The organism is Mesorhizobium sp. M0522 (genome assembly GCF_040321085.1).
GTDB lineage: Bacteria > Pseudomonadota > Alphaproteobacteria > Rhizobiales > Rhizobiaceae > Mesorhizobium.
Window position 1 is genome coordinate 1 of sequence record NZ_JAMYQW010000004.1, and the last position, 56,757, is coordinate 56,757.

Annotated in this window: 52 protein-coding genes and 1 pseudogene (1 of these 53 only partly in view); 29 read left to right on the forward strand and 24 right to left on the reverse strand. The window is 62.1% G+C overall.

The window, feature by feature from the left end; genetic code table 11:
- Positions 1–230: 230 nt before the first annotated feature.
- The 10 genes from rimP (at position 231) to NKI58_RS06740 (ending at position 12,612) form a co-directional block, all read left to right on the forward strand.
- Positions 231–863, forward strand: a complete 633-nt coding sequence (gene rimP / locus NKI58_RS06695; RefSeq protein WP_023676900.1) for a ribosome maturation factor RimP — start codon at positions 231–233, stop codon at positions 861–863.
- A 47-nt stretch (positions 864–910) separates the two neighbouring features.
- Positions 911–2,506, forward strand: coding sequence for a transcription termination factor NusA (gene nusA / locus NKI58_RS06700; protein WP_023676901.1), 1,596 nt, complete (start codon positions 911–913; stop codon positions 2,504–2,506).
- Positions 2,507–2,544: 38 nt separating this feature from the next.
- A complete protein-coding gene (locus tag NKI58_RS06705) occupies positions 2,545–3,195 on the forward strand; it encodes an RNA-binding protein (protein WP_352455116.1) in 651 nt (216 codons plus the stop codon).
- Positions 3,192–5,759 carry a translation initiation factor IF-2 gene (gene infB, locus NKI58_RS06710; RefSeq protein ID WP_352589066.1) on the forward strand — a complete coding sequence of 856 codons (2,568 nt, stop codon included), beginning with the start codon at positions 3,192–3,194 and terminating at the stop codon, positions 5,757–5,759. The genes NKI58_RS06705 and infB overlap by 4 nt, the downstream gene beginning before the upstream one ends.
- A 123-nt stretch (positions 5,760–5,882) precedes the next feature.
- Positions 5,883–6,308, forward strand: a complete 426-nt coding sequence (rbfA, locus tag NKI58_RS06715) for a 30S ribosome-binding factor RbfA (protein WP_023676904.1) — start codon at positions 5,883–5,885, stop codon at positions 6,306–6,308.
- Entirely contained in the window at positions 6,308–7,261 is a 954-nt protein-coding gene (gene truB, locus NKI58_RS06720; RefSeq protein ID WP_023676905.1) for a tRNA pseudouridine(55) synthase TruB, read from the forward strand. The genes rbfA and truB overlap by 1 nt, the downstream gene beginning before the upstream one ends.
- Positions 7,262–7,407: 146 nt before the next feature.
- Positions 7,408–8,502, forward strand: coding sequence for a magnesium/cobalt transporter CorA (gene corA / locus NKI58_RS06725; protein WP_352680483.1), 1,095 nt, complete (start codon positions 7,408–7,410; stop codon positions 8,500–8,502).
- 140 nt (positions 8,503–8,642) lie between these two features.
- The gene (gene rpsO, locus NKI58_RS06730) at positions 8,643–8,954 is read left to right on the forward strand and encodes a 30S ribosomal protein S15 (RefSeq protein WP_280940423.1); all 312 of its coding nucleotides are present in this window, start codon (positions 8,643–8,645) and stop codon (positions 8,952–8,954) included.
- Positions 8,955–9,361: 407 nt separating this feature from the next.
- The gene (gene pnp, locus NKI58_RS06735; protein ID WP_292654001.1) at positions 9,362–11,509 is read left to right on the forward strand and encodes a polyribonucleotide nucleotidyltransferase; all 2,148 of its coding nucleotides are present in this window, start codon (positions 9,362–9,364) and stop codon (positions 11,507–11,509) included.
- Positions 11,510–11,598: 89 nt separating this feature from the next.
- Positions 11,599–12,612 carry a class I SAM-dependent methyltransferase gene (locus tag NKI58_RS06740; protein WP_352570340.1) on the forward strand — a complete coding sequence of 338 codons (1,014 nt, stop codon included), beginning with the start codon at positions 11,599–11,601 and terminating at the stop codon, positions 12,610–12,612.
- A 36-nt stretch (positions 12,613–12,648) separates the two neighbouring features.
- Here the strand turns inward: NKI58_RS06740 and fabI are convergent, their stop codons facing one another.
- From fabI to fabA, 3 genes are all read right to left on the reverse strand, one after another.
- A complete protein-coding gene (gene fabI / locus NKI58_RS06745) occupies positions 12,649–13,461 on the reverse strand; it encodes an enoyl-ACP reductase FabI (protein ID WP_023676910.1) in 813 nt (270 codons plus the stop codon).
- Positions 13,462–13,474: 13 nt separating this feature from the next.
- A complete protein-coding gene (gene fabB / locus NKI58_RS06750) occupies positions 13,475–14,695 on the reverse strand; it encodes a beta-ketoacyl-ACP synthase I (protein ID WP_352784698.1) in 1,221 nt (406 codons plus the stop codon).
- A 120-nt stretch (positions 14,696–14,815) separates the two neighbouring features.
- A complete protein-coding gene (fabA, locus tag NKI58_RS06755; RefSeq protein ID WP_023676912.1) occupies positions 14,816–15,334 on the reverse strand; it encodes a 3-hydroxyacyl-[acyl-carrier-protein] dehydratase FabA in 519 nt (172 codons plus the stop codon).
- A 240-nt stretch (positions 15,335–15,574) separates the two neighbouring features.
- Between fabA and irrA the strand changes: the two genes are divergently transcribed.
- Positions 15,575–16,006 (forward strand): iron response transcriptional regulator IrrA, encoded by a 432-nt coding sequence (gene irrA, locus NKI58_RS06760; protein WP_023676913.1) that lies wholly within the window; start codon positions 15,575–15,577, stop codon positions 16,004–16,006.
- Between the two features lie 10 nt (positions 16,007–16,016).
- Positions 16,017–16,376 (forward strand): DUF4260 domain-containing protein, encoded by a 360-nt coding sequence (locus tag NKI58_RS06765; protein WP_023676914.1) that lies wholly within the window; start codon positions 16,017–16,019, stop codon positions 16,374–16,376.
- Between the two features lie 80 nt (positions 16,377–16,456).
- On the opposite strand, the gene NKI58_RS06770 is transcribed toward NKI58_RS06765, so the two are convergent.
- Positions 16,457–17,014 (reverse strand): SH3 domain-containing protein, encoded by a 558-nt coding sequence (locus tag NKI58_RS06770; protein ID WP_352853100.1) that lies wholly within the window; start codon positions 17,012–17,014, stop codon positions 16,457–16,459.
- 157 nt (positions 17,015–17,171) lie between these two features.
- On the opposite strand from NKI58_RS06770, the gene NKI58_RS06775 reads away from it, so the two are divergent.
- Positions 17,172–18,173, forward strand: coding sequence for a 2-hydroxyacid dehydrogenase (locus NKI58_RS06775; protein ID WP_023676916.1), 1,002 nt, complete (start codon positions 17,172–17,174; stop codon positions 18,171–18,173).
- 64 nt (positions 18,174–18,237) lie between these two features.
- Here NKI58_RS06775 and NKI58_RS06780 read toward each other — a convergent pair whose 3' ends face one another.
- The 9 genes from NKI58_RS06780 to NKI58_RS06820 form a co-directional block, all read right to left on the reverse strand.
- A complete protein-coding gene (locus NKI58_RS06780) occupies positions 18,238–18,726 on the reverse strand; it encodes a GNAT family N-acetyltransferase (protein ID WP_023676917.1) in 489 nt (162 codons plus the stop codon).
- On the reverse strand, positions 18,723–19,484 hold the full coding sequence (locus NKI58_RS06785; RefSeq protein WP_031211813.1) for a molybdopterin-synthase adenylyltransferase MoeB: 762 nt from the start codon (positions 19,482–19,484) through the stop codon (positions 18,723–18,725). Before NKI58_RS06785 ends, NKI58_RS06780 begins: the two co-directional genes overlap by 4 nt.
- A gap of 76 nt (positions 19,485–19,560) precedes the next feature.
- On the reverse strand, positions 19,561–20,709 hold the full coding sequence (gene recF, locus NKI58_RS06790) for a DNA replication/repair protein RecF (protein WP_352783390.1): 1,149 nt from the start codon (positions 20,707–20,709) through the stop codon (positions 19,561–19,563).
- A 26-nt stretch (positions 20,710–20,735) separates the two neighbouring features.
- The gene (gene dnaN / locus NKI58_RS06795; RefSeq protein ID WP_352703454.1) at positions 20,736–21,854 is read right to left on the reverse strand and encodes a DNA polymerase III subunit beta; all 1,119 of its coding nucleotides are present in this window, start codon (positions 21,852–21,854) and stop codon (positions 20,736–20,738) included.
- Between the two features lie 200 nt (positions 21,855–22,054).
- The gene (dnaA, locus tag NKI58_RS06800) at positions 22,055–23,527 is read right to left on the reverse strand and encodes a chromosomal replication initiator protein DnaA (protein WP_023676921.1); all 1,473 of its coding nucleotides are present in this window, start codon (positions 23,525–23,527) and stop codon (positions 22,055–22,057) included.
- Between the two features lie 915 nt (positions 23,528–24,442).
- The gene (rpsT, locus tag NKI58_RS06805) at positions 24,443–24,709 is read right to left on the reverse strand and encodes a 30S ribosomal protein S20 (RefSeq protein WP_023676922.1); all 267 of its coding nucleotides are present in this window, start codon (positions 24,707–24,709) and stop codon (positions 24,443–24,445) included.
- A 160-nt stretch (positions 24,710–24,869) separates the two neighbouring features.
- Positions 24,870–25,643: an enoyl-CoA hydratase gene (locus NKI58_RS06810; protein WP_352783393.1), complete on the reverse strand. Its 774-nt coding sequence runs from the start codon at positions 25,641–25,643 to the stop codon at positions 24,870–24,872.
- A gap of 24 nt (positions 25,644–25,667) precedes the next feature.
- A complete protein-coding gene (gene mutM / locus NKI58_RS06815; protein ID WP_352448614.1) occupies positions 25,668–26,558 on the reverse strand; it encodes a bifunctional DNA-formamidopyrimidine glycosylase/DNA-(apurinic or apyrimidinic site) lyase in 891 nt (296 codons plus the stop codon).
- Positions 26,551–27,792 carry a phosphopentomutase gene (locus NKI58_RS06820; RefSeq protein WP_352703459.1) on the reverse strand — a complete coding sequence of 414 codons (1,242 nt, stop codon included), beginning with the start codon at positions 27,790–27,792 and terminating at the stop codon, positions 26,551–26,553. The genes mutM and NKI58_RS06820 overlap by 8 nt, the downstream gene beginning before the upstream one ends.
- A 160-nt stretch (positions 27,793–27,952) precedes the next feature.
- Here NKI58_RS06820 and NKI58_RS35500 point away from each other — a divergent pair.
- Positions 27,953–28,081 (forward strand): annotated as a pseudogene (locus NKI58_RS35500) (phosphate/phosphite/phosphonate ABC transporter substrate-binding protein); the annotation flags it as partial.
- A 102-nt stretch (positions 28,082–28,183) separates the two neighbouring features.
- On the opposite strand, the gene NKI58_RS06825 reads toward NKI58_RS35500, so the two are convergent.
- The 3 genes from NKI58_RS06825 to NKI58_RS06835 all read right to left on the reverse strand — a co-directional run bounded on the left by NKI58_RS06825 (position 28,184) and on the right by NKI58_RS06835 (position 29,970).
- On the reverse strand, positions 28,184–28,804 hold the full coding sequence (locus tag NKI58_RS06825) for a TadE/TadG family type IV pilus assembly protein (RefSeq protein ID WP_023676926.1): 621 nt from the start codon (positions 28,802–28,804) through the stop codon (positions 28,184–28,186).
- 30 nt (positions 28,805–28,834) lie between these two features.
- Positions 28,835–29,395 carry a TadE/TadG family type IV pilus assembly protein gene (locus NKI58_RS06830; protein WP_023676927.1) on the reverse strand — a complete coding sequence of 187 codons (561 nt, stop codon included), beginning with the start codon at positions 29,393–29,395 and terminating at the stop codon, positions 28,835–28,837.
- Positions 29,396–29,547: 152 nt separating this feature from the next.
- Complete coding sequence (locus NKI58_RS06835) at positions 29,548–29,970, reverse strand: pilus assembly protein N-terminal domain-containing protein (RefSeq protein ID WP_352703461.1); 423 nt, start codon at positions 29,968–29,970, stop codon at positions 29,548–29,550.
- 334 nt (positions 29,971–30,304) lie between these two features.
- Here NKI58_RS06835 and NKI58_RS06840 point away from each other — a divergent pair, with 334 nt between their 5' ends.
- The 9 genes from NKI58_RS06840 to NKI58_RS06880 all read left to right on the forward strand — a co-directional run bounded on the left by NKI58_RS06840 (position 30,305) and on the right by NKI58_RS06880 (position 39,363).
- On the forward strand, positions 30,305–30,475 hold the full coding sequence (locus NKI58_RS06840) for a Flp family type IVb pilin (RefSeq protein ID WP_352464861.1): 171 nt from the start codon (positions 30,305–30,307) through the stop codon (positions 30,473–30,475).
- Between the two features lie 146 nt (positions 30,476–30,621).
- Positions 30,622–31,140, forward strand: coding sequence for an A24 family peptidase (locus NKI58_RS06845; RefSeq protein ID WP_023676930.1), 519 nt, complete (start codon positions 30,622–30,624; stop codon positions 31,138–31,140).
- A gap of 189 nt (positions 31,141–31,329) precedes the next feature.
- Positions 31,330–32,145, forward strand: a complete 816-nt coding sequence (gene cpaB, locus NKI58_RS06850; protein WP_023676931.1) for a Flp pilus assembly protein CpaB — start codon at positions 31,330–31,332, stop codon at positions 32,143–32,145.
- Positions 32,142–33,668, forward strand: coding sequence for a type II and III secretion system protein family protein (locus tag NKI58_RS06855; protein ID WP_352703464.1), 1,527 nt, complete (start codon positions 32,142–32,144; stop codon positions 33,666–33,668). Before cpaB ends, NKI58_RS06855 begins: the two co-directional genes overlap by 4 nt.
- 14 nt (positions 33,669–33,682) lie before the next feature.
- Positions 33,683–34,417, forward strand: coding sequence for a CpaD family pilus assembly protein (locus NKI58_RS06860; RefSeq protein WP_352783395.1), 735 nt, complete (start codon positions 33,683–33,685; stop codon positions 34,415–34,417).
- Positions 34,418–34,472: 55 nt separating this feature from the next.
- Positions 34,473–35,756: a CpaE/TadZ family protein gene (locus NKI58_RS06865; protein ID WP_352703468.1), complete on the forward strand. Its 1,284-nt coding sequence runs from the start codon at positions 34,473–34,475 to the stop codon at positions 35,754–35,756.
- Positions 35,757–35,785: 29 nt separating this feature from the next.
- Complete coding sequence (locus NKI58_RS06870) at positions 35,786–37,294, forward strand: TadA family conjugal transfer-associated ATPase (protein ID WP_352703470.1); 1,509 nt, start codon at positions 35,786–35,788, stop codon at positions 37,292–37,294.
- Between the two features lie 29 nt (positions 37,295–37,323).
- Positions 37,324–38,337 carry a type II secretion system F family protein gene (locus tag NKI58_RS06875; protein WP_023676935.1) on the forward strand — a complete coding sequence of 338 codons (1,014 nt, stop codon included), beginning with the start codon at positions 37,324–37,326 and terminating at the stop codon, positions 38,335–38,337.
- Between the two features lie 9 nt (positions 38,338–38,346).
- The gene (locus NKI58_RS06880; protein WP_023676936.1) at positions 38,347–39,363 is read left to right on the forward strand and encodes a type II secretion system F family protein; all 1,017 of its coding nucleotides are present in this window, start codon (positions 38,347–38,349) and stop codon (positions 39,361–39,363) included.
- A 116-nt stretch (positions 39,364–39,479) separates the two neighbouring features.
- Here NKI58_RS06880 and NKI58_RS06885 read toward each other — a convergent pair whose 3' ends face one another.
- Positions 39,480–40,301, reverse strand: a complete 822-nt coding sequence (locus tag NKI58_RS06885; RefSeq protein WP_352783423.1) for a tetratricopeptide repeat protein — start codon at positions 40,299–40,301, stop codon at positions 39,480–39,482.
- Positions 40,302–40,424: 123 nt separating this feature from the next.
- On the opposite strand from NKI58_RS06885, the gene NKI58_RS06890 reads away from it, so the two are divergent.
- The 5 genes from NKI58_RS06890 (at position 40,425) to pdeM (ending at position 46,386) form a co-directional block, all read left to right on the forward strand.
- On the forward strand, positions 40,425–41,789 hold the full coding sequence (locus NKI58_RS06890) for a leucyl aminopeptidase family protein (protein WP_352703472.1): 1,365 nt from the start codon (positions 40,425–40,427) through the stop codon (positions 41,787–41,789).
- Between the two features lie 69 nt (positions 41,790–41,858).
- Positions 41,859–42,209, forward strand: coding sequence for a MarR family winged helix-turn-helix transcriptional regulator (locus NKI58_RS06895; protein ID WP_023676939.1), 351 nt, complete (start codon positions 41,859–41,861; stop codon positions 42,207–42,209).
- Positions 42,172–43,083, forward strand: coding sequence for a C40 family peptidase (locus NKI58_RS06900; RefSeq protein ID WP_502896918.1), 912 nt, complete (start codon positions 42,172–42,174; stop codon positions 43,081–43,083). The genes NKI58_RS06895 and NKI58_RS06900 overlap by 38 nt, the downstream gene beginning before the upstream one ends.
- Positions 43,084–43,150: 67 nt before the next feature.
- Entirely contained in the window at positions 43,151–45,673 is a 2,523-nt protein-coding gene (locus NKI58_RS06905; RefSeq protein ID WP_352784953.1) for a ligase-associated DNA damage response DEXH box helicase, read from the forward strand.
- A complete protein-coding gene (gene pdeM, locus NKI58_RS06910; protein ID WP_352703478.1) occupies positions 45,670–46,386 on the forward strand; it encodes a ligase-associated DNA damage response endonuclease PdeM in 717 nt (238 codons plus the stop codon). Before NKI58_RS06905 ends, pdeM begins: the two co-directional genes overlap by 4 nt.
- Before the next feature lie 2 nt (positions 46,387–46,388).
- On the opposite strand, the gene NKI58_RS06915 is transcribed toward pdeM, so the two are convergent.
- The 3 genes from NKI58_RS06915 to NKI58_RS06925 are packed head-to-tail and all read right to left on the reverse strand — an operon-like array spanning position 46,389 to position 50,997.
- The gene (locus NKI58_RS06915; RefSeq protein ID WP_352703480.1) at positions 46,389–47,324 is read right to left on the reverse strand and encodes a dimethyl sulfoxide reductase anchor subunit family protein; all 936 of its coding nucleotides are present in this window, start codon (positions 47,322–47,324) and stop codon (positions 46,389–46,391) included.
- Between the two features lie 11 nt (positions 47,325–47,335).
- Positions 47,336–48,070: a 4Fe-4S dicluster domain-containing protein gene (locus NKI58_RS06920; protein ID WP_352703482.1), complete on the reverse strand. Its 735-nt coding sequence runs from the start codon at positions 48,068–48,070 to the stop codon at positions 47,336–47,338.
- Complete coding sequence (locus NKI58_RS06925) at positions 48,067–50,997, reverse strand: molybdopterin oxidoreductase family protein (RefSeq protein WP_352703484.1); 2,931 nt, start codon at positions 50,995–50,997, stop codon at positions 48,067–48,069. Before NKI58_RS06925 ends, NKI58_RS06920 begins: the two co-directional genes overlap by 4 nt.
- Positions 50,998–51,276: 279 nt before the next feature.
- Here NKI58_RS06925 and NKI58_RS06930 point away from each other — a divergent pair, with 279 nt between their 5' ends.
- Complete coding sequence (locus NKI58_RS06930; RefSeq protein ID WP_352703486.1) at positions 51,277–52,179, forward strand: LysR substrate-binding domain-containing protein; 903 nt, start codon at positions 51,277–51,279, stop codon at positions 52,177–52,179.
- A 5-nt stretch (positions 52,180–52,184) separates the two neighbouring features.
- Here NKI58_RS06930 and NKI58_RS06935 read toward each other — a convergent pair whose 3' ends face one another.
- The 4 genes from NKI58_RS06935 to NKI58_RS06950 all read right to left on the reverse strand — a co-directional run.
- The gene (locus NKI58_RS06935) at positions 52,185–53,441 is read right to left on the reverse strand and encodes an Hsp70 family protein (protein WP_352703489.1); all 1,257 of its coding nucleotides are present in this window, start codon (positions 53,439–53,441) and stop codon (positions 52,185–52,187) included.
- A 108-nt stretch (positions 53,442–53,549) separates the two neighbouring features.
- Positions 53,550–54,341: a TIGR02186 family protein gene (locus NKI58_RS06940; protein ID WP_352784715.1), complete on the reverse strand. Its 792-nt coding sequence runs from the start codon at positions 54,339–54,341 to the stop codon at positions 53,550–53,552.
- Positions 54,341–55,264, reverse strand: a complete 924-nt coding sequence (locus tag NKI58_RS06945; RefSeq protein ID WP_023676949.1) for a sulfite exporter TauE/SafE family protein — start codon at positions 55,262–55,264, stop codon at positions 54,341–54,343. The genes NKI58_RS06940 and NKI58_RS06945 overlap by 1 nt, the downstream gene beginning before the upstream one ends.
- Before the next feature lie 191 nt (positions 55,265–55,455).
- A protein-coding gene (locus tag NKI58_RS06950; RefSeq protein WP_352703491.1) for a peptidoglycan-binding protein crosses the window boundary here: on the reverse strand, positions 55,456–56,757 show its final stretch. Its footprint extends 2,559 nt past the window's final position; the window shows 1,302 of its 3,861 coding nt (coding positions 2,560–3,861); its start codon lies beyond the right edge, outside the window — the gene reads right to left on this strand; it ends in the stop codon at positions 55,456–55,458.

Genomic DNA, 56,757 nt, shown 5'->3' on the forward strand with positions numbered 1-56,757 from the left:
AACCGCTTCGACGCACCTCCTGCAACAAACAGAAGCGGACATCTGATGTGCTACAAAAACCGGACAACTTGAAAAGCTACCGACACCGTCATGCAGGACGGGCTTGAAATGAGGACCACGATCGTCTATATCAGCTTCAAATTCTTGGTCGCTATGACGAAGAGTGGGTCCACCCGGTCCCGCTCTTTTTTATTACCTGCCGACCAACAGAAATCGAGTGACAGGACCGAATGACAGTGACGGCAAGCGAAGGCGACGACCGCATCATCCGCGAAAGCGGCATCGATGCGCGCATCGCGCTGATCGTTCAGCCGGTACTGCGCGCCATTGGCTTCCGCTTGGTACGTGTGCACCTGTCGGGCCAGAACGGGCTGACGCTGCAGATCATGGCCGAGCGCGAGGACGGCACCATGACGGTCGAGGATTGTGAAGAGGTCAGCCGGGCGGTGTCGCCGGCGCTCGATGTCGATGATCCGATCGAGAAGGCTTATCATCTCGAAGTGTCGTCGCCGGGCATCGACCGGCCGCTGGTCCGCAAATCGGACTTTGCAGCCTGGACCGGCCATCTGGTGAAGATGGAAACGTCGGTTCTCGTCGCCGACCGTAAGCGCTTCAAGGGCAAGATCGCCGAAAGCGACGCGGACGGTGTGCTGATCGAGCGTGACAAGGCCGCCTACGGCGAGGAGCCGACGGTACGTGTTCCCTACGATGCGATTGCCGAAGCGCGGCTGATTCTGACCGACGACCTTATCCGCGATGCGCTGTCGAAGGACAATCGGGCGCGCAAGGAAGCCAGGAAACGCCGCGGCGAACCCGAAGACGCACCAGAGGGTGCGGAAGACGAAACCGAACAGGAAATGTGATTGGGCTGCCGGCCGTAGGGGTCGGCAACAAGCTCGGGAGAAAGAAGATGGTTGTAAGCGCCAACAGGCTTGAACTGCTGCAGATCGCCGATGCGGTCGCGCGTGAAAAGTCGATCGACAAGTCGATCGTCATCGCCGCCATGGCCGATGCGATCCAGAAGGCCGCGCGCTCGCGCTACGGCCAGGAAACCAATATCCGCGCCGACATCAATGCCAACACCGGCGAGATGAAGCTGCAGCGGCTGATGGAAGTGGTCGAGAAGGTCGATGACTACGCGACGCAGATTGCCATTTCCTCGGCGCGCGAGCGCAATCCGGACGCCCAGCTCGGCGATTTCATTGCCGAACAGCTACCGCCGATGGATTTTGGCCGCATCGCCGCCCAGTCCGCCAAGCAGGTCATCGTGCAGAAGGTGCGCGAGGCCGAGCGCGACCGGCAATATGACGAATACAAGGACCGTATCGGCGAGATCGTCAACGGTACCGTCAAGCGCGTCGAATACGGCAACGTCATCGTCGATCTCGGCCGCGGCGAAGCGATCATCCGCCGCGACGAGCTGATTCCGCGCGAAAACTACAAGTATGGCGATCGCGTCCGTGCCTATGTCTATGACGTACGCCGCGAACAGCGCGGCCCGCAGATCTTCCTGTCGCGCACCCATCCGCAGTTCATGGCGAAGCTGTTCACCATGGAAGTGCCGGAAATCTACGACGGCATCATCGAGATCAAGTCGGTCGCCCGCGATCCGGGTTCGCGCGCCAAGATCGCTGTCATCTCGCGCGACAGCTCCATCGATCCGGTCGGTGCCTGCGTCGGTATGCGCGGCAGCCGCGTCCAGGCGGTCGTCGGTGAATTGCAGGGCGAGAAGATCGACATCATTCCGTGGTCGCCTTCGGCGGCGTCCTTCATTGTCAATGCGTTGCAGCCGGCGGAAGTCGCCAAGGTCGTGCTCGACGAGGATGCCGAGCGCATCGAGGTCGTCGTTCCCGACGATCAGCTGTCGCTGGCCATCGGCCGCCGCGGCCAGAACGTCCGTCTTGCCTCGCAGCTCACCGGCTGGGATATCGACATCCTGACCGAGCAGGAAGAGAGCGAACGCCGCCAGAAGGAATTCGTCGAACGGTCGTCGCTGTTCATGGAAGCCCTCGACGTCGACGAGATGGTCGGCCAGGTGCTCGCTTCCGAAGGCTTCACCAGCGTCGAGGAGGTCGCGTATGTCGACTCCGGCGAAATCGCGTCGATCGACGGCTTCGACGAGGACACGGCTTCGGAAATCCAGACCCGCGCCCGCGAATATCTGGAGAAGATCGAAGCCGAGCATGACGAGAAGCGCAAGGCGCTCGGCGTCAAGGACGAGCTGCGCGAGATTCCCGGCATCACCACCGCCATGATGGTGACGCTCGGCGAGGACGGCGTGAAGACGATCGAGGATTTCGCCGGCTACGCCGCCGACGACCTGACCGGTTGGAAGGAACGCAAGGACGGCGAGACGAAGGTATTCCCGGGTGTGCTCGCCAACCACGGCGTATCACGCGCCGATGCCGAGCAGATGGTCCTGGCCGCTCGCCTGAAGGCTGGCTGGATCACCGAAGACGAGCTTGCCGCCGAGGGCGTGCCGGCTGACGAAACCGTCGGTGCGTGAGGTGAAACCGCATCGCACCGAACCCGCCCTTGGACGAGATGAACGATCGCACCTGCATCGTCACCCGCAGGCAAGCCGAACCGGATGAACTGATCCGTTTCGTCGTCGGCCCGGATTCGGCCGTCGTTCCGGACATCAAGAGAAACCTGCCCGGCCGCGGTTGCTGGGTGACGGCCGACCGCCTACATATAGAAAAGGCAGCGGCCAAAAACCTGTTTGCCCGTGCTTTTAAGGCGCAGGTGAGCGTGCCGGCCGATCTTGGCGGCATGGTCGACGCGCTGCTTTCCAGGTCCGCTCTGGGCATGCTTGGCCTGGCCCGCAAGGCGGGCGCCATAGCGCTCGGAGCGACCAAGGTCGAGAGCGCCGTGCGCGGCGGACTTGCACTTTTCGTGCTCCACGCGACCGAGGCTTCCGACGATGGCGTCCGCAAGATAAGCCAGGCGCGACGGGCAACCGTCCACCTCGGCGGGCCTGCGATCCGCGCTTACAAACTTTTCTCCGAGGCCGAGTTGAGCTTGGCATTGGGGGGTACAAATGTGATACATGCTGCCGTTCTCGCGGGAGACGCGGGCAGGGCGGTCCAGAAGCGCATGGTTGCGCTCGACCGATATCGGGGCGGTTCCCCGGACGATCTGGCAATGCTTGCGGCCGTTGCTGACGAAGATGATGCCGCAGAGGATATGGAATGAGCGATACGAAATCGGGCGACGACAAGACGCTGAGTGTTACGCCGAAGAAGACCTTGACGCTGAAGCGCCCCGGTATGGAACAGGGCACGGTGCGCCAGAACTTCTCGCACGGCCGCACCAAGTCGGTGGTCGTCGAGACCAAGAAGCGCAAGTTCTCGCTGCCCGGCGACAAGCCGGAACCGGCGGCAGCGCCTGTGTCCGTCTTCACGCCGAAGCCGGTCGCGGCAGCGCCTGCCGTGCAGGAAGCTCCCAAGGCGCCTCCCCCTCCGCCGCCGGTCGAACGCGGCGGCATGGTGCTGAACGAGTTGTCGCGCCAGGAAATGGAAGCACGCCGCCGGGCTCTCGAGGGCTCGAAGGTCCGCGATGTCGAGGATCGCCAGCGCGCCATCGAGGAAGCCAAGCGCCGCAGCGAGGACGAAGAGCGCCGCCGCCGCGAGCGCGAGGAATCGGCTCGCCGTCAGGCCGAGGAAGAGGCACGGCTGCAAGCCGAGGCCGAATCCCGCCGCCGTGCCGAGGAAGAGGCGCGCCGCCGTGCGCCGCTCGCCGCCGAACTGGCAACAGTCGATGACGAGGAAGAGGTCAAACCGAAGCGGACCGGTGCCGGCGCACCAGTGCGCCGTCTGGTCACGCCGGAAGTGGCGCGTCCGGCCAAACCGACCAAGGGCGAGGAAGACCGCCGCCGCGGCAAGCTGACGCTGAATTCGGCGCTTTCCGACGAGGATGCGCGCGCCCGCTCGCTCTCGTCGATGCGCCGCCGTCAGGAGAAATTCAAGCGCGCGTTGCATAACGAGCCACGCGAGAAAGTCATGCGTGAAGTGATCCTGCCCGAAACCATCACCATCCAGGAGCTGGCGCAGCGCATGTCCGAGCGCGCTGTCGACGTGGTCAAGTTCTTCATGAAGCAGGGCCAGATCCTGAAGCCTGGTGACGTCATCGACGCCGACACGGCCGAACTCGTCGCCACCGAATTTGGCCACACGGTCCGCCGCGTCGCCGAGTCCGACATCGAAGAGGGCTTGTTCAACATCGCCGATCGTCCCGAGGACCTGCAGCCGCGTCCGCCGGTGGTAACGATCATGGGCCATGTCGATCACGGCAAGACCTCGTTGCTCGATGCCATCCGCAATGCCAACGTCGTCTCCGGCGAGGCCGGCGGCATTACCCAGCATATCGGCGCCTATCAGGTCGAGAAGAACGGTCACAAGGTTACCTTCATCGACACGCCCGGCCACGCCGCCTTCACGGCGATGCGCGCCCGCGGTGCCCAGGCGACCGATATCGCCATCCTCGTGGTGGCAGCTGACGACAGCGTCATGCCGCAGACGATCGAATCGATCAATCACGCCAAGGCGGCCGGCGTTCCGATCATTGTGGCGATCAACAAGATCGACAAGCATGACGCCGACCCGCAGAAGGTGCGTTCGGAACTGCTGCGCCACGAGGTGTTCGTCGAATCCATGGGCGGTGAGGTGCTGGATGTCGAGGTGTCGGCGACCAAGGGCATCAATCTCGACAAGTTGCTCGAAGCGATCCTGCTGCAGGCCGAAATCCTCGACCTGAAGGCCAATCCGGACCGCACCGCCGAAGGCGTGGTCATCGAAGCCCAGCTCGACAAGGGCCGCGGCCCAGTCGCTACCGTGCTGGTGCAGACCGGCACGTTGATGCCGGGCGACATTCTCGTCGCCGGCAACGAATGGGGCCGGGTACGCGCGCTCGTCAATGATCGCGGCGAGCAGGTCAAGGAAGCGCCGCCGGCAATGCCGGTGGAGGTGCTCGGCCTGCAAGGCACGCCGCAGGCCGGCGACCGCTTCGCCGTTGTCAACAACGAAGCACGCGCCCGCGAGATCACCGAATATCGCCAGCGTCTGGCGCGTGAGAAGGCGGTGGCCAGGCATGCCGGCCAGCGCGGCTCGCTTGAACAGATGATGTCGCAGTTGCAGACCAGCGGATTGAAGGAATTCCCGCTGGTCATCAAGGGCGACGTGCAGGGCTCGATCGAGGCGATCAACGCCGCGCTCGACAATCTCGGCACCGACGAGGTGCGCGCCCGCATCGTCCATGCGGGGGCTGGCGGCATTACCGAAAGCGACGTGTCGCTGGCGGAAACTTCGGGGGCTGCGATCATCGGCTTCAACGTTCGCGCCAATGCGCAGGCCCGCGCAGCCGCGGCTGCGGCAGGCATCGAGATCCGCTACTATTCGATCATCTACAATCTGGTCGATGATGTGAAAGCGGCGCTCTCCGGCCTGCTCTCGCCGGAGCGTCGCGAGACCTTCATCGGCAATGCCGAGATCCTCGAGATCTTCGACATCACCAAGGTCGGCAAGATCGCCGGCTGCCGTGTCACCGAAGGCAAGGTCGAGCGTGGTGCGGGCGTGCGCCTGATCCGCGACAACGTCGTCATCCACGAAGGCACGCTGAAGACCCTGAAGCGCTTCAAGGACGAGGTTTCGGAAGTTCCGGGCGGCCAGGAATGCGGCATGGCCTTCCAGAACTACGAGGACATGCGCGTCGGTGACGTCATCGAGTGCTTCCGCGTCGAGATGGTGACCAGGACGCTCTGAGCTCGAACGTTCGAGTTCGGGCATCCATCGAGACCGGGCGGTGGTCGAAAGACCGCCGCCCAAACCATATGAGACATGTGGTGCGGTCCTATCCCGCGCCCCACGATTTCAGGATAGAGAAAAATGCCCCGTTCAATCACATCAGGCCCATCCCAGCGCATGCTTCGCGTAGGCGAGCAGGTGCGCCATGCTCTGTCGGAAACCTTGCAGCGCGGCGAGATCCTCGATCCGCTGATCGAGAACACGGTGGTTTCGGTCTCGGAAGTGCGCATGTCGCCCGATCTCAAGATCGCCACCGCCTTCGTTTCGCCGCTCGGCGCCAAGGATGCCGGGGCGGTGATCGAGGCGCTCAACAAGCATGCGAAGTTCGTGCGCGGCCGCGTCTCCGGCGCGCTGCGCCAGATGAAGTACATGCCGGAATTCCGCTTCCGGCTCGACACCAGCTACGACAATTTCCAGAAGATAAACGAGTTGCTGCACTCGCCCGAAGTGGCGCGCGATCTCAGCGCCGACGACAAAGACAAAGACGACCGGAAGGACAGCGAATAGTGGCGCGTCGCGGCAAGAAGAAGGGCCGGCCGATCTCGGGCTGGCTGGTACTGGACAAGCCGGTCGGCATGGGCTCGACTGAAGCCGTCTCCAAGATCAAATGGCTGTTCCAGGCGGAAAAGGCCGGCCATGCCGGCACGCTCGACCCGCTGGCGTCCGGCATGCTGCCGATCGCGCTCGGCGAGGCGACCAAGACCGTGCCATACGTCCAGGACGGCGCCAAGGTCTACCGCTTCACGGTTGCCTGGGGCGAGGAGCGTTCGACCGACGACCTCGAAGGCCCGGCGACCAAAAGCTCGGACCGCCGTCCGGCGGAAGCCGACGTACGGGCGCTGCTTTCGAAATATACCGGCGTCATCATGCAGACGCCGCCGCAATTTTCGGCGATCAAGATCGCCGGCGAGCGCGCCTACGACCTTGCCCGCGATGGCGAGACGATCGACATTCCGGCACGCGAGGTCGAGATCGGCCGGCTCGATCTGGTCGAGCACATGGCCGATCGCACCATCTTCGAGGTCGAATGCGGCAAGGGCACCTATGTCCGCTCGCTGGCGCGCGACATGGGCCGCGACCTTGGCTGCTTTGGTCACATCGCCGAGCTGCGGCGGGTCGAGGTCGAGCCGTTCACGCAGGAAGATTTCGTTACCCTGGCCGAGCTGGAAGCCGCCCGCTTCGGCGAGCAGGGCGAGCCGCAAGCAGCAGACGCCCCGATCGACTTCGGTGCCATCGATGCACTTCTGGTCGACACCGCCGCCGCGCTCGAATGCCTGCCGCAGGTCGCGATCAGCGATGATGCGGCAACCAAAATCCGCCTCGGCAATCCGGTCATCATTCGCGGCCGTGACGCGCCGGTAGAAGCGGAGGAGGCCTGCGCCACCGCGCGCGGCAAGCTGGTCGCCATCGGCGCCATCGAGCAAGGCATGTTCAAGCCAAAGCGGGTCTTTATCGGGTAACAGCTGTCGCCCGGCGCATGATCTCCAAACCGGATTCTATTTTGGGAAAGGATCATGCGCTAAATCAACAGGCCTACGGCGTCGTTTGCCGTCCGAAAGGATGCGCTGCGCTGTAGTGCCGTTCGACGCTGCACTCGAGGGGGCACATGGCAAAGGCTGACACGGTCAACAAACGAGCGGCGCTCAAAACACGGAGGCCGCCGGTCGGGGCCTCGCCCGGCACGCTGATCGCCGACCCGGCGGCACGCCGTTCCGAGCTCAGGCTGACATTGATCTCGCCCGAAAAGTTCAAGACCATCGACAATGCCAGCATCGACGACGTCAACACCCATTGCCACAATTGGCCGGTTATCTGGCTCGATTGCACAGGCCTCGCCAACATCCAGCTGATCGAGGAGATCGGCCGGATCTTCAACCTGCATCCGTTGGCGCTGGAAGATGTCGTCAACACCGGCCAGCGGCCGAAGGTGGATTTCTTCGAGGACCATGCCTTTGTCGTCGTCAGGATGATCGACGATGTCACCGCGCATCGCTACGAACAGATCGCCGTCTTCTTCGGCAGGAACTTCGTCGTCACCTTCCAGGAACGCGAAGGCGACCCGTTCGATCCCGTGCGCAAGCGGATCGCAAGCTCGGTGCCCAACCGCTTGCGCTCGCGCGGCGCCGACTATCTCGCCTATGCTTTGATCGACGCCATCGTTGACAGCTATTTCCCGCCGATCGAGGCTGCCGGCGAATTGGTCGACAGCATTGAGGACCAGATGCTGAACCAGGCGCACAAGCATCAGATGCGGCAGCTTCACGAATTGCGGCGCGATGCCAATGTGCTGAAGGGCGTGCTTTGGCCGATGCGCGACGCGCTGGCGACCATGATCCGCAACGACGTCTCTTATGTGAAGGCCGAAACCAAGATATTTCTGAACGACACGCTCGATCATTCGCTGCGATTGATCGAACTGGTCGAAACCCAGCGCGACATGCTGACCGGCCTGATCGAGATGCACTTGTCGCTCAGCCAGGCGCGCACCAACGACGTCATCAGCTATCTGACGATCGTCTCGGTGATCTTCATGCCGCTTACCTTTCTCGTCGGCGTATGGGGCATGAATTTCGACCCCGACACCTCGCCCTGGAACATGCCGGAGCTGAAAGCCTATTACGGCTATCCCCTGTCGCTCGTCTTCATGGCGCTTGTTGCGGTCGGGCTCTTTGCGTACTTCAAATGGAAGAAATGGCTCTGACTAGGCGGAAGTGCCCGTTTATGCAGCAAAAAGCCGGCTTGTGAATTAGGCTGGCCTTTTTGTCGGAATTGCACTATATGCGCCGCAGCCTCGCGCTTTGACGCGTTGCTTGCACCGGCCCCTGCTGGACGACATCCCGGCTGAGGGCGTCCCGTTTCCTCAAACAGACAAGGAAAAACACGATGTCGATTACTGCCGAACGCAAGAAGGAATTGATGGGCGAATTCGCTACCGCCAAGGGCGATACCGGGTCTCCGGAAGTCCAGGTGGCCATCCTTTCGGAGCGCATCAAGAACCTGACCGACCATTTCAAGGACCACAAAAAGGATAACCATTCCCGCCGTGGTCTGCTCGCTCTCGTTTCCCAGCGCCGCAGCCTGCTTGATTATCTCAAGCGCAAGGACGACGCGCGCTATCAGACGCTGATCGAGAAGCTCGGTCTGCGCCGTTGACGAATTGACCGGCGGGTTCTTTCGAGAGCCCGCCGGTCGCGCATTGGAGCATCGGGTCATCCAAGGCTCCATGAAGGAAGTAGAGCGCCGCGCATCGGTTTGGATGCGCAAAGGACGCTCTGAAGTTTAGATTTGCGCAGGATATTTTCCGAAAACCTGGTTTTCGGGTTCACGCGCAAGGCCACTCGGATCGATTGGCCAACCCGGTTTCGAAACAGCAGAGGGCCGCTCGAAACCGCCCATGGACGGTCATGGGGCAGGATTGCAGGACGCTCGTGCGGCACCGCGCCGAATAAACCGAGCCTCCCGTTGTCTTGCCCGTGGCTGCCCGAGAAAGGAAGCCAAGGGAAAGGGGCATCCGCGCACGCTGAAACGGCGCGGCCCTTTCCGCATATGAAGGACAAGACATGTTCAATTACCACAAAGTGGAAATCGAATGGGGCGGCCGTCCGCTCATTCTCGAAACCGGCAAGATCGCGCGTCAGGCTGATGGCGCGGTGCTGGCCACCTACGGCGAAACCAAGGTTCTCGCCACCGTCGTCTCGATGAAGGAGCCGAAACCCGGCCTCGATTTCTTCCCGCTGACGGTCAACTACCAGGAGAAGACTTACGCCGCCGGCAAGATCCCGGGTGGCTATTTCAAGCGGGAAGGCCGTCCGAGCGAGAAGGAAACGCTGGTTTCCCGCCTGATCGACCGCCCGATCCGCCCGCTCTTCGCCGAAGGCTACAAGAACGACACCCAGATCGTCGTCACCGTCGTCCAGCACGATCTCGAAAATGACCCGGACATCCTGTCGATCGTCGCCACCTCCGCCGCCCTGACCTTGTCCGGCGTGCCGTTCATGGGCCCGGTTGGCGGCGCCCGCGTCGGCTACATCAACGGCGAATATGTGCTCAACCCGCATGTCGACGAGATGCAGGAATCGAAGCTCGACCTGGTCGTCGCCGGCACCGCCGACGCCGTGCTGATGGTCGAGTCCGAAGCCAAGGAACTCGGCGAGGACCTTATGCTCGGCGCCGTCATGTTCGGCCACAGGGGCTTCCAGCCGGTGATCGACGCGATCATCAAGCTGGCTGAAGTCGCGGCAAAGGACCCGCGCGACTTCACCGCGCCGGACTATTCCGCACTTGAAGCGGAGATGCTCAAGATCGTCGAAGGCGAGCTTCGCGACGCCTACAAGATCACCGACAAGCAGAAGCGCTATGCCGCCGTCGACGCCGTCAAGGCGAAGGTCAAGGCCGCGTTCGCGCCCGCAGAAGGCGAAGAGGCCAAATACACGTCCGAACAGATCGGCACCGTGTTCAAGGAGCTCCAGGCCAAGGTCGTGCGCTGGAACATCCTCGACACCGGCTCGCGCATCGACGGCCGCGACCTGAAGACGGTCCGCAAGATCGTCTCGGAAGTCGGCGTCCTGCCGCGCACGCACGGCTCGGCGCTGTTCACTCGCGGCGAGACCCAGGCACTGGTCGTCGCCACGCTCGGCACCGGCGAGGACGAGCAGTATGTCGATTCGTTGACCGGCATGTACAAGGAGAAGTTCCTCCTGCACTACAACTTCCCTCCCTATTCGGTCGGTGAAACCGGCCGCATGGGTTCGCCGGGCCGCCGCGAAATCGGCCATGGCAAGCTCGCCTGGCGCGCCATCCGGCCGATGCTTCCGACCGCCGACCAGTTCCCCTATACGTTGCGCGTCGTTTCGGAGATCACCGAGTCCAACGGCTCGTCGTCGATGGCTACCGTCTGCGGCACCTCGCTGGCTCTGATGGACGCGGGCGTGCCGCTGGCCAAGCCGGTCGCCGGTATTGCAATGGGCCTGATCAAGGAAGGCGAGCGCTTCGCCGTGCTCTCCGACATCCTTGGCGACGAGGACCACCTCGGCGACATGGACTTCAAGGTTGCAGGCACCGCCTACGGCATCACCTCGCTGCAGATGGACATCAAGATCGAGGGCATCACCGAGGAGATCATGAAGATCGCGCTCGACCAGGCCAAGGATGGCCGTCAGCACATTCTCGGCGAAATGGCCCACGCGCTGTCCGGCGCACGTGCCGAGCTCGGCGAGTTCGCGCCGCGCATCGAGGTCATGCACATCCCGACCGATAAGATCCGCGACGTGATCGGCTCGGGCGGCAAGGTCATCCGCGAGATCGTCGAAAAGACCGGCGCCAAGATCAACATCGAGGACGACGGCACCGTCAAGATCGCTTCGGCCAACGCCAAGGAGATCGAGGCGGCGAAGAAGTGGATACACACCATCGTCGCCGAGCCGGAAGTCGGTGAAATCTACGAAGGCACGGTCGTCAAGACCGCCGACTTCGGCGCTTTCGTCAATTTCTTCGGTCCGCGTGACGGCCTCGTCCACATCTCACAACTCGCCAATGACCGCGTCGCCAAGACCTCCGATGTGGTCAAGGAAGGCGACAAGGTCTGGGTCAAGCTGATGGGCTTCGACGAGCGCGGCAAGGTCCGCCTGTCGATGAAGGTCGTCGATCAGGCCACCGGCAAGGAAATCGTGCGCGACAAGAAGAGCGAAGGCGAAGAAAACGCCGCCTAAGCTGATCTAACTATGCAATCGAAGCGGGCGCGCCGGAAGGTCGCGCCCGTTTGCGTTTCAACAACAGCCTTGCAGTTCAAGAGTGGTGAATGTCCGCCGAGCCGCTGAAAACGCTTTTCCATTCGTTCGAGGCCGGTGCTGTTTCCCTGCCACGAAAGGATGAACGCATACTCTTTCTCGGTGCCGAGCCCGGCTTTCGCTTGCCGGAAGGGTTTGATGCCAAGCTTCATCTTGTCCAAGGCTTCAGGCCGCACTTTCGCGCCTTGCAGGCGTCCGGCTTCGCGGTCACGCCGCAGGTCGAAGGCGAGGCTTTCGACGCGGCATTTGTGCTCGCTGGCCGCCATCGCGGCCAAAACGAGTTGCGCGTTGCCGAAGCGGTCGAACGCGCAGCACCAGGCGGGTTGATCGTCGTCGCCGGCAGCAAGGACGATGGAATCGCCAGCCTGCGCAAGCATGTCGGCGCCCTTGTGCCGCTCGAAGGCCACCTGCCGAAGCATCACGGCATTGCCTTCTGGTTTCGCCGGCCGGCCGATACCGTTGCCGCGGCAACGCTTCGCGCTGCCAATCCGGATTTGGTGGTCGAGGGCTGCTTCCGCACGGCGCCAGGCATGTTTTCCTTCGACAAGATCGATGCCGGATCGAAACTGCTGATCGAAAATCTGCCCAACGATCTGCGTGGCAGCGTTGCGGATTTCTGTGCCGGTTGGGGCTATGTCGCCGCCGAGGTCGGCGCCCGCTCACCTGGCATATCGGCGCTTGACCTTTACGAAGCGGATTTCGAGGCGCTGGAGGCGGCGAAGGCCAATCTCGGCAACACAGGCGTGGAGCCAGGTTTCTTCTGGATCGATCTTTTGAGCGAACCGGTCGAGCGCCGCTACGACGTGGTCGTCATGAACCCGCCCTTTCACCGCAGCCGGGCGACTGAGCCGGAAATCGGTGCCGGCATGATCCGCGCGGCAGGCAAGGCGCTGAAGCCCGGCGGCCGGCTGTTCATGGTGGCGAACCGTCAACTTCCCTACGAACCGGTGCTGGCGGCCGCCTTCTCCAGCCATGCGGAGCTCGCCCGCGACGGCATGTTCAAGGTCTTATCGGCGCGACGCTGAAATCCTGCGGGGGAAGCCGGCGATACGTCGCTCGCGCTATTCCCGCCCGCCGTCGGTCTGCTTCAATTCGTCAAGCGTCGGCATGGAAACGATGTGATAGCCGGAATCGACATAGTGGATTTCGCCGGTGACGCCGGATGACAGGTCGGACAGCAAATAGAGCGCGGAGCCGCCGACTTCGTCGATCGTCACTGTACGACGTAGCGGCGAGTTGCGCTGCTGGTAGGAGAACATGTGGCGTGCGTCGGAAATCCCGGCGCCCGCAAGCGTCCGTACCGGTCCCGCCGATATGCCGTTCACCCTGATGCCGCGCGGGCCGTAGTCGTTGGCGAGATAGCGGACGCTGGCCTCCAGCCCCGCCTTGGCGACACCCATAACGTTGTAGTTCGGCATGACACGGACCGAACCAGCATAGGTCAGCGTGATCATCGAACCGCTATCCTTCATCAATGTGGCGGCGTGACGGGCGATCTCGGTGAAGGAGTAGCAGGAGATCACCATTGTGCGGATGAAGTTGTCGCGGCTCGTGTCGGCGTAGAGGCCTTTCAGCTCGTTCTTGTCGGAAAAGCCGATGGCATGGACGACGAAATCCAGCCCGCCCCACGCCTTCCCCAAAGTCTCGAAAGTCGCGGCGACCGACACGCTGTCCTCGACGTCGCAAGGCACCACCAGGGATGCGCCCAATTTCTCGGCGAGCGGCTTGACCCGGCGCCCGAAGGCCTCGCCCTGATAGGTGAAGGCGAGGTCCGCGCCATGTTCGGACAGTTTGCGGGCGATACCCCAGGCGATCGAATGATCGTTGGCAACACCCATGACAAGCCCGCGCTTGCCCTTCATCAATCCGTCCATGGTCGGCAAATCCTTATGCGGAATAGCGCTGGAAAATCAGCGTTGCGTTGGTGCCACCGAAACCGAACGAATTGGACAAAACGGTGTCGATCCTTGCATCGTCGATGCGCTTGCGCACGATCGGCATGCCCTCGAATTCCGGATCGAGGTTCTCAATGTGGGCGCTCTCGCCGATGAAGCCGCCTTGCATCATCAGGATCGAGTAGATCGATTCCTGCACGCCGGCGGCGCCCAGAGAATGGCCGGTTAGCGATTTGGTCGACGTGATGAAAGGCATCTTCTCGCCGAACACCTCGCGGATGGCGCCCATTTCCTTGGAGTCGCCGACCGGCGTCGAGGTGCCGTGCGTATTGATGTAGTCGACCGGCGAGGACACCGTTGCGAGCGCCTGCTTCATGCAGCGCGCCGCGCCTTCGCCCGACGGCGCCACCATGTCGTAGCCGTCCGATGTCGCGCCATAGCCGACGATCTCGGCATAGATCTTGGCGCCGCGTGCCTTGGCATGCTCGAGCTCTTCAAGAATCAGCACGCCGGCGCCGCCGGCAATGACGAAACCGTCGCGATCGACGTCGTAGGCGCGTGAGGCGACCGACGCCCTGTCGTTGAACTTGGACGACATGGCGCCCATGGCATCGAAGAGATCCGACATCGTCCAGTCGAGATCCTCATGGCCGCCGGCGAAGACGATGTCCTGCTTGCCCCACTGAATCAGTTCGTAGCCATTGCCGATGCAATGCGCAGACGTCGAGCAGGCCGATGAGATCGAATAGTTGACGCCGTGGATCTTGAACCAGGTGGCAAGCGTCGCCGACGCGGTCGACGACATCGCTTTTGGCACCGCGAACGGCCCGATCCGCTTGGGGCTGCCGTTTTTGATCGTGGTCTCGGCCGCCTCGACGATTGCACGGGTCGACGGTCCGCCGGAGCCCATCACAATACCGGTGCGCTCGTTGGTGATGTCGGCCTCGTCGAGGCCGGCGTCTGCGATCGCCTGGTCCATTGCGACATGGTTCCAGGCAGCACCCTGCGACAGGAAGCGCATGGCGCGACGGTCGATCATGCCCGATGGGTCCAGCGTCGGCGCACCCCACACCCGGCAACGGAAGCCATGCTCGGCGAAAGAGTCGGAGAAGCTGATGCCGGATCTGGCACCGTGCAGCGAGGTCTGCACCTCGTTGGCATTGTTGCCTATCGACGACACGATGCCGAGACCTGTGACTACGACCCGTCTCATTCGCAACTCCTTCCAGCGGACCCCGAACCTGAAATCAATTTCCGGAATGGAACCATGCGCAAAATTAAAGTGCTACAGCGTTCATCAGACGTCCAAGACGTCGTACTGTAGGGTCTTCGTTCAGACGGCGGCCGATTGCTTGGACAGACCGACCTTCAGATCCGTTGCCGCGTATATGGGCTCGCCATCTGCCTTCAGCCAGCCATCGGCGATGCCAAGCACAAGCCGACCGCGCATCACGCGCTTGAAGTCGACGCCATACTCCACCTTCTTGACCGAAGGCGTGACCATGCCTTTGAACCTCACCTCACCGGTCGACAGCGCCATCCCCTTGCCGGGTTCACCGAGCCATCCGAGATAGAACCCCGTCAACTGCCACATGGCGTCCAGGCCTAGGCATCCTGGCATGATCGGATTACCGATGAAATGGCAGGCGAAAAACCACAAATCCGGCTTGATATCGAATTCCGCGCGGATGAAACCCTTGTCGAACGCACCGCCGGTCTCGCTGATCTCGGTGATGCGGTCGAACATCAGCATCGGCGGATAGGGCAGCTGCGCATTTCCCGGTCCGAACAGCTCGCCGCGGGCGCAGGCAAGCAATTCCTCGTAACCGTAGCTGGATTTCGAACCCGCCATCAATCTCGTCCCCGTGATCGTCCCGGGCGATAGGCGCCCTTGTCGGTGGTTTCCTAACACAATCTGTTTCAGGCCGGAAACCGGCGCTTGCGCTTAACCTGCCCGTCTGCCCGGGTCAATGCGCGCTATTGATCGCATTCGGTCGACAGAATATATGTCAGGACACGTCCGGTTTCGGCAGATGCTCAATTTCTGCCATTTTGGACCTGTCTGAGGCGGAACTGTGAGCGCGACGGATACATGGATCTGGGTTGCCGGAAGGATAATGTCGCTGTGGACAAGCGGGTTCGCGAGGCCGGTCTGAGGCCGACACGCCAGCGCATCGCGCTGGCCGATCTGCTTTTCGCCAAGGGCGACCGCCATCTTTCGGCCGAGGAACTGCACGAGGAGGCGCTTGCCGCCGGCGTGCCGGTGTCTCTGGCCACCGTCTACAATGCTCTGCACCAGTTTACCCAGGCCGGTCTTCTGCGCATCCTTGCCGTCGAGGGATCGAAGACTTATTTCGACACCAACACCTCCGATCACCATCATTTCTATATCGAGGGCGAAAACAGGATCTTCGATATCGACAGCGGCCCGGTGACGGTTTCCAACCTGCCGGAACCGCCGGAGGGCATGGAGATCGCCAATGTCGATATCGTGGTGAGACTGCGTCCGAAACGCTGCGACTGACCGGCGCCTTATGAAATTCCTGGATTTGACGCTCCGGCTCGAATGGGTCGCCGTCGCGGTGGCGGCTCTTGTCTTCTATGCAATCGCCGGTGTTTCCTGGTGGCTGTTTGCCGTGCTCATTCTGGCGCCCGACCTGTCGATGCTGGGTTACATGGCCGGGCCGCGCGTCGGGGCCGTCGCCTACAACGCCTTGCACATACTGATCTTGCCCGTTCTGCTGGCGCTTGTCGGCAGCGTCTTTGACAATGCAATGGCGATAGCTGTCGCGCTGATCTGGATCGCCCACATCGCCATCGACCGCGCTCTGGGCTATGGTTTGAAGCTGTCGAGCAGTTTCCAGGATACCCATCTCGGCCGCATCGGCCGCTAAACCATCCCCGAACCGAAGATCAGCGAAACAAATGCCGATCCGGTGCTTGCAGCGCTGGCCTGACCTCCGGTTCGGAAAGGTCAGTTCTTGACCTTTTCGCCGGGATAGGCACCCCAGACGAGCGACTGTGCGAGCCAGCCGGTATGGCCGTCGAAGGTCATTTCGCACCATTGGCCATCGCAGGACTTGATCGTGCCCATTACCCCCGGTTCGAGGATCGCGATGACGCCTGCATCTTTTGCCGGGTCGTCAAGGAGGTTGACGCGAGCGTCCTTGCCGCGCTGCCAGGGGGCGACGATCGCCGTGCGACGGCCCGAAAGCAGCGACTGATTGATCCAGCCTTCCGAGCCGTCGGCATCACGCACACGGCGCCACGTATCGAACTCCTGGATGATCTCCATCGGCAGGCCTGCCTTCATATACATCCAGTCGACGGAATAATTGACGCCCGGCCCAACGCGCGAGTTGACGCGGCCGGATTTCAGGCTGACGAAGCGCGGCAGCGGCAAGCCGCTTGGTCCGAGCGTGACGCTCTGGGCGGGTGCGGCGGCACTTTGCGCCATCACCAGTGGGCTATGGATGAGAGCGCCGAGGAATGCTGCACTGAGGGTCAGGCGGAGCGACGCGAAACCAGACACTTTCGTTCCTTTCGGCGCCCACCCATCGGCCTTCGCGCCCATTTTTCTTTGTCTTCGGCGGAACCGCTTGTTACATGGATGACCGGTACCGCGATCGGCTCTCAGTTTCGCCGTTCTTGGTTAAAGAGGTCTCAACGAGATCGAGTTCGAGGAAACAATGGCAGGCAAAAAGAAGCCCCTCGTCGTCATCACGCGCAAGTTGCCCGACCTAGTCGAGACCCGCATGCGCGAGTTGTTCGACGCCCGCTTGAATGTGGAGGACAGGCCGATGACGCAGCCGGAACTGGTGGCGGCGGTCAAGGAGGCCGACGTGCTGGTGCCGACTGTGACCGACAATATCGACGCGGCGCTGATTGCCCAGGCCGGCGACAACCTCAAGCTGATCGCCAACTTCGGCAATGGCGTCGACAAGATCGACGTTGCGGCAGCGGCCAAGAAAGGCATCACCGTCACCAACACGCCGAACGTGTTGACCGAAGATACGGCCGACATGACCATGGCGCTGATGCTGGCCGTACCGCGGCGGCTGGCCGAAGGCGCCAACGTGCTGACCGGCGATAAGAAATGGGCGGGCTGGTCGCCGACCTGGATGCTCGGCCGTCGCATCTGGGGCAAACGGCTCGGCATTGTCGGCATGGGTCGCATCGGCACTGCCGTCGCCAGGCGCGCCAAGGCCTTTGGCCTCTCGATCCACTACCACAACCGCCACCGCGTGCTGCCGGCAATCGAGGAGGAGTTGGAAGCCACGTATTGGGAAAGCCTCGACCAGATGCTTGCCCGTATGGACATTATCTCGGTCAATTGCCCATCGACACCGGCAACTTTCCATCTGCTTTCGGCACGGCGGCTGGCGCTTCTGCAACCGTCCGCTTACATAGTCAACACCGCGCGCGGAGATATCATCGATGAGGAATCGCTGATCAAGCTCATCCATGACGGCAAGATCGCCGGCGCCGGCCTCGACGTCTACGAGCACGAGCCGGCGCTGAACAGCAAGCTGCTGAAGCTTGCCCACAAAGGCAAGGTCGTGCTGTTGCCGCATATGGGTTCGGCGACGCTCGAAGGCCGTATCGACATGGGCGAGAAGGTGATCATCAATATCCGCGCCTTCTTCGATGGTCATCGCCCGCCCGACCGCGTGCTGCCGTTGAGGGCGTGACCTGCCGTCACGCCGACACGGTCTTGCCGCGGCAACCGCGCGTTCGTCGTTGGATAGCGTTGGCTTACGAAAACGCCTTGCGCATGGTGATTGAGGTCGGCCGCTCGTAGCCCTTGTGCGCTGTCCGTTCGGTTTCACGAAAACCGAGGCGGGCAAAGGCTGCGTGATTTCCGGTCAGCTCGATCCGGGTCTGGAGCTCGATGGCGGTCCTGTTGTGGCTGCGGGCAAGATCTTCGACGGCCTGCATCAGCTGTTTTCCAATGCCTTGTCCCTGAAGAACCGGCTCGACCGCGAGCTTTCCAACATAGAGCTCGTCTGCGCGCTTCAGGATGAAGACGCAACCGACGATCTCGTTTTCCTTCAGCGCCAGGAATGCTGTCTCCTCCAGCGCTCTAGCCCTGAGATTTTCAACGGTGAGCCGATGCGCCGAGGACGGCGGGTCAATAACCCCGTCCATAAAGGCGAAGGCCCGCATGACCAGCGCCAGCACCTCGTCCCAACGGTCGAAATCGGCCGCAAGCTGCACGGTGGAAACGTCGGCAGGCAGGCTCACGGGCTGGTTCGCTTGTAGCGGATCGTGTCGAAGCGTGCCGCCAGCGCATCGTAGAGCAGCAGTCGTCCGACCAGCGGCTCGCCAATCCCGGTGATCAGCTTGATCGCTTCCATGGCTTGCAGCGTGCCGATGACCCCGGTCAGCGCGCCGACAATGCCGGCCACCGCGCAGGATGGCACCAGTCCCGGCGGCGGCGCCTCGGGAAAGAGATCGCGGTAGCTTGGGTTCAACTTGCCGTCCGGGCCGGTTTCGAATGGCTTCAGTACGGTGACCGAGCCGTCGAAGCGGCCAACGGCGGCATGCACGAGCGGCCGGCTTTCCGCGGCGCAGGCGTCGGCCACCGCGTAGCGTGTCTCGAAATTGTCGGAGCCGTCAACGACGATGTCATAACGGGCAATGAGGGTAGGGGCGTTGTCCACGGTCAGCCTGAAATTGTGCTCTTCCACGACGACGTTTGGATTGATGCGGATGATCGCCGCTCTGGCGCTGTCGGTTTTCGCCACCCCGACATCGCCCGTGGCGTGGATCACTTGTCGTTGCAGGTTGGAAAGCGAAACGATGTCGTCGTCGACGATACCGAGAGTGCCAATCCCTGCGGCGGCGAGATATTCGAGCACCGGCGCTCCCAATCCGCCGGCGCCAATGACGAGCACCCGCGCCCGCTTCAGCCGCTGCTGGCCGGCGCCGCCGATCTCGGGCAGCACGATGTGGCGGGCGTAGCGTTCGAGCTCTTCATCGGTGAGGGCGGCTGTGATCATCGCCGGACCATATAACGGAGGAAAAAGCTTGTCAGGCGTCAATGCATGCAGCTCAGAAATGCGCCATGGACGAAATTCAAATGGTCGGCCCGACCTTGCCGTGATCGACGGTCAGGAATTGCGCGCGTCCCTTGAGGCTGTCAAACAACGCGGCATCGGTTCCGGTCATGAAGGCCTGGCAGTTTAGTTCCTCCAGGATCGAGAACAAGGCCGCCCGTCGACCGCCGTCGAGATGGGCGGCGATCTCGTCGAGCAGCAGGATCGGTGTCATGCCCGACATCTCGCCGGTTAGCCGCGCATGCGACAAGACAATGCCGACCAGCAGCGCCTTCTGCTCGCCGGTCGAACAGAGCTCGGCCGGCATCGCCTTGGGCCGGTGGCGCACCACGAGGTCGGAACGGTGCGGGCCGTCGAGCGTGCGTCCGGCGGTGCGGTCGCGGTCGCGCCCCTGGGCAAGCGCACGACGGAACCGTTCCTCTACGTCGACGGCCGGCAAAATACCGAGTTCGCCTTCCAGTTCGCCAGAGATGCCGATGTCGGCTTGCGGAAACAGTCCGTCGCCGGGCAGCCGGTCGATCATGGCGGCGAGCAGGCGCACCAGTTCGGCACGCGCCGCGGCAATCGCCACGCCGGTCTCGGCCATTTGCATCTCGATCGCATCGAACCAGGCACCGTCGCGTGAACCGTCGGCGAGCAGTCTGTTGCGGCCGCGCATTGCCTTTTCGTAGTCAAGCGCGCGCTGGCCGTGGCCAGGATCGATCGCCAGCACCAGCCGGTCTAGGAAGCGCCGGCGGTCGGCAGCCGGCCCGGGGAACAGGCCGTCCATGGCCGGTGTCAGCCAGACCACGCGCAGCCATTCCAGCATGTCTTCGGCTGAGCGTGCCGTCGCGCCGTTGATCCGCACCCGCCGGCCGGCTTCGCCGTCGCTGCCCGATATTCCGGTACCGATCTCGACCTGGCCTTCCGGCCCGTCAAGCCGGGCATGCAGCGCAAAGCCACCGTCGCCGCCTTCGCGCGCCACCTCGGAATAGGGTGCGCGGCGCAGGCCGCGGCCCGGCGTGAGCAGCGAGATCGCTTCAAGCAGATTGGTCTTGCCGGCGCCATTGTCGCCGGAGAAAACCACAGCACCGGGATCAAGGTCGATTGCCAACGCCGCATAGTTGCGGAAATTCGTAAGTGTGAGCTTACTTATGTACGTCTGCTGCGGTTTTGCAGATCTGGTCACGACAGCAAGATGGCCCCGTTCGGGCCCTACACCCGCATCGGCATCAGCACGTAGAGCGCGGTCTCGTCGGCCATGTCGTGGATCAGCGTCGGGGAACCGGCATCCGCCAGCATGAACTTCGCCTCCGTGCCGGTCAGTTGCGCGGCAACGTCGAGCAGGTATTTGGCGTTGAAGCCGATTTCGATCGGATCGGACGAATAGTCGGCCGCCAGTTCCTCGGTGGCACTGCCCGAATCCGGGTTGTTGACCGCAAGCGTGACCTGCCCTTCGGCGATCGAAAGCTTCACCGCCCGGCCGCGTTCGGACGAAATGGTCGAAACGCGATCGACGGCAGCGGCGAAACTCTGGCGATCGATAATCAGCTTCTTGTCGTTGCCGGTCGGAATGACGCGCTGGTAGTCCGGGAAAGTGCCGTCGATCAGCTTGGAGGTCAAGATAACGCTGCCGATGGTGAAACGGATCTTGGTGTCGGACAACTCGGTGGTGACTGCAACATCGGGATCGTCGACCAGCTTTTGCAGCTCGCTGACCGTCTTTCGCGGGATTATGACGCCAGGCATGCCCTCAGAGCCTGCCGGCGCATCGATCTCGGCGCGCGCCAGCCGGTGGCCGTCGGTCGCGACAGAGCGCAGCTTCAGCTTGCCGCCGGCCTCGTGCGTGTGCAAATAAATGCCGTTCAGATAATAGCGCGTCTCCTCGGTCGAGATGGCGAACTGGGTCTTTTCGATGAGGCCCTTTAGTCCGACGGAATCGAGCCGGAAAATATGCGAGAACGACCCAGCTGAAAGCTCGGGAAAGTCGGACTGCGGCAGGCATTGCAGGCGGAAGCTCGAGCGCCCCGACGTCACCGTCATGGCGTTGCCGTCGTCGTCGGTCTTCAGCGCCACCTCCGCGCCGTCGGCAAGCTTGCGCACGATGTCGTAGAGCAGATGTGCCGGGACCGTCGTCGCCCCGCCACGTTCGACCTTTGCCGGCGTTGCTTCGGTCACCTCCAGGTCGAGGTCGGTCGCCTTCATTTCAAGGCTGGCCCCCTCGGCGCTGAGCAGCACGTTCGACAGGATCGGAATGGTATTGCGCCGCTCGACCACGCGGTGAACATGGTTGAGCGACTTCAGGAGATTTGACCGTTCCAGGATAACACGCATGACGAAAACAGGCTCGCTTGAATGAATGAACGGGTCTCCGGCAAGCGGCGCCCCGCGAAAGGTCTGAACAGGCTCAGAATCTGCGTAAACTGACAGGAAAAACCCGGCAAACGCAAGCCCGCGCCACCGGTTCGGACCGGCTGCACGGGCTTTCTGGGGATAAAAAGGCCGGAGTCCGCGAGCCGGCGTTTTTCGGGCCGTCAGGCCTGGTCGTTGATCAGCCTTCTCAGCAATTCGAGTTCCTGCGCCAGTGTGTTGTCGGCACCGGAAAGATCCTCGATCTTGCGCACCGCATGCAGCACGGTCGTATGGTCACGACCGCCGAACCGCCGCCCGATCTCCGGCAGCGAGCGCGGCGTCATCACCTTCGACAGATACATGGCGACCTGCCGTGGCTTGACGATGGTGCGTGTGCGCCGGTTGGACAGAAGTTCGGTCTTCGACACGTTGTAGTGGCGCGCGACGATGCGTTGGATGTCCTCGATACGCACCCGCTTGGGTTCGCCCGAACGATAGATGTGGCCAAGGATCTCGTCGATGCGGTCGATGGTGATCTGCGGTTCGAAGGATTGGCGAAACAAAAGCTGGTTGAAGGCACCTTCGAGCTCGCGTCCGCTGCCGGTCACCGTGCGGGCGACGTGGTTGAGGATCTCTTCGGAAATATCGAGCGACGCATCGTCGAGCTTGGCGGTGGCAAGCCTGAGCTTGAGCATACCGATACGCATGGCGAAATCCGGGGCTGACATTTCCAGCGCGACGCCGCCGTTGAGGCGCGAGCGGACGCGTGGCTCCAGCGACTCCAATTCCGACGGCGGCCGGTCGGCAGCGACCACCACTTGCTTGGCGCTGTCGAGCAGCATGTTGATCAAATGGCAGAATTCGTGCTGGATCGACTTGCCCTGCAGGAACTGCATGTCGTCGATGATGAGGAGGTCGATGTCGCGCAGCTGTTCTTTCAGCGTCAGTGCGTTGTTGTCGCGGATCGCGGTGGCGAACCGCCACATGAAATACTCAGCCGTCAGATAGACGACCCGCGATTTCGGATTCTGCTTCAGCGATTCTGCGGCGATCGCCTGCAACAGATGCGTTTTGCCCAGCCCGACCGTCGCGTGAAGAAAGAGCGGATTGAAACGCACCGCGCTCGACTGCGATTCCGCGACCGCCTTGGCGGCGGCAAAAGCCACTCGGTTCGATGGTCCTTCGATGAAGGAGGTGAAAGTGTAGCGTGGATCGAGTGGCGAACCGAGAACATTGTGCCGGAACTCGGTTTCTGCCGGCATCCCCGGGCGGGGTACCGGGACCCGTTCGACCCTGCTGGGGCTCGCCGTGCCCGCAGAGAGCGCGGTTTGCGTCTGCCTGGTCATCTTGCGCGCCGGGGCCACTTCTGGCTCGACGCTGTTGCGGCCCTGCCGTGTGGCGGTGCGAACCACGATCTCGATCTTGAGGATCTCCGGATCCTCGTGCTTCCACAACTCGGTGATGAGATCGAGATAGTGGCCGTTGATCCATGAACGCAGGAATGCGGTTGGCACTGAGATGCGGACAATGCCCTTAGAGGATTCAGCGACCTTCATGCGCCCGAACCAGCTCGAATAGACCTCGGTTCCCAGTCGCGCCTTCAACTGGGCCTTGACCCGATCGAACTTCTGTTCAGCTTCATTGGAAGCCGCCATGTCGTTCCTTCCGATTAACGTTCCAGGAAATGGGAGGTCGCCTGTAAGCTCCCTTTCGATGCCGCCGCTCTGCATGATCGAGTTCCTTGTCTCTTGTACCTGTTTTCCGCCGGGGATGCGCCTCCTGCATCCATGTTTCCGGCGACCGTGTCTTCGCTGCGACACCATCGCCGCCGCCGGCTGATGAATCGCCTCGTTGTCGGTCCGGCGCCGAAGAGCCGATCCGCTTTGGTCATGTCAGGGCAACAAAATGCCGTCCGGCGAAAAACCGCCGGCGCACCGTCGACCTGCCATGTACAATTACGCCAGTCCCCTACCGTATCGAAAAGACAAACCAACCCCGTCCGCGGAGTTGAATCCGCGGTGTAAACTCTGCCAATTTGAGCTGGCCGGTTTCAGGCTGGTCAAGGGCCAAGGGCCCGTCCCTTCGATGGACAGACATTACCGAAATCGCTGTGGATAGGGCAAGGCCACCCCTAACGGATTTTTAAGGAATCTGACTAGCAAGGGACGTTTCGAACGCCATGCTGCAACAGTTGATTTTGACAAAGCCATTGTGATTCAAACCCTTTTCCGGCGAATATGAAAAAGGCCACACAACGCGAAATTTTCTGAAATAATTCACTTGACAGCCAATTGTCGCCTATCGGCCGCAGCTGATGTGAACAAGCTGTGGATCACCATCGGTAAGCTTCTGAAAAGAAAAGGTAATCTGTGACGCTCGGAAATTTTCGCATTGGCAGTTTCGAAGGCTCCGAATATCAGCGGGCATGTATATGCCGGCAAAGCATTTCGAACTTTGAATGCAACCCGGAGCGCCATTTTGCGGGCTTTCTTTTAAGTACTTGCCGGCAAACGAAAAAAACCCGGCGCGATTGGCCGGGTTTGAAGAAGCGCAGTTCAGGAAAAGGTATATTAGGCCGACAGCACCTTGACCCGTTGGGCCAACCGCGACACCTTGCGCGATGCCGTGTTCTTGTGCACCACGCCCTTGGTCGCGGCGCGCATCAATTCCGGCTCGGCCACCTTGAAGGCAGCCTGTGCGGCCGCCTTGTCGCCAGCCGCGAGCGCCTCTTCGACCTGGCGGATGTAGGTCCGGACGCGGGAGCGGCGGTTCTTGTTGATCGCTGCGCGACGGGCGATCTTGCGCGTTGCCTTTTTGGCCGAGGAGGTATTGGCCATGGTGCCTCTCTTCTGATCTGGTGGGCGCTTGCGGGATACCGCAGGGCGCAAAAAACAAACGGGCAGCCACAGGGCCGCCTCGATTGGTGCGGCTTATAGTTCAGCTTTTCCGGCGCGTCAACGCTGCAGCGCTTTCTTTTTGACCGGCGCCTTCGTCGTCTCATCGGTTCGTGAAATTCGGCTTCCGCTTGCCGGTGAAGGCCGCCATGCCTTCCTTCTGGTCATCCAGCGCAAACAGCGAATGAAACAGCCGGCGCTCGAACCGCAGACCCTCGGTGAGCGTCGTCTCATAGGCGCGGTTGACGGCCTCCTTTGCCATCATCACCGACGGCAAGGAAAAACCAGCGATCTTGGACGCTGCCTTAAGCGCTTCCTCGATCAACTCGCCGGCTGGCACCACGCGCGAGACAAGGCCGGAACGCTCGGCCTCGGCTGCGTCAATCATTCGACCCGTCAGGCACATATCCATCGCCTTCGACTTGCCGACAAAGCGGGTCAGGCGCTGCGATCCGCCCATGCCGGGCATGACGCCCAGCGTGATCTCGGGTTGGCCAAACTTGGCGGTGTCGGCGGCGATGATGAAGTCGCACATCATCGCCAGTTCGCAGCCGCCCCCCAGCGCATAGCCCGCCACTGCCGCGATGATCGGCTTTCGTGCCCGCGTAAATTCCTCCCAGCCGACGAAGAAATCCTGCAGATAGGCATCCACATAGGAGATGGACTGCATTTCCTTGATATCGGCACCTGCCGCGAAAGCCTTTTCCGAACCAGTGATGACCATGGCGCCGATGTCGGCATTGGCGCCCATGCTATTCACCGACGCGACCAGTTCCGCCAGCACTTGTGAATTCAGCGCGTTGAGCGCCTGCGGCCGGTTCAGCGTAATCAGCCCGACCTTGCCGCGGGTTTCGACGATGATGGTTTCATAGCCCATGCTTTGCTCCTCCTCGCTTCTGGTTCAAGCCTGACAGGCCCGGCAGTGGAAAGTCGAACGACCGCTTTGCACGATACGCTCGATGTGGCCGCCACAACCAGGCTTGGAGCAGGCTTCCCCCTCGCGATCGTAAACCGCGAAGGAATGCTGGAAGTAGCCCAGCGATCCATCGGTCTGCATATAATCGCGCAACGACGAGCCGCCGGCGGCGATCGCATCGGCGACGACCGAGCGGATTGCTTCGGCCAGGCGTTCGCTCTGCTCTTTGGCTTTCTTGCCGGCTCTCGCGAGGGTGCCCGCTTCGCGCAGCGGCGACAGGCCGGCCCGCCAAAGCGCTTCCGAGACGTAGATATTGCCTAGCCCGGCAATCAGCCTCTGGTCCAGAAGTGCCGCTTTCAGCGGTGACTTGCGACCTTTCAGCAACGAAGCGAGCAGCGCGCCGTCCAGTGCGTTGCCTGTAGGCTCGACGCCTAATCCCGCCAGCATCGGATGCATGTCGGGCTCGCCTTCCGAAAACAGCATGAACCCGAAGCGGCGCGGGTCGTTGAAGATCACGCGAGAGCGGACGCCGGCAGGGGATGCGATGTCGAAGACGACGTGATCGTGAGCAGTGTTTTTCGAACGTTCGTGGTGGAACGCGCCGGGCGTTGCGCTCTCGTCGGCCGTTTCGATGCGAAACGAACCCGACATGCCGAGATGGCAGATCAGAACCGGGCCGTTGTCCATGTGCATTGTCAGATATTTGGCACGGCGGCCGAGCGCCGCAATCGTCTTACCGGTCAGCCGCTCCGAAAATCTCTCGGGGAACGGAAACCGCAAATCCGGCCGGCGTGCCTCGACACCGACAATGCGGGCACCTTCAAGGGCCGGCTGCAGACCGCGCCTGACTGTCTCTACCTCCGGCAGCTCAGGCATGGCCACCTATCGTGGCATGGAAGGAGGTGCCGTAACGGCCGCGCGCCAGCCCGAGATGTTCGGCCACGGTTTCGCCGATGTCGGCAAATGTTGTCCTCAGTCCGATGTCTGCGCCTTTGAAACCCGGCCGTGTCCCGATAATCGGAATACGCTCGCGCGTGTGGTCGGTGCCGCGCCACGTCGGATCGTTGCCGTGATCGGCGGTCAAAATGAGCAGATCGCCTGGCCTCAGCCGTGCGAATGCCTCGGGCAGGCGCCGGTCGAAAGCTTCGAGTGCGGCGGCATACCCCGCAACGTCGCGCCGATGCCCGAACTCGGTGTCGAAGTCGACAAAGTTCGCGAAGACGAGGTCGCCGTCGCGGGCGTCTTCCATGGCACCAAGCGTTTTGTCGAACATCGCCATGTTGCCGGCAGCCTTGCGGACTTCCGAGATCCCCCGATGGGCGAAAATGTCGCCGATCTTGCCGATCGCGATAACCCGGCTGCCGCGCGCCGTCAGCCGGTCGAGCAGCGTCGGTTTCGGCGGCGGTACGGCATAGTCGCGACGATTATGCGTTCGCTCGAACGTGGCGGCGGTTTCACCGATAAACGGCCTCGCGATGACGCGGCCGATATTCAGCGGATCGACGAGCCTGCGCACCACTTTGCAGAACTCGTAAAGCCGTTCCAGGCCGAAATGAACCTCATGCGCGGCGATCTGCAGGACGGAGTCGATCGAGGTGTAGCAGATCGGCTTGCCGGTGCGGATATGGTCTTCGCCGAACCGTTCGATAATCTCGGTGCCCGGAGCATGGCAATTGCCGAGGATGCCAGGCACCTTCCCTTCACGCACCATTGCTTCGGTCAACTCGGCCGGAAAGGCGGGAATCTTGTCTGGGAAGTAACCCCAGTCGAAACGGACCGGCAGGCCGGCTATTTCCCAATGGCCCGATGGCGTGTCCTTGCCGCTCGAAACCTCTTGGGCCGCGCCGTGAAAGGCGGCGGCAAGCGGCGCACTGCCGGCATTCTCGAACCTGAAACCCGTCGCCGTTGCCGCGGCCTGGCCGAGGCCGAGTGCGAGCATGTTTGGTACAAGAAGGGGTCCGGCACGCAGGCCTTCGCGATCGGCGCGGCCTTCTGCGCAGGCCCGCGCGATGTGTGCGAACGTATTGGAGCCGGTGTCGCCATAACGTTCGGCATCGGCCGCGCCGCCGATGCCGAAGGAGTCGAGGACAAAAAGGAAGGCGCGTGCCATCGAAAGGTTCATCATTGCCTGTGTGTTGGCTCAGACATAGGGTTCCGCGCCGCCATTGGCAATTCGGGAAACCCAACGGCACGGCTTGGCGTGCTGGTCCCGGAGAGACGAATCGCGGCATGGTCGATCTGCGGATGGAAATGCGCGGCGCGGAGCTCGCATGAGGCTTGCCCTGACAGCATTCGCCGCCGTACTGGCTTTGCTGCTGGATGCGTCTTGCACAAACCTGGTGCGAGCCGATTGGCGCGATGTTATCGGAACGTTCCGTATCGGTATCGTCGCCGAACCGTTGCCGGTCCGAGGGACTATGTGCTGGCTGCAGCCATCGTGCGTCTAGTCTCGGCCCGCGGTCGCAAGCAATAGCAACAGACCGGTTAGCGGGCTTCAGGCGTCAGCAATCGCTGCACGGAATGGTCGGGCTCCTGCGTGGCCGCAGATAATAAGTTTCCGCCATCGATATCGAATTGAAGACCGAGCTCAACCCGAACCGGCTTTGGCCGTCCGCCGACCAGGTGATGATTGGCTTGTAGGCGAGATCGCTTTCGACCCGAATGAGGAACGTGCCTTTGATCTTGAGCGCGCTCGGGACCGTTGTGGTGGAATCCTTGACTGCGTCGACGCTAGAGACGCCATCGACCAGTTTGCGCGACCACACGACCAGAACTTTCGGCGTCGTCTCGTTCGTCACCTGTATCGCCGTGATAATGATCTTCGGTTTCGAGCGGTTGTAGGGCTGGAGCGTGGAACTGCCGATCGCCATGATGGCATCGACATCGGCCGCCTTGACGGTCTGCTGCTGCGTGACGAGGTCCGCTACCATGCTGCCGATGCGGCTGACCTTCTTGCTGGTCTCGATGGCTTGCGAGGCCTCCATTGTCATAAAGTACATGATCAACAGGACAGGCACGATGAGGGCAAACTCGACAGCCGCAATACCGCGGCGGTCCGAGCAAAGCCGGACTGCTCTTGTACAAATCCCTGCGATGCCCAGCTGTGCCCCCGCACGAATCATGGCTTTGCCCTTTTCAAGCGACTACGTGGTTCAGTTGTCGAACGGCTCGTTCTGCCAAGTGATCGAAGCAAAATGCAGCGTTTTGCCGTCCTTCAGGTTGGCCATCGATTTGGCCATGAAGTCGGTCATCACCGGCCATTTGTAAAAAACACGCAGCATGTTTCTCGACTCCGCCAGGCCAGGTGCGACGGTGAAGGTCTGTGTGCTCGTGCCCTTGGTCAGCACGACGTCGCCATCCTGGATCTTGAAACCGGCCAGCGCCGCATCGGCGAAGGTCGGATATTCGCGCAAGTCCACCAGCAATCCGGGACAGGTCTTGGCGACCATGATCTCCAATTTGGTGCAGATCATATCCCGCAGCTTGGTGCCGGACACATCGGCCGGTCTTAGTTGGCCGGTACGCAGCTGGCGCGCGATGTCGTCGGTTGCGTTTGCCATCACTTCCTGTGCGGCAAAAGAAATGCAGCTCTCCAGGATGGCGAAGACAAGAAGCGCGAAAGGAATTGCAAGCATGGCGAATTCGATCGCCGTGCTTCCGCGGCGGTCGCCCAAAAACCGTCTTGGAGAACCTGCTCGTCCTGCCTTGCTCATGTCCTCTGCCCGCCGATGCCGCTTCTGTATCGGTCCCACCCTTAGTCGGAACCGATTGAAGTCCGGTTGGAATGACCGTTAAATTCAACGGGAAGGCCTTAACCCGGCGATAACCGAAGCACGTTCTCGCCAAAGACGGAGAAGTCGGCTAGCTAATGCCCGGCGCTCATCTCGGCCTCAGAGGCCTTCTCGGCATCGCTCTTGTACGAGCTTTCGCAATATGGCGCGCAGGACATGGTCTGTACTTCGGCACGCCGATAGATGCGCACCGACGACGCTGCCTGGCGCACGACGGTTATTTGCTCATCGACGATCGGGTTGCCATCCTGGTCGAGGACGACGAGATTGGTGACGCCAAATCCCTTGCCGGTCAGTACGATCGTCGATGCGTCCTGCACGGAGGCGTCGGCGATCGCCGGATTGCCGACGACAATCGTATCGGCGGCGCGCGACAATTTGATGATCTTTGCCTGGTTCATCGTCACCTCGATGCCGGCGCCGGCCTTGGCTGGAAAGGCGAAAGCCGCTGCGGCAAAAAGCACGGCAACTGGAAATGACGATCTCGGCCCGGCCATTGAGGCGCCCCCTGGCAAACTGTTCAACGGAACATGAACGAGATTGGTGAACCAACCGTTAAGCGGCTGGAGTTCAGGATCAAGCCGGAACCGGCATTGGGCCTAGCCGACACGGCTGGAACGTCTTTGCCGAATTGCGCCTTTTGTCAGCCCGTGGGCCTGGCGGCGGGTATTTTAGTTCTGGGTTAACCACGCAATGTCGTCGAAGCGGGAAAGGAATCGGTAAGCCTGTTTATTAAGCCGATTGAAACAGCTTCTCCTTAGATTCGCAGTATCCGATCAGCCACCAAGAGAAGTTGACGGAAGTGCTGTAACAATTGGAGTAGGAGCTCGAATGTCTAACCTCATCGCACGTTTTGTGAAGGACGAATCCGGCGCGACCGCTATCGAATACGGTCTGATCGCCGCTCTTATCGCACTCGCCATCATGGTCGGCGCCGGCCAGCTCGGCAACTCGCTGAACGCCAAGTTCACCGCCATCTCCGCTAAGGTGAACGGTAGCTGACCGTAACGGGTTCGTTGTTCTGAAATAAGGGCCGCCGCACTGGCGGCCCTAATTAGTCCTGGTATGATTTGAAATTTAGGCCTCATCAGTCGTTAATCGAATAGGATTAGGGTGGGGCCAGATGCAATTGGGTCATAGGCGCTCCGATGCTTGAAGCCGTGATCTTCGTCGTGTTTCCGTTCTGCATGCTTTTTGCCGCGATCTCCGACATGCTTTCGATGACGATCGCCAATCGCGTGCCGGTGTTGCTTGTGGTCGTCTTCGCCTTGGTTGCGCCTTTGACCGGTATGGACTGGGCCACCTATGGCTGGCATTTCGCCGCCGCCGGCCTGGTTCTCGCGGTGACGTTCGGCCTGTTCGCGCTGGGCGGCATGGGCGGCGGCGACGCCAAGCTTCTGGCTGCCACTGCCATGTGGATGGGACTGAACATCCATCTCATCGAATACCTCGTCGCCTCGACATTCATCGGCGGCCTGCTGACGCTAGCCATCCTCGCCTATCGAAAATCGCCGCTTGCCGCCGTCACAAGCCATAATCCGTTCCTGCGCCATTTCGCCGATGAGGCGACCGGCGTTCCGTACGGCATCGCGCTTGGCATTGGCGGTCTGCTCACCTATTCCGACTCGCCATTGATGGCCTGGGCACTTACCAGGCTGGCGGGCTGAATTTCACTTTACGCGGTTGGCGCCGAGCAGGCGAGTTGGCCACGTTTTCCTTCGGGCCGGGCTTGTCGGTCCAATTTATATAAACGTTAAATTAATCACGATCGTAAGTATAACATTAACCTTGTTTTGACGATTACCGCTGCAAAGTCCCGCTTGGCTACGTGGTTTGCCAAGGCGAGGTTCGGACAGATGCCAGCATCCCGATTGATTATTCTGAGCGTGGCGATAGCCGCGGCCGGTGGTGCAGGCTATGTCGCGAAGAACATGGTCGTGGCTCCGCCGCCTCCGGTTGTCGATTCCGGTCCTCAGGCGCCGGCGATCGCGCTGCAGGATGTGCTTGTTCTTTCCGGCGACGTTCCGATGGGCAGTCCGCTTGAAAACAACATTTCATGGGAGTCATGGCCGTCCGCAGGCATCAACGCAAATTTCATCACCCGCGCCGCCGAGCCTGAAGCGCTGGACAAGCTGAAGGGCGCCGTCGCTCGCGTGGCGCTCTACGCCGGCGAGCCGCTGCGGCGCTCGAAGCTGATCGGTGAAGGGCAAAGCTTCATGTCGTCGATCCTGCCCTCCGGCATGCGGGCCGTTGCCACAAGCATCTCGGCCGACACCTCGGCCGGTGGCTTTATTCTTCCCAACGATTTCGTCGACGTCATCATGACCCGCCGAGCCGATCCCGCCAATGGCGGTGGTCCGGGCTTCACGACCGAAACTATCCTGAAGAACATTCGCGTCCTGGCGATCGACCAGACCATTCAGGAGGACGAAGAAGGTAAGAAGACCAGGGTTGGCCAGACCGCCACCCTGGAACTGACGCCGCAGCAGTCCGAGATCATCACCGTCGCACAGCAGATGGCGGATCGCCTGACATTGGCGCTGCGCTCAATCAAGGACAGCCAGGACAAGAATGTGGGCGAAGCCGATTACCTGGTTTCCGGCAATGGCCGGCGCGGAACAGTGCGGTTGATCAAGTCGGGCGAAGTTTCCGAAGTGGGGGCAAGGAAATGAGGCTAAAAACCAAACTGCCGCTCATCCTGGCTGCGGCGATCGGCCTGTTTCTCTTTGGAACGAATGCATATGGCATTGTCGATGCCAGTGCGGCGGGCAATGCCAGGGTGACGGCTTCGACCGCCACCCAGCGGGTCAAGCTCGGACTGAACAAGTCGGTGGTCATCGACCTCCCGAGCGATGCCTACGACATTCTCGTCGCCAACCCCGCTGTAGCCGACGCGGTGACCCGCACCGCCAGGCGCATCTATCTGTTTGGAAAGGCGGTCGGCGAGACAAATATCTTCGTCTTTGGCCCGAATGGCGAGCAGATCGTCAGCCTTGACCTAGCGGTCGAACGTGACGTCGCCGGGCTGGAGGATTATATCAAGCGCTTCATCCCGTCATCGGAGGTCAAGGTCGAGTTGCTGAACGACAACGTCGTTCTGACCGGAACCGTGGACACTCCTCTGGACGCGAAGCGCGCGGCCGATCTGGCAACTATTTTCGTGTCCGGCGGCGAGGCAACCACGGGTCAATATTCGCAGACCGCTGCCGGCGGTTCGGCTGAAGCCGGCGTCGCGATCGATAACCCGGATGCCGAGCGCCGCGTCAGCAAGATCGTCAACCTGCTGCAGATCATCGGCGACGACCAGGTGACGCTGAAGGTGACGGTCGCGGAAGTCAGCCGCTCGGTGATGAAGCAGCTCGGCGTCAACATGGTGGGCAACGGCAGCAGCAACGGCATCAGCTGGGGCGCGGTAAGCGACAATTTCACTGGTTTGGGCAAGTCGCTGTCGAACTCGGGCCTCTCTATCGGGAGCTCGACGCTGCAGGCCTACATAAATGCCATGGAACAGTCCGGTGTCATGAAAACCCTCGCCGAACCAACATTGACGGCCGTATCCGGCGAGAAGGCGACCTTCAAGGTTGGCGGCGAATACAACATGGTGACCAGCGTTTCCCAAGCCGTATCAAACGATAACCAGACCGGTCTGAAGACGTATTCGGTCGAGAAGATCGAATACGGCATTGGCCTGGAATTCCAGCCGGTGGTGCTGTCTCCCGGCCGCATCAGCCTGAAAGTCAGAACCTCGGTTTCCGAGCCGACAACGGAGGGGTCTGTGTCTTTGTCCGAAGGCGTAACGAGCCCGGGCATGAATGCCCTGTCGCTCCGCAAGCGCTTGGCCGACACAACAGTGGAACTGCCTTCGGGCGGCTCAATGATGATTGCCGGCCTTGTCCGCGATGATCTCAGGCAAGCCGTCAACGGCTTGCCCGGTCTGACAAAGATTCCAGTGCTTGGCGCGCTGTTCCGCAGCAGGGATTTCGTTCGTAACGAGACCGAGCTCGTCATCATCATTACGCCGTATCTGGTGAAGCCGGTGGCGCGCAACGATCTTGCCAAGCCGGATGACAATTTCAACGCCGCCAGCGATGGTGCCGGCATTTTCCTTGGCCGCGTCAACCGTGTCTACGGCACCATGCAGACCGACAAGCCCAACGGCCGTTACCACGGCGTTGTCGGCTTTATCTACAAGTAAGCGGGGAAGCGGTCATGTCTAAGGCAGCATCGAAGGCACGGGCGATCACCGCGACGCGGTCGGTCCATTCGCGAATCTGGCGGCCGCCCGTTCCCATTATGGCGATCGCGGTGGCGGCATTGCTGGCCGGCTGCGCCAATCGCGACAGCGTCACGGTGGGTGCCATACCGGACGATTATCGCACCACCCATCCGATCGTCATAGCCGAGAAGATACAGAAGATCGACCTTCCGGTCGGCGCCGGCGACCGTGGCATGACCAGATCCCAGCGTGACACGCTCCTGGGCTTCCTGGACGGATACGACAGGAGCGCGGCTCCGGTGCTGACGATCGAGATTCCGAGCGGCTCAGCCAACGAAATCGCAGCGGCCGCGGCCGGCCGCGATTTCGCCAGGCTGGCCATAGCCAGCGGCATCAGCCGGAAGCGGATCGACATGCGGTCTTATCAGTCTGTTTCGGCCGAAGCGTCCGCACCGGTCCGTGTTGCCTACGTCTCGGTGAAGGCTCAGACGGATAAATGCGGGCGCTGGCCCGAAGACCTGCTGCAGACTTCGGAAAACAAGCACTATGCCGATTTCGGCTGTTCGTATCAGAACAACCTGGCTGCCCAGATGGCCAATCCGTCCGATCTGATCGGGCCACGCAAGCCGACCCCGATCGACGCGGAAAATCGCGGCGCGGTGATCGACGTCTATCGTGACAGAGGTATTTCGGACGAATTCCTCGGCAATTCGGAAGTCGAATATTAACGAGTGTTGAGGCTCAACAAACCCTAAGCCGCGCAAGTCACGGAAAGTGATGACAATGAGCAATCTTGCCTATGACACAGAGGTACCGGGCGGCGAAACCTCGGAGCAGGATATTGCCGCGATGCAGGCGTTGCGGCCGATCCCGCGCATTTCGATCCAGGCATTTTGCGAGACCGAAGGCGTAGCCAATCCGGTCGAGCGCGCCGGCGAGGATCGCCGCATGGCCAAGGCCCATCTGAAGGTGCATATGGGGGGCATCCCCACCGCTATCGAATTCTATCAGTCGGCGCCGACGCCGAACCTGATCCTGCTTGAATCGCGCAGCGAGCCGAAGCTGTTGCTGGAACAACTCGCCCAGCTCTCCGAGCATTGCGACCCGACCTCCAAGGTGGTGGTTGTCGGCCACTACAACGATGTCGGCCTGTACCGCGAACTCATCCGTTCGGGCATTTCCGAGTATGTCATCGCGCCCGTATCGATGGCCGACATCGTCAGCGTGGTGTCTTCGATTTTCGTTGATCCGGAAGCTGAGCCGATCGGCCGCTCGATTGCCTTCATCGGCGCCAAAGGCGGCGTCGGCTCCTCGACCATAGCCCATAATGTGGCCTGGGCCATGTCGTCCCTTTTCAAATCCGAAGTGGTTGTCGCCGATCTCGACCTCGCCTTCGGAACGGCCAATATCAATTTCGACCAGGATCCGGCGCAAGGCATTGCCGAGGCAGTCTTCTCGCCGGAACGCGTCGACGAGGTCTATCTCGACCGGCTGCTCGCCCAATGCGCCGAGCACCTGTCGCTGCTTGCGGCCCCTTCGACCCTGGAGCGGGTCTACGATTTCGATCCCGACGCCTTCACCCAGCTTATCGACATAGCCCAGCGTAGCGCGCCGCTCCTCGTGCTCGATGTTCCCCACGTGTGGGCCGGCTGGACCAAGAACACGCTGGTCAAGGCCGACGAGATCGTCATCACGGCGACGCCCGAACTGGCCAATCTGCGCAACACGAAGAACCTGGTCGACATGCTGAAGCGGCTTCGTCCGAACGATCCCCCGCCAAAGCTTGTGATCAACCAGGCCGGTGTGCCGAAACGTCCTGAGATTACGCCGTCCGACTTCTCCGAATCGCTCGGCCTTTCGCCGATGTCGGTCATCCCGTTCGAGCCGCTTTTGTTCGGAAATGCTGCCAACAACGGACGTATGCTCGGTGAGATGGATGCCAAGAGTCCGGTTGTCGCCACGATCAACGAGATCGCCCATGTGCTGACAGGGCGCAGCGAAATCAAGGTGAAGAAAAAGGCTGGCCTCGGCAATCTGATCGGCAAGCTTTCGCGCAACAAGAAGTGATGCCTCAGCGGTGGAATTGGTAAGCGATCATGTTTGGTAAAAGAGGCAGCGACGACGGCAACCGGACCATTCCGGAATTCCGTCAGCCAGCACCCGCACCTGCTGCGCCGGCGGCCGCGAACCCTGTGGAAGCGGCTGTAACTGCCAGGCCGGCGGCGCTGCCGCCATCCGGCGCGCCTGCCGCGCCGGCGGTTCGCCGTGCGGTCGAGCCGCCGCCATTGGCCCCGGAGCCGAAAAATATCCAGCGCCAAAAGAGCGAAACCTACTACGACACCAAAAGCCAGGTCTTCGCCGCACTCATCGATACGATAGATCTGTCGCAGCTCGCCAAACTCGATCCCGAAAGCGCGCGCGAGGAAATCCGCGACATTGTCAACGACATCATCGCGATCAAGAATTTCGCGATGTCCATCGCCGAGCAGGAAGAGCTTCTCGAGGATATCTGCAACGACGTTTTGGGCTACGGGCCGCTGGAGCCACTGCTTGCCCGCGACGATATTGCCGACATCATGGTCAATGGCTCCAAGAACGTCTACATCGAAGTCAACGGCAAGGTCGAGCAGACCGGCATCCGTTTCCGCGACAACCAGCAGCTCCTCAACATCTGCCAGCGTATCGTCAGCCAGGTTGGCCGCCGCGTCGATGAATCAAGCCCGATCTGCGATGCGCGTCTTCCTGATGGCTCCCGTGTCAACGTCATCGCACCGCCCCTGGCTATCGACGGCACCGCACTTACCATCCGCAAGTTCAAGAAGGACAAGCTGACGCTCGACCAGCTGGTCAAGTTCGGCTCGATTTCTCCACAAGGGGCCGAGATTCTCAAGATCATCGGGCGTGTCCGCTGCAATATTGTCATCTCGGGCGGTACCGGCTCAGGCAAGACGACGCTGCTCAATTGCCTGACCAACTATATCGACCGCGAAGAACGCGTCATCACCTGCGAGGACTCAGCTGAGCTGCAATTGCAGCAGCCGCATGTGGTGCGTCTCGAAACCCGTCCGCCTAACCTCGAAGGCGAGGGCGAAGTGACCATGCGCGACCTGGTCAAGAACTGTCTGCGCATGCGCCCCGAACGTATTATCGTCGGCGAAGTGCGCGGACCCGAAGTGTTCGACCTGCTGCAGGCGATGAACACCGGCCATGACGGCTCGATGGGAACGATCCACTCGAACAGCCCGCGCGAATGCCTCAACCGTATAGAGTCGATGATCGCCATGGGCGGCTACACGCTGCCGCAAAAAACCGTGCGCGAAATCGTCGTCGGCTCCGTCGACGTGATCATACAGGCTGCACGCCTGCGCGACGGATCGCGGCGTATCACCCACATCACCGAGGTGATCGGCATGGAAGGCGACGTCATCATCACCCAGGACATCGTTCTCTATAACATCAAGGGCGAGGACGCGAACGGCAGGCTGCTGGGCGAGCACGTGTCGACTGGCATCGGCCGTCCGCATTTCTGGGAGCGCGCCCGCTACTACGGTGAGGAGCAGCGCCTCGCGGTCGCGCTCGAGGCGATGGAGAAACGCGCTGATTGATCCGTCTGGAAGCGTGGGGGCCAGGGTCGATGTTCGGAATTGACGGCACCGTATTGGCATTCGTCGTGCTCGCCGGCTTCAGCGCCGGCGCTGTGGCCTATGCTTTCCTGTTCAACCGGATCAGCACCGAGAAGCAGGTCGGCAAGCGGCTTGAATCGATCAAGACCGCCGAGACGGATCGTTCCGTCGTCAAGGCGTCGCGCGATCGCGTGGCGGAAGCGGCCAAGCGTCGCAAGTCCGTCCAGGATTCGCTGAAGGATCTCGATCAAAAGCAAAAGTCCAATCAGAGCCTGGTCAAGAAACCACCGCTGAAGATCCAAATCCGTCAGGCCGGCATGAAGATCTCGCTTGAGCGCTTCTATGTCTACTCGGCGGTCTGCGGAGTCGTCTTGACGGCTCTTGTCTATTTCATCGGCGCACCGTTGCTGGTCTTGCCGGCTGCGCTGCTGGTCGGCGTCTTGGGTCTGCCCCGCTGGTTCGTCTCGTTTCGCCGCGCGCACCGCGTCAAGGCGTTCCTCAACGAATTTCCGAACGCGCTCGATATCATCGTGCGTGCGGTAAAATCCGGCCTGCCGCTGAACGACGCCGTGCGCCTGATCGCCAACGAATCCCCCGAGCCGGTCAAGACCGAGTTCCGCCGCATAGTCGATTCGCAGCAAATGGGTTTGTCGATCCCCGACGCGGCCATGCGCATGCCAGAAACGATGCCGTGCACCGAGGCGAGCTTCTTCGGCATCGTCATCCAGATCCAGTCTCAGGCCGGCGGCAATCTTTCCGAAGCGCTGGGCAATCTTTCGCGCGTGCTTCGCGACCGCAAGAAAATGAAAGCCAAGGTCCAGGCATTGTCCATGGAAGCCAAGGCATCCGCCGTGATCATCGGCGCGTTGCCTTTCGTCGTCGCCTTTCTCGTCTATTTGACGAGCCCGAACTACATCATGCCCCTCTTCATCACCAGCACCGGCCATCTGATCCTCGGTTGTTCCGGCATCTGGATGTCGATGGGCGTCCTGGTAATGCGCAAGATGATGAATTTCGAAGTCTAGGACTCGCGTATGACCGATCACGTCATCAGAACTCTCACCGACCCGTCCCTGCTGATCGCACTGCTGGTCGGCATCGCGGTGTTTGCGACCGTCTTCACGCTGCTGCCCGCTTTTGGCGGGAACCAGCTCAAGGCGCGCATGAAATCCGTAGCGCTGGAGCGCGATGAGCTGCGCGCCAAGCAGCGCGCGCGGCTGGCAGTCGAAGCCGACCGCCGCCGCAAGGGCCTGCGCGAAGAACAGTCGGTCGGCATGCGCAATATTGTCGATCGCCTGGATCTCAGGCGTGCGCTGGCGGATGAAGGTACCTTGCAGAAATTGAAAGTGGCGGGTTTTCGCGGGCAAAATCCGCTGACGCGCTTCCTTTTCTTCCGTCTCGTCCTGCCCTTCATCGGCTTTGCATTGGCGGCGATGTATCTGTTCGTGCTCGGCGGATTGCCCGAGCAGCCGCTTTTCGTGAAGCTGTTCGTGTGCATCGTGGTAGCCTATGCGGGATTCTACGCGCCGGTGCTCTACGTCAACAACCGCGCTACCAAGCGCAAGCAATCGATTCAGATGGCGTGGCCGGACGCGCTCGACCTGTTGCTGATATGCGTCGAGTCCGGCATGTCGGTGGAAGCGGCGCTTCGCAAGGTCGCCGATGAGATCGGCGCGCAATCGGTGGCATTGGCGGAAGAATTCATCCTGACAAACGCCGAGCTTTCCTATCTGCAGGAGCGCAAGCAGGCCTATGAGAACCTTGCAAGCCGAACTGGCCTGGAATCCGTCAGGTCGGTGTCTCAGGCGTTGGTTCAGGCCGAGCGCTACGGCACGCCCGTGGCGCATGCGTTGCGGGTGCTTGCCAGTGAGAGCCGCGACATGCGCATGAATGCCGCCGAGAAGAAGGCGGCCGCGCTGCCGCCGAAGCTCACCGTGCCGATGATCCTGTTCTTCCTGCCGGTGCTGTTCGCCATCATTCTGGGTCCCGCCGGCATTCAGGTGAGCCAGCGCGGCATCTTTGGCGACCAGCCGAAATCCAGCAGCGAGTAGCGCCAGCGGCGTTGCCAGAAACGCTGATACGATTCAGAGCCACGCTGCCGGTGCAGCGCGGCTCTTTGCGTTAGACATGTTGCGGAATTCGCGCGCCGGTTCGGCGCTCGAAGCGGTCAGTTGGTGGCGGGCTTTGCCTTGTCCTGGTCCTTGAGCTGGCTCCAGGCATTCTGCTGCGCCAGCATCTGGCGAAGGTAAGCGACGTTAGCCTGCGCCTGATCCTGCGACAGCTCTTGCGAGGCGATCTTCTCGGCCTCGTCGAAACGGCCTTGCAGACCGACGACCAGCGCAAGGTTCTGGCGGACGCGGCTATCTGCATTCGACTGCTGGGCGGCTGAGCGCATATAGGTTTCGGCTGTGCGCAAATCACCTTCCAGCACGTACGACATGCCGAGATTGGAAAGGATCGACGGTTCGTTCGGCCTGAGGTCAAGCGCCTTGCGATAGCCTTGGCGCGCCTCGTCCTTCTGGCCGAGCTGGTCCAGAATGGCAGCTTCCGCCGATACCAGTTTCCAGTCAGGATATTCGGGCGTCTGGGCGCGGCGCACGGCATCGAGAGCCGGTTCGAACTGTCCGTTGGCGGCAAGCGCCTTGCCATAGGCGGCGAGCACGTCGCGGTCCTTCGGCAGGGCGATCGCCAGCTTGCGCATCACCGCAAGCGATTGGTCTGCGTCGCCGTCCATCTGCAGCGCCGCGGCATAATTTGTCGCGATCCGCTTGTCGCTGGGGTTTTTCGAATAGGACTGGCCGAGCGCCATCGTAGCGTTGTGCAGTTCGCCCGCCGACATTGTTTCCAGCGGCTTGCCGCTTGGACGAGAAATCGAGCCAGTCGTCAATTTGCTGGTTCCGCAGCCAGCGACGCCTGCGGCAAGCGCCATCATCAACGCCGTGCTGATCAGCCTATTTGCGCTGGCGTTCATCCTGCGGTTGGTCGGCATCGGCACCAGGGCTCCGTTCATGCGCGTGACCATTTGCGAGGTCATCTTTCCTCCCGCAGAAATATTCTGTTAACCCTAACGGAGAGTTAAGAAACGCCGACTCGGAAGCCGGAGGCCAGCGAAATGCCTGTCGAACTCGTCGAGAAAGAATTGAGCAATGCGCTGCCGGTCCATCTGGTGGCGAAGGATGCTCTGGCGGCGGCGGGCCTTGCGCCATCGTCGGTCGCCTGGGCCAAGGCCAACGGCTTTTCCGGCGAGGCCGGCAGGACGCTGATCGTGCCTGGCGACAACGGCGCGATTGCCGAAGCCCTGTTCGGCACCGGTGATGGCGAGGGCGCACTGGCCATCGGCGCACTAGCGAGAGCCTTGCCCGAAGGCGAGTGGCATTTTGCGTCCGCACCGGCCAAGCCGGAGCTTACGGCACTCGCCGTGGCGCTCGGCGGCTATGTCTTCACCCGCTACGGCAAGAAGCCAGGCAAGACGCTTCGCCTCGCGCTGCCGGCAGGCACCGACGCCGCCCGCATCCGCCGCCTCGCCGATGGCATTTTCCTGGCGCGCGATCTGGTTAACACGCCGACCAGCGATATGGGCCCCGGGCAGTTGGAGAAGGCCGCCCGGACCTTGGCCGCGACGCACAAGGCGGAAATATCGGTGACCAAAGGCGACGATCTTCTTACCGCCAACTTTCCGATGATCCACGCCGTCGGTCGGGCTTCTGCCGACGCGCCACGCCTGATCGACATGATTTGGGGGCCGAACAATGCCCCCAAGATAACGCTGGTCGGCAAGGGCGTCTGCTTCGATACAGGCGGTCTCGACATCAAGCCGTCCTCGGGCATGCTTTTGATGAAGAAGGACATGGGCGGCGCTGCCAACGTGCTGGGTCTCGCTTCCATGATCATGGCCACCGGGTTGAAGGTTCGGCTGCGCGTGCTCATCCCGGCTGTCGAGAATTCGATAGCCGGCAACGCCTTCCGGCCAGGCGACGTGCTGGTGAGCCGCAAGGGCATCACCGTCGAAATCGGCAACACCGACGCCGAAGGACGGCTGGTGCTCGCCGATGCCTTGGCCTTGGCCGATGACGAAGAGCCGCAGATGCTGGTCGATATGGCGACGCTGACAGGCGCTGCCCGTGTTGCGCTCGGTCCCGACCTGCCGCCGTTCTACACCGGTGACGAGGCGCTTGCATCCGAGCTGGCGGACGCCTCCGTTGCGGTCGAGGATCCGCTATGGCGCATGCCGTTGTGGAAGCCCTATGACGCCAAGCTGGCGTCGAAGGTGGCCAACATCAACAACGTCACGTCGGACGGTTTCGCCGGCTCGATCACCGCGGCGCTTTTCCTGAAGCGCTTCGTGGAAAAGACCGCCGGCTGGGCGCATGTCGACATCTTCGCCTGGAACCCGTTCGACCGCCCGCACGGCCTTGCCGGTGGCGAAGCGCAAGGCATCCGGGCGCTGGAGCAGGTCATTTCGAACCGCTACGGCTGATTCTCGGGCATAGCCGACGAAGGTATTGACTGAAACGGAACCGAAACAATTTTCCGTCATGCTGGACGGATGTCGATTATCATGCGTCCAAGCCAGGCCTTGCGACTATGGCAACAGGTGGTGTTATCCGAGGTGCGTGACGACGCGCCCGATCTCACCATGCGCCAGACGGCGATCCTGTTCACCATCTATCTCGATCCGCCGCCGCACACGGTGCGGGGGTTAGCCGCCCGCCTCAACGTCACCAAGCCGGTGATCACCCGTGCGCTCGATACGATGGGGGCGCTGAAACTGGTGTCGCGCCACCGCGACGAGCTCGACAAGCGCAACGTGCTGGTCAGGCGCACAGTCGAAGGCGCGCTCTTTGTCGAGCGCTTTGGCGATGTTATCATTGCCAGAGCCCAAGAGTTGCCCATTTAAACGAGTTGCCGATTTGACCGCCAGGGATGCCCGCCTTCATGCCTTCCGCTCCGATCTCGCCGACGCCAGGCTGAGAGGCGAGGTCGCCGCCGACCGTTTCGTCGCCGGCCGGCCGGCTCGCATATCAGCCTCCGTCGCCGACATCCGCAAGGCGCCGCGCCCGGACGCCGGCGTCGATACCCAGCTTCTGTTCGGCGAAGACGTCCTCGTCTTCGAGGACGTTGAGGGCTGGGCCTGGATACAGGCCGAGCGCGACGGCTATGTCGGCTATGTCGCCGACACCGTGCTGGGCGGTCGGGAGCATGCGCCCACACATGTTGTCTCGGTGCCGCGCACTTTCCTCTATCCGGGACCGGATTTGCGGTTCCCGATCAGCGGGCAACTCTCGATGGGATCGGCGGTAACGGTGAAAGGCGCGGCTGAAACACGCCCCACGTACTATGCTCTGCTGCCATCCGGCGAGGCGGTCATATCTGACCATCTCAGGCCTGTCGCCGAGGTTGCCCCCGACTACGTCGCGGTCGCCGAGGCGTTTCTCGGCACGCCCTATCTGTGGGGCGGCGTTTCCGGCTTCGGCATCGATTGTTCCGGTCTCGTGCAACTTGCAATGCACATGGCTGGCAGGCAAGTGCTGCGCGACACCGACATGCAGGCGGCGACCGTCGGTGAACCGCTCGACCCCGGGCCGGATTTTGCCGGGTTGCGGCGCGGCGACCTGGTCTTCTGGAAAGGCCACGTCGCGATCATGACGGATCCGGAGACTATGATCCACGCCAACGGCCACACCATGCTGGTGTCGCGTGAAGGACTGAGGGAGGCGGTCGCCCGTATCGGCTATCTCTATGGCGGACCGACCTGGTTTCGCCGGCCGTAACGCGAATCGATCACCTTTTGTTCTGATTCTGCTTGGCGATTGCGCGCCGCCGCGCTACGTCTGGCGCGTGACAGAGCAGCCGCGCCTTGCCCAACAGAATGCCGCCGTCGTCCTGCCCGAGCCATTTGTCAAATGGTTTGAGGAAAAGGGCTGGTCGCCGCGCGCCCACCAGATCGATTTGCTGGCCAAAGCCCAGGGCGGCCGGTCGGTATTGCTGATCGCCCCGACCGGCGCCGGCAAGACGCTGGCCGGGTTCTTGCCATCGCTGACCGAACTGGCCGGCCGACCGAGGAGAAGGCCGGGGCAGGCGCATCGAGGCATCCACACACTCTACATCTCGCCGCTGAAGGCGCTGGCCGTCGACATCGAGCGCAATCTCGGCAAACCCGTCGAAGAAATCGGGCTGCCGGTCACCGTCGAGACGCGCACCGGCGACACGCCCGCACACAAGCGCCAGCGGCAGAAGCTGGCGCCGCCCGACATTCTCCTGACCACGCCCGAGCAATTGGCGCTGCTGATTGCCGCGCCCGATGCCAGGCGCTTCTTCGAGGACCTGCGCTATGTCGTGCTCGACGAATTGCATTCGCTGGTGACCTCGAAGCGCGGGCATCTCCTGTCGCTCGGGCTGGCCCGGCTGCGCTCGTTTGTGCCCGCCCTGCAGACGATAGGCCTGTCGGCGACGGTCGCCGAGCCTGACGAATTGCGGCGCTGGCTGGTCAGCCAGAATCCACCGGGGCCGATGGCCGAACTGATCGTCGTCACTGGCGGCGCCAAGCCCGACATCTCCATTCTCGATTCGGAGGAGCGCGTGCCGTGGGCGGGACATTCGGCCCGCTACGCAACGCCGGAAATCTACAACGAGATCAAGCGCCACAAGACAACTCTGCTGTTCGTCAACACGCGCAGCCAGGCGGAGTTGCTGTTCCAGGAGTTGTGGCGGGTCAACGAGGAGACCTTGCCGATCGCACTGCATCACGGTTCGCTCGACGTCGCGCAGCGCCGGCGTGTCGAAAAGGCAATGGGCGAGAACGCCCTGCGCGCCATCGTCGCCACGTCGACGCTCGACCTCGGCATCGACTGGGGCGATGTCGACCTGGTCGTCCATGTCGGCGCGCCGAAAGGTGCCAGCCGGCTGGCGCAGCGCATCGGCCGCGCCAACCACCGTATGGACGAGCCGTCTAAGGCGATCCTGATACCGGCCAACCGCTTCGAGGTGCTGGAATGCAGGGCGGCGCTCGACGCCAATTATCTCGGTGCCCAGGATACGCCGCCGCTGATCGATGGCGGGCTCGACGTCCTGGCGCAGCACGTGCTGGGCTGTGCCTGCGGTGCGCCGTTCCATGCCGATGCGCTGTTCGAGGAGGTGCGGACGGCAGCACCCTATGCCGATCTCGATCGCCCGACATTCGATCGCGTCATCGATTTCGTCGCCACTGGCGGCTATGCGCTAAAGAACTACGAGCGTTATGCCCGCATCCGGTTGAACAAGGACGGACTGTGGCGGGTCTCAAATCCTCGCGTCGCCCAGCAATACCGGCTCAACGTCGGAACCATCATCGAAGTGCCGGCGCTCAACGTCCGCTACGTCCAGGCCGGCAGCAGAGGCGCGGCGTCGCGTGGCGGCCGGGTTCTGGGCAAGATCGAGGAGGCGTTCCTCGAAACGCTGACGCATGGCGACACCTTCATGTTCGCCGGCAAGGTGCTGCGCTTCGAAGGTATCCGCGAGAATGAGTGCTTTGTCTCGAATGCACCCGGCAGCGACGCCAAGGTGCCGTATTACGGTGGTGGCAAATTCCCGCTTTCGACGTACCTGGCCGAACAGGTCCGCGCCATGCTGGACGATCCGCAGCGCTGGAAGAAGCTGCCGGAGCAGGTCGCCGACTGGCTACGCTTCCAGGCCGACAAGTCGGTGCTGCCGAAACGCGACGATCTGCTGATCGAGACCTTTCCGCGCGGCAACCGCTACTATCTGGTGGCCTATCCGTTCGAGGGCAGGCTGGCGCACCAGACGCTCGGCATGCTGCTCACCCGCCGCCTCGACAGGGCGGGAGCCAAGCCGCTCGGCTTCGTCGCCACCGACTATGCGCTTGCCATATGGTCGCTGGCCGATATGGGCCATATGTTCAGGGCGAAGAAACCGTCGCTGGCTGCGCTATTCGATCAGGACATGCTGGGCGACGACCTCGAAGCCTGGCTCGCCGGCAGTTGGTTGTTGAAGCGCACCTTTCGCAATTGCGCGCTGATCTCGGGATTGATCGAGAAACGCCACCCGGGGCAGGAGAAGAGCGGCCGCCAGGTAACCGTGTCGACTGACCTGATCTACGACGTGCTGCGCAGCCACGAGCCCGACCATATCCTTTTGCAGGCGACGCGTGCCGATGCCGCGACCGGTCTCTTGGATGTCAGCAGACTTGCCGAGATGCTCTCGCGCGTCCAAGGTCGAATCATGCATAAGAACCTCGAGCAGATATCGCCGCTCGCCGTGCCGATCATGCTCGAGATCGGCAAAATGCCGGTGCACGGCGAGGCCGACGACACGCTGCTGATGGATGCAGCCACGCTGGTCGAGGAGGCCATGGGGACGAAATGACTGTCGCGCTCGCCATGGCTGCGCCTCTGGCGGATGCGGGCGCTGTCCGTATCGCCGGCGAACGCGCGAGCTGCGACCGTCGCGGCGTGCTCTATTTTCCCGAATTCCGGCTTCTGACCGTATCCGACCTGCATCTGGAAAAAGGCTCATCACTGGCGAGGCGCGGCACGCTGGTCCCACCTTACGACACCGGTGCGACGTTGCTCCGGCTGCAGGCGGTGATCGCCGATTATCAGCCTGCGATCGTTATCAGCCTGGGCGACAGTTTTCACGATGGCGGCGGCGCCGCACGTATGCACGCGAGCTTTCGCCAAAGGCTGGAAGGGCTGATGGTCGGGCGCGACTGGTTCTGGGTCGCCGGCAATCATGATCCTGAAGCGCCGGCCGACTTGCCAGGCGAGACCGTGCGCGAGCTGGCCATAGGCTCGCTACTCTTCCGGCACGAGCCTTCGGCGGTGAGAGTGGAAGGCGAGATATCAGGCCACCTGCATCCTTGCGCCCGCATCGTGCAGCAAGGCCGTTCGGTGCGGCGTCGTTGCTTTGCCGGCGATGGCGGCCGCATGATCATGCCGGCTTTCGGCGCCTATACCGGCTCGCTCAACGTGCTCGATCGCGCCTATGCCGGGCTGTTCCGCCGCGAAACGCTGATGGCCTATATGCTTGGCACACAGCGCATTTTCGCGATTTCCCACGCGATGCTCAGGCCGGGCTGAACCTACCTGCCGTAGTACAAAGTGACCGTGTGCTTGGCCTCGGCGAAGAACAGCCAGCGCTCGACCAGCATTCCGGCGAGTTGGGCGATTGGGGCAAGTATCGACAGTGCTGCCGCATAGGGCCACGGCAAGGCGAACGCCGCGACCAGCAGCAACGCGGGCAAAGCAAAGGCCAGCACCTGCGTGATCTGGCGGAGTTTAGCGCTGTGCTTGCGCGCAATGCGAAAACCCATCTCCTTGAGCAGATAGTTTTCCTCGGTATGCGGCCATTCCAGCGACCGCACCGTGCCGCCGGAAAGCCCGGTTGCGGTGTTGGCGTTGGTCGGGATCTCCAGCCTGTCATTGTATCGCCAGGTCGCCAGCTTCAAACCCCAGCCGAGCGCGGTCAGCAACAGGGCAGCCGCCAGAAGCATATTCGAGCCTGCGGCAAATCCCTGCAGCAGGGCGTTGAGCAGTACGCTGCCGGTCATCGCCGAAAAGACCAGGTAGGCGGGCAGGGTGAAGCGGGTGTGCCACTGGGCAATCGGCTTCAACGACGCGTAGATCATGCCGGTGGTGCAGACGGTTGCGACCGCGCCGATGGCAGCGAGCAGCCCGGCGACAGCCGCCCAGCCGCTCGTACGGCCGAGGACCACCCAGCCAATACCGAACAGTCCCGCCGGCACGAAGGTGGCGACCGAGGCAACACCTTCGCGCGACAGCCATGAGCTACGCCATTGCGAGAAGGCACGCCAGGCGCGTTCGGGCCGGCCGAGATGGCCGGCCGACGACAGCAGGCCTGTCGAGATCAGGCCAAGCGCCAGCCCCATGCCGGTGAGGCCAAGCCAGAAATCGGGCGGGATAAAGCCCTGTCCAGCGAGCACGCCAAGCAGCGCGAGCAGGCCGTAACCGGCGCCCGTGGCCGTGGTGAAAAAAACGACAGAGAAGGCTGGATGCATGAAGGCACGGGTCAGTTCGAAAGCATGCGGTCGACCCAGCCGAGGAAGCCGCCTTCGGCCCGCACCGCTTCAAGCGCTGGCGCCGGCACCGATGCGGCGCGGGTGGTGTGGGCACGTGGCGGCAGATATTTGTTGGTTGGCTTATAGCCCATTTCCGGCATCAGATCGACACCGCCGCGCTCGGCCACCAGTTGCGAGATAGCCGATGCCGGATCGCCCAGATCGCCGAAATGCCGCGCGCTGGTCGGGCAAGCAGCGACGCAGGCCGGCACGCGATCTTCTTCCGCCAGATTGTCGTTGTAGATACGGTCGACGCACAGCGTGCATTTCTTCATCACGCCGACATCGCTGTCGAACTCGCGCGCGCCATAGGGGCAGGCCCAGCTGCACAATTTGCAACCGATGCACTTGTCCTCGTCGACCAGCACGATGCCATCCGACGCCCGTTTGTAGGAGGCGCCGGTCGGACAGACCGTGACGCACGCCGGCGTCTCGCAGTGCAGGCAGGAGCGTGGGAAATTGACCGTGCGCCCACCCATCTCGGTCATGTGCTCATAACTGTGCACGCGGTTGAACCAGACGCCGTCGACATTGCCGCCATAGGGGTCGATGTCGGTTAGCGGCGCCATATGGCCGCCGGTGTTCCATTCCTTGCAGGCGGTGACGCAGGCCTGGCAGCCGACGCAGGTGTCGAGGTCAATGACCAGGCCGAGCTTCTTGTCGGTATGGGCGGGAAGGCAGGTCATTCGGCGGCTTCTCTTTTCATGCGGAACTCGGCGCCGAAACTGAGTTTGTCGGGCGAGGGCTCAGAGTCCGGCAGCTGGCGGAACCGCTCGAACTGCGGTTCGGTGAAGCCGGCTTCCTCGGGCGCGCATTTGACGATGCGCACGCGCAGGTCGAACCATGCCGCCTGGCCGGTGACAGGATCGGAATTCGAATAGTGTTTGCCATTCGCATCGGCAGAGGTCTGGTCGCCGATGATGTGGTTGAGTAGAAAGCCGCGATTGGATTCGGCCGCATTATCCTTCAGCCCCCAGCTGCCGCGACGCTTGCCGATCGCATTCCAGGTCCACACCGTATTGGCGTTGACGCCGTCGACCAGCTTGATCTGTCCTTTGACCTTGCCGTTGATGCTCTCGATCCACACCCAGTCGTCATCGACAAGCCCGAGGCTGGCGGCGGTCCGATTGTGCACGAACAGCCGGTTCTGGCTGGTGATCTGCCTTAGCCACGCATTCTGCGCGCCCCAGGAATGGTACATGTGCATCGGCCGCTGCGTCAGCGCGTGGAGCGGATAGGCTTGGCTATCGACCGCAGCCTCTTCGAAGGGCGCGTACCAGAACGGCAGCGGATCCATATAGGTCTCGATACGGCTGCGCTCCGCCTCCGGCGGCAGCACCCCGCCATGGCCGCGCGCCGCAAGGCGAAAGCGCTGCATCGGCTCCGAATAGAGTTGGAAGACGATCGGCTCGGCCTTCGGCATGAAGCCCATGCTCTCAGCGAATTCGAGATACGAGCGGTTGGCCATCTTGTAGTAGCGCTGATCGGCGGCGAAATCCTGGTGCCAGAAGCCGCCATTGTCGATGTAGCGCTGCAACTGGTCGGGATTGACCTCGCCCTTGCCGATCGAGGCCCCGTCCTTGCCGCGCCAGCCGGCGAGCGGACCGACACCTGGCGTGCGCTCGTGATTGACGATGTAGTCGGCATAATCGCGGTACTTGGCGGAACCATCGTCATCGACGAAGCCGGGCAGGCTTAGCCGCGCGCCGAGTTCGATCAGCACCGTCTGGAACGCCCTGACGTCGCGATCCGGCTCGACAACGGGATGGCGGATAGCGTCGCCCGGCCCGTCGGCATGGCTGATCGGCCGGTCGAGCAGACTGATACAGTCATGACGCTCGAGATAGGTCGTGTCCGGCAGCACCAGATCGGCAAAAGGTACGGTCTCGGAATAATAAGCGTCGGAATAGATGATGAACGGGATCTTGTACTCGTCCGACGCATCGATATCGGTCAGCATCGCCATCGTCTCGACGGTGTTCATCGACGAGTTCCAGGCCATGTTGGACATGTACATGAACAGCGTGTCGATCTTGTAGGGATCGCCGGCCCAGGCGTTACGAATGACCGTGTGCATGAGTCCGTGTGCGGCCAGCGGCGCATCCCAGGAGTAGGCCTTGTCGATACGGATCGGTTTGCCGCCTCCGTCGATCAGCAGGTCTTCCGGCCCGCAGACGAAGCCGAGCGGCATGCCTTCGAGTGGTGTCATCGGCTTCACATTCTTGCCGGCGGGCTTTGGACCCGGCGGCGCGGACCGCGGATAGGGAGGCTTGAAGCGGAAGCCGCCCGGCACGTCCACCGTGCCGAGAAGCACCTGAAGCAGATGAATGGCCCGGCAAGAGTGAAAACCGTTCGAATGGGCCGAGATGCCGCGCATCGCATGCATCGACACCGGGCGGCCCTTGATGGTCTCGTGCCGGCGGCCAGCCCAGTCCGTCCAGGCCACCGGCAATTCGATTTGCTGTTCGAAGGCGACATGGGCGAGTTCTGCGGCAATGCGTCGGATGGTGTCGGCGGAGATGCCGCACCGGTCAGCCACGGCGTCCGGTGAATAGCTCTCGTCCAGATAGCGGTCGGCGACGAGTTGGAAGACCGGCACGCAGCGGCGGCCGTCGACGAGAAAGCTGCCGGTCAATGCGGGCTTCGCGTCGGCATCGCTGGCATTGACAGGCATCTTCGCCACCCTGTCCCAAGCCAGCGGATTGCCGTCGCCATTGCGCATGAACAGCCCGTCATCGACAGTTCCAGGCTCCTGAACGACTAGGATGTGGGCATTGGTGTAGCGCAAGAGGTACTCGAGATCGATGCGGCCAGCCTTCAGCAATTCATGGATGAGGGCGAACACGAACAGGCCGTCGGTGCCGGGCCGGATGCCGATCCAGTCGTCGGCAATTGCATTATAGCCGGTGCGGCAGGGATTGATTGAAACCACCTTGGCGCCGCGCGCTTTGAGCTTGCCGAGGCCGATCTTGATCGGATTGGAATCATGGTCTTCGGCAACCCCGAACAGCATAAAATACTTGGTGTTGTCCCAGTCGGGCTCGCCGAACTCCCAGAACGAGCCGCCAATCGTGTAGAGGCCGCCGGCTGCCATGTTCACCGAGCAGAAACCGCCATGGGCCGCGAAGTTCGGCGTGCCGAACTGGCTCGCCCACCAGCCGGTCAGCGATTGCGACTGGTCGCGCCCGGTGAAGAAGGCAAGTTTCTTCGGATCGGTTCGGCGGATGTTCGAAAGCCGTTCTGTCGCGATCGACAAGGCCTCCTCCCACTCGATTTCGCGGAACTCACCCGAGCCGCGCGGGCCGGTGCGCAGTAGCGGCTTCTTTAGCCGGGCCGGGCTGTAATGCTGCATGATGCCGGCGCTGCCCTTGCCGCACAGCACACCGCGGTTGACCGGGTGATCCTTGTTGCCGTTGATGTAGCGGACCTTGCCGTCCTTGATATGGACGTCGATGCCGCAGCGGCAGGCGCACATATAGCAAGTCGTCTTGGCGACGCTGTCGGAGACATCGGGCGACGTATCGACGCCGTCGCCTTCAGCGGGCGCGCGCGTATCGGCAAGCGGCCGTTGTGATGGTGCCGAATTGGCTCCGCGCAGCAGGTTGTTGGTCATGATCCGGTGATGCTCTTGCGCTCCGCGAACTTGGCTCTCGTCTTCGGGCCGGGGCCGCGCATGTAATGCTCTTCCGGCCGATAGCGTTCACCCAAGAGCCGCCGCCGCAGGCTGCGGGTCCAGTGCGCAAACACGGATTTGAACCGCCCCACCAATTCTACCCTCGACTGCTCTGGCGCGACTTTTTTCCAATTTCGGGTCAAAATTTAGAACAAAGCGACCGATCCGTCTAACAACTTGCTCTTGTAATTCCAATCGGATTTGCTTCTTAGTGTCGGAATGACCCTGGACCAGTTGCGGATCTTCGTCGCCGTCGCCGAACGGGCGCACATGACCAAAGCGGCCGAGTTGCTGGGCATCTCACAGTCGGCCGCGTCGGCCGCCATCCGCTCGCTCGAACAGCAGCACGGCGTCCAGTTGTTCAACCGAGTGGGCCGCAATATCGAGCTCGCCGAGACCGGACGCCGATTCTTGCCCGAGGCCAAGGCGGTCCTCGAGCGGACTGCGGCCGCCCACAATGTGCTGGAGCATGTCGCGCAGACGATATCAGGCAGTCTCTCGATCGCTGCCAGCCAGACCATCGCCAGTTATTGGCTGCCGCGCCGGCTCGCCTCTTTCCACGAAGCCTATCCTGCCGTCAGGCTGAGCGTGAGCATTGGCAACACCAGGCAGGTCGAGACCAATGTACTTGATGGCGCAGCCGATTTTGGCCTGGTCGAGGGGCGCACCGAATCCGACATTTTGCGCCGTGCCAAGGTCGATATCGATCGCATGATGCTGGTCGTGGCGCGCTCGCACCCTGAGATCGCAGAAGTTTCGCCTGGACATCCCGACCTTGGCGGGCTTCGCTGGATCATTCGCGAAGGCGGGTCGGGCACGCGCGAGGCGCTGGAGGACCTTGCCCGACGCGACGGGATTTCGTTCGCGGACCTGCAGATATTCCTGGTATTGCCGAGCAATGAGGCTATTCGCCAGGCGGTCGAGGCCGGCGCCGGCGCCAGCATCATTTCGGAACTCGTCGTCGCGCGCGCAGTCGCCGAAGGCAGTCTGCGTTCCGTGCCGATCGATCTGCCGAAGCGCGAATTTGCCATGATCACGCATCGCGACCGGCAGCCAAGCCTGGCCCAGATGGCGCTCAAGGCGCATCTCGGCGGCAAAGCTGAGATATCCGCGCCGCCTTAAGCCGATCAGCCGAACTTCCGCTGCGCGTCGAGCGCCAGCCCAAGCCCGACCGAGCCGAACACATCGCCTTCGATTACCGACGCCTGCGGCACCAGCGCCAGGATCTGCTGCCTGGCCAGCGGGATCGCGGTCGATCCGCCGGTCAAGAACACCGCGGTGATATCCGAGGCCTTCACCTGTGCGTCGCGGACGGTTTGCTCGACGGTAGCTGCAACGCGCTCAATATCCCTGGCTATGGTGGCTTCGAGACTCTTGCGCGTGATTTCTGCCGTGAACCTCACCTCCGGCAGCGCGACCTTGACATCGGCCGACGATCGGTCCGTCAGCTCGATCTTGGCCTTTTCGACCAGCGCCGCCAGCGCGTGGCCGTAACGATGCTCGACGATGTGGATGAAGCGGTCGACCAGGTCTGCGCGCTCTGCCTCGTAGCGGATCTGGCGCAGATGCGTCATCGCCCTTGCGGTATAGACCAGGTTGATGCGCTGCCACGTCGCCAGGTCGATGAAGTAGCTCGCCGGCAGATTACGTTTGCCATCCTTGGTCGGTGAGAGATGGCCGAGCTGCGGCATCACATGGGCGATGCTCAACAGCCGGTCGAAGTCGGTGCCGCCGATATGGATGCCGCGGCTGGCCAGGATGTCGTCCTTGCGGTCAAGCGAGCGGGCGCGCTCAGGCGAGACCCGCACGATCGAGAAGTCGGACGTGCCGCCGCCCATGTCGACGATCAATGCCAGTTCCTCGCGCGTCACCTTTTGTTCGTAGTCGAGTGCCGCGGCAATCGGTTCGAACTGGAAGGCGATGTGCTTGAAGCCGTGGGCACGAGCGGCATTTTCGAGTTCGTGCTCCGCCTTGGCGTCGGCCTCGGCATCGTCGTCGACGAACTGCACGGGCCGTCCCAGCACGACGCTGTCGACCGCGTCATGGGCTTCTTCTTCCAGCTTCTTTTTCAGATGGCCGACGAACAGGCCGACAATCTCCATGAAGCCGATCGAGCGCGCCTTGATGCGCGTCTTTTCGTGGGCGAGCGAGCTGCCGAGCACGCTCTTCAACGAGCGCATCAGGCGGCCTTCGATACTGTCCGTATAGTTGGCAAGGGCGCGTCGCCCGAAATAGGTGCGGTTGTCCTCGAAATTGAAGAATACCGCACTGGGCAGCGTGACCTGGCCGTCTTCCAACGCCACCAGCCGCGGCTGCCCGTTCCTGACCACGCTCACGGTGGAATTCGAAGTGCCGAAGTCAATACCGGCAAATGCTGGTCGCATCGTGCGTTCCTGTAGTTCTGATTTGGGGAGCAGCAGCTCGTATCCGGTCGGGCCGGGGGTCGCGGTCTAACCCATACCCTCGGAAAGGGAAACCACTTTTACGAGAGTTCAGTCTTTCCTGAACACCAGTCTTCCGAGCCAGCCGGTCAGCATGGCCAGCGATACGGCAAAGACACCGTAGAGGAAGGAATAGTCGTGCGCGACGCGGAAGATCGACTGTTCGAAACCGGACTTGCGGATTTCGAGCTGGGCGGAGCTTTCCTTGATGAACAGGCCGCTCTTGAACAGGAACGCGCGGGCCTTATGGGTGCCGACCGGAACGTTTGGGGCGAGCCTGACGGTGGCGCGGAACAGGTTCTGCGACAGGAACTGCACACCGCCGACATTCTCGCTGTAGAGGCCGGTCGCCGCCTTGCGTTCGCGCAGCGCGGCCGTGAACTCCTCGATTGTCGCCGGGCTGTCCTCCGCGTCGGCCGGCTGCAAATAGAGGTTGGAGGCGCCAAGCGACAGCTGCTTGTAGCTGTTCGGATCGGTGACGTCCTGCAGCGGCCGCGTCGTCGCCACCGAATAGGAGACAGGTACGTTTTTGAAGGTCTCCGATTCCAGATTGACCCAGACGCCGAGCACCCGGTCCTTGCGGCGCACGACGACCGGCCGAGCCGGGCCTTCCAGCACGACGATCACGTCGTAGCGCCCTTGCCGCGCGACAAGCGGATCGGCATTTTCCAGTGAGCCGAAAATGGTCAGGTCGGCGCCGGAAAAGCCGGCGGTAATCGAGACATTGTCGGTGGAAAGGCCGATCTGGATGTTTTCGGTTAGTGGCGCCTGCGCCTTCGCCGGTGGCGCAGCAGCCAGCAGCGACAAAAAGGCGGCGGCCGCGAGCGTCCTTAGGCCGGCCATCAGCTCAGGCCCACGCCGGACAGAGAATAGAGATTGGGCGGCGTGACGAAAAGATCGATGGCAAGCCGGATGGCTACCGCCAGCACGAGCAGCGCCAGCAGCGCCCTGAGTTGCTCGCCCCGCAGCCTCTGACCAGCCTTGGCGCCATATTGCGCGCCGGCGACGCCGCCTGCCATCAACAGGAAGGCGAGCATGACGTCGACCGTCTGGTTGGTGGTGGCGTGGACCAGCGTGGTGTAAGCCGAGGTGAAGATGATCTGGAACAGCGAGGTGCCGATGACGACGTTGGTCGGCACTTTCAAAAGGTAGATCAGGGCCGGCACCATGATGAAGCCGCCGCCGACGCCCATGATCGAGGACAGGAAGCCAATCGCCGCGCCCAGCCCAAGCACCGGAATGACGCTGACGAAGAGCTTCGAGGCCCTGAAGCGCATCTTCAGCGGCAGGCGGTGGATCCAATTATGCTGGCCGGATTTTTTCAACACCGGTGCGGCGCCGCTGCGAGTGGCGCGCAGCGCATTGACGCTCTCGACCAGCATCAGTCCGCCGACGGTGCCGAGCAGCACGACGTAGAGCAGCGAGATGAACAGGTCGAGCTGGCCGAGCCGGCGCAGGAGCGCAAAGACATAGATACCACCGGTCGAGCCGACGATGCCGCCGGCTAAAAGCACGCCGCCGAGCTTGAAGTCGAGCGTGCCGCGCTTCATGTGCGACAGGGCGCCGGAGAAGGAGGAAGCGATGACCTGGTTGGCGCCGGTGGCGACCGCGATTGCCGGCGGTATGTTGTAGAAGATCAGCAGCGGCGTAATGAGAAAGCCGCCGCCCACGCCGAACATGCCCGACAGGAAACCCACCGCCGCACCCATGGCCAGCAGCACGAAGATGTTGACGGAAATTTCCGCGATCGGGAGATAGATGCCCACCCGTCAGTCTCGATCAGTTTGCCTCCTGGCGAATGCAACCGTTGCGGGCATTTTGCGTCAGCAGGCTATCTCGTTCTTGCGCCGGCCGGGCCGTGAAGTCAAACTTCGCCGCACCGCCGAAACAAAAAACAACTCAATCAGTTAACAGGCAAATCTGTGGCAAGGACGTCGCGGAAACGACGCATCCGCCGTTATTTACGCGCAAGCAGCGCCTTGACCAGCTTTTCGTCGATCGCGCCGGTTGCCTTCATATCGTTGTCGGCCTGGAAGGCCATTATCGCGTTCTTGGTTTTCTGGCCCATCATGCCGTCGGGATTGCCGGCCTCATAGCCGTTCTTGTTGAGAATTCGCTGGATGTTCTGGACCGCTTTCTTCATGTCGATGCCGGCGGTCGTCTGCGGTGTGCCGTCCTGCCACGATTCAGGAACGTCGGCCGAATTGGCGGCTGGATCGAGCGGCTTGGCCTTCCACAGTTCAGCCGCGGCCCGCGCACGCTCCAGCTGCTCGGGCCTCAGCGCCTTGGCGATCTCGTCGCGCTTGGCCGCCGCATCCTTGTCGCCGGTCTTGGCGACGAGTGCGAACCATTTGTAGCTCTCCTCGAGGTTCTGCTTCATGCCGACGCCCTTCGCCGCGAGGATGCCGAGATTGAACTGGCTATCCTTGACACCGAGATCCGCCGCCGCCTGGAACCAGCGCGCTGCCGATTCATTGTCGGTCACGCCATCCGCCGCCATCGCAAACAGCACGGCAAGATTGTGCATCGCGCTGGCATTGCCCTGCGCTGCGGCAAGCTGGTACCAGGTTTTCGCTTTCTTGATGTCGCGTGCGACGCCGATGCCCTTCTCGTAGAAATTGCCGATGCGGTATTCTGCCGGTGCGAAACCGAGTTCGGCAGCTTTTTCATACCATTTGGCCGCCGCCGCCATGTCTTCTTTGACGCCGCGAGACTCGGCGTAGCGCGAGCCGATCTCGAACAGCGCCTTGGCGTCGCCGCCGGCCGCTGCATCGCGCAGGGCGGCCGGACCGGCATCGGCCGGAACGTCGATCTTGGCAACGCCTGCCGCGGCAGCATCCGCCGACGGCACCGTGCCGGTCGTGTCCTGCGTCGCAGCGGTGGCTATAGCAGGCGCGGCAGCCATTGGCTCGGCGTCGCTGGCCGTCGCCGCTGCCGGCGCGGGCACTGCGGCCGCAGTGTCTTGCGCCGCCAGGTCAGCGGGCGCCGCGGAAGCCGAGGGCGCCGTCGATGTCTCGGCTGCCGGTGTAGCGGGGCCGGTTTGCGCCGCCGTGTCGTCCTTGGTCATCGATGCGGATGGCTCTGCCTGCCTGACCGTGGGCGACGGCGCGCTCTCCTGTGTTGTCGTCTGCGCGTCCGCCTTCGGCTCGCTGGCAACGCTGGCAAAAGCGGTTTCCGCCGGCTGTACGGCCACGGCCGGTGCCGCCTCATTGTCGGTGACTTCGACCGGGTCGGAGAAGAAGGCTTTGCCCAGTTGCAG

What these genes read in the sequence shown, in the direction of transcription:
- rimP (WP_023676900.1), top strand. Translation starts at nt 231, where the DNA reads ATGACAGTGACGGCAAGCGAAGGCGACGACCGCATCATCCGCGAAAGC.
- nusA (WP_023676901.1), top strand. Translation starts at nt 911, where the DNA reads ATGGTTGTAAGCGCCAACAGGCTTGAACTGCTGCAGATCGCCGATGCG.
- NKI58_RS06705 (WP_352455116.1), top strand. Translation starts at nt 2,545, where the DNA reads ATGAACGATCGCACCTGCATCGTCACCCGCAGGCAAGCCGAACCGGAT.
- infB (WP_352589066.1), top strand. Translation starts at nt 3,192, where the DNA reads ATGAGCGATACGAAATCGGGCGACGACAAGACGCTGAGTGTTACGCCG.
- rbfA (WP_023676904.1), top strand. Translation starts at nt 5,883, where the DNA reads ATGCCCCGTTCAATCACATCAGGCCCATCCCAGCGCATGCTTCGCGTA.
- corA (WP_352680483.1), top strand. Translation starts at nt 7,408, where the DNA reads ATGGCAAAGGCTGACACGGTCAACAAACGAGCGGCGCTCAAAACACGG.
- pnp (WP_292654001.1), top strand. Translation starts at nt 9,362, where the DNA reads ATGTTCAATTACCACAAAGTGGAAATCGAATGGGGCGGCCGTCCGCTC.
- NKI58_RS06740 (WP_352570340.1), top strand. Translation starts at nt 11,599, where the DNA reads ATGTCCGCCGAGCCGCTGAAAACGCTTTTCCATTCGTTCGAGGCCGGT.
- fabI (WP_023676910.1), bottom strand. Translation starts at nt 13,461, where the DNA reads ATGGACGGATTGATGAAGGGCAAGCGCGGGCTTGTCATGGGTGTTGCC.
- fabB (WP_352784698.1), bottom strand. Translation starts at nt 14,695, where the DNA reads ATGAGACGGGTCGTAGTCACAGGTCTCGGCATCGTGTCGTCGATAGGC.
- fabA (WP_023676912.1), bottom strand. Translation starts at nt 15,334, where the DNA reads ATGGCGGGTTCGAAATCCAGCTACGGTTACGAGGAATTGCTTGCCTGC.
- irrA (WP_023676913.1), top strand. Translation starts at nt 15,575, where the DNA reads ATGGATCTGGGTTGCCGGAAGGATAATGTCGCTGTGGACAAGCGGGTT.
- NKI58_RS06765 (WP_023676914.1), top strand. Translation starts at nt 16,017, where the DNA reads ATGAAATTCCTGGATTTGACGCTCCGGCTCGAATGGGTCGCCGTCGCG.
- NKI58_RS06775 (WP_023676916.1), top strand. Translation starts at nt 17,172, where the DNA reads ATGGCAGGCAAAAAGAAGCCCCTCGTCGTCATCACGCGCAAGTTGCCC.
- NKI58_RS06785 (WP_031211813.1), bottom strand. Translation starts at nt 19,484, where the DNA reads ATGATCACAGCCGCCCTCACCGATGAAGAGCTCGAACGCTACGCCCGC.
- dnaN (WP_352703454.1), bottom strand. Translation starts at nt 21,854, where the DNA reads ATGCGTGTTATCCTGGAACGGTCAAATCTCCTGAAGTCGCTCAACCAT.
- dnaA (WP_023676921.1), bottom strand. Translation starts at nt 23,527, where the DNA reads ATGGCGGCTTCCAATGAAGCTGAACAGAAGTTCGATCGGGTCAAGGCC.
- rpsT (WP_023676922.1), bottom strand. Translation starts at nt 24,709, where the DNA reads ATGGCCAATACCTCCTCGGCCAAAAAGGCAACGCGCAAGATCGCCCGT.
- NKI58_RS06810 (WP_352783393.1), bottom strand. Translation starts at nt 25,643, where the DNA reads ATGGGCTATGAAACCATCATCGTCGAAACCCGCGGCAAGGTCGGGCTG.
- mutM (WP_352448614.1), bottom strand. Translation starts at nt 26,558, where the DNA reads ATGCCTGAGCTGCCGGAGGTAGAGACAGTCAGGCGCGGTCTGCAGCCG.
- NKI58_RS06820 (WP_352703459.1), bottom strand. Translation starts at nt 27,792, where the DNA reads ATGGCACGCGCCTTCCTTTTTGTCCTCGACTCCTTCGGCATCGGCGGC.
- NKI58_RS06825 (WP_023676926.1), bottom strand. Translation starts at nt 28,804, where the DNA reads ATGATTCGTGCGGGGGCACAGCTGGGCATCGCAGGGATTTGTACAAGA.
- NKI58_RS06830 (WP_023676927.1), bottom strand. Translation starts at nt 29,395, where the DNA reads ATGAGCAAGGCAGGACGAGCAGGTTCTCCAAGACGGTTTTTGGGCGAC.
- NKI58_RS06835 (WP_352703461.1), bottom strand. Translation starts at nt 29,970, where the DNA reads ATGGCCGGGCCGAGATCGTCATTTCCAGTTGCCGTGCTTTTTGCCGCA.
- NKI58_RS06840 (WP_352464861.1), top strand. Translation starts at nt 30,305, where the DNA reads ATGTCTAACCTCATCGCACGTTTTGTGAAGGACGAATCCGGCGCGACC.
- NKI58_RS06845 (WP_023676930.1), top strand. Translation starts at nt 30,622, where the DNA reads ATGCTTGAAGCCGTGATCTTCGTCGTGTTTCCGTTCTGCATGCTTTTT.
- cpaB (WP_023676931.1), top strand. Translation starts at nt 31,330, where the DNA reads ATGCCAGCATCCCGATTGATTATTCTGAGCGTGGCGATAGCCGCGGCC.
- NKI58_RS06855 (WP_352703464.1), top strand. Translation starts at nt 32,142, where the DNA reads ATGAGGCTAAAAACCAAACTGCCGCTCATCCTGGCTGCGGCGATCGGC.
- NKI58_RS06860 (WP_352783395.1), top strand. Translation starts at nt 33,683, where the DNA reads ATGTCTAAGGCAGCATCGAAGGCACGGGCGATCACCGCGACGCGGTCG.
- NKI58_RS06865 (WP_352703468.1), top strand. Translation starts at nt 34,473, where the DNA reads ATGAGCAATCTTGCCTATGACACAGAGGTACCGGGCGGCGAAACCTCG.
- NKI58_RS06870 (WP_352703470.1), top strand. Translation starts at nt 35,786, where the DNA reads ATGTTTGGTAAAAGAGGCAGCGACGACGGCAACCGGACCATTCCGGAA.
- NKI58_RS06875 (WP_023676935.1), top strand. Translation starts at nt 37,324, where the DNA reads ATGTTCGGAATTGACGGCACCGTATTGGCATTCGTCGTGCTCGCCGGC.
- NKI58_RS06880 (WP_023676936.1), top strand. Translation starts at nt 38,347, where the DNA reads ATGACCGATCACGTCATCAGAACTCTCACCGACCCGTCCCTGCTGATC.
- NKI58_RS06885 (WP_352783423.1), bottom strand. Translation starts at nt 40,301, where the DNA reads ATGCCGACCAACCGCAGGATGAACGCCAGCGCAAATAGGCTGATCAGC.
- NKI58_RS06890 (WP_352703472.1), top strand. Translation starts at nt 40,425, where the DNA reads ATGCCTGTCGAACTCGTCGAGAAAGAATTGAGCAATGCGCTGCCGGTC.
- NKI58_RS06895 (WP_023676939.1), top strand. Translation starts at nt 41,859, where the DNA reads ATGTCGATTATCATGCGTCCAAGCCAGGCCTTGCGACTATGGCAACAG.
- NKI58_RS06900 (WP_502896918.1), top strand. Translation starts at nt 42,172, where the DNA reads ATGTTATCATTGCCAGAGCCCAAGAGTTGCCCATTTAAACGAGTTGCC.
- pdeM (WP_352703478.1), top strand. Translation starts at nt 45,670, where the DNA reads ATGACTGTCGCGCTCGCCATGGCTGCGCCTCTGGCGGATGCGGGCGCT.
- NKI58_RS06915 (WP_352703480.1), bottom strand. Translation starts at nt 47,324, where the DNA reads ATGCATCCAGCCTTCTCTGTCGTTTTTTTCACCACGGCCACGGGCGCC.
- NKI58_RS06920 (WP_352703482.1), bottom strand. Translation starts at nt 48,070, where the DNA reads ATGACCTGCCTTCCCGCCCATACCGACAAGAAGCTCGGCCTGGTCATT.
- NKI58_RS06925 (WP_352703484.1), bottom strand. Translation starts at nt 50,997, where the DNA reads ATGACCAACAACCTGCTGCGCGGAGCCAATTCGGCACCATCACAACGG.
- NKI58_RS06930 (WP_352703486.1), top strand. Translation starts at nt 51,277, where the DNA reads ATGACCCTGGACCAGTTGCGGATCTTCGTCGCCGTCGCCGAACGGGCG.
- NKI58_RS06935 (WP_352703489.1), bottom strand. Translation starts at nt 53,441, where the DNA reads ATGCGACCAGCATTTGCCGGTATTGACTTCGGCACTTCGAATTCCACC.
- NKI58_RS06940 (WP_352784715.1), bottom strand. Translation starts at nt 54,341, where the DNA reads ATGGCCGGCCTAAGGACGCTCGCGGCCGCCGCCTTTTTGTCGCTGCTG.